The 55,734-nt window shown below is 62.6% G+C and carries 54 protein-coding genes and 1 pseudogene (1 of these 55 only partly in view); 19 read left to right on the top strand and 36 right to left on the bottom strand.

Going from position 1 to position 55,734, the window contains the following annotated elements:
* A protein-coding gene (locus EU803_RS17845) for an NAD(P)-dependent oxidoreductase (RefSeq protein WP_129685411.1) crosses the window boundary here: on the top strand, window positions 1–792 show its 3' portion. The gene continues 51 nt to the left of window position 1, outside the view; the window shows 792 of its 843 coding nt (coding positions 52–843); its start codon lies beyond the left edge, outside the window; its stop codon occupies window positions 790–792.
* Between the two features lie 118 nt (window positions 793–910).
* Here the strand turns inward: EU803_RS17845 and EU803_RS17840 are convergent, their stop codons facing one another.
* Together EU803_RS17840 and EU803_RS17835 are read right to left on the bottom strand one after the other, a co-directional pair.
* Window positions 911–1,618 (bottom strand): VCBS repeat-containing protein, encoded by a 708-nt coding sequence (locus EU803_RS17840; protein WP_129685409.1) that lies wholly within the window; start codon window positions 1,616–1,618, stop codon window positions 911–913.
* On the bottom strand, window positions 1,618–1,941 hold the full coding sequence (locus EU803_RS17835) for a 2Fe-2S iron-sulfur cluster-binding protein (RefSeq protein ID WP_129685407.1): 324 nt from the start codon (window positions 1,939–1,941) through the stop codon (window positions 1,618–1,620). Before EU803_RS17835 ends, EU803_RS17840 begins: the two co-directional genes overlap by 1 nt.
* A 206-nt stretch (window positions 1,942–2,147) precedes the next feature.
* On the opposite strand from EU803_RS17835, the gene EU803_RS17830 reads away from it, so the two are divergent.
* Window positions 2,148–2,681, top strand: coding sequence for a peptidoglycan-binding protein (locus tag EU803_RS17830; protein WP_129685406.1), 534 nt, complete (start codon window positions 2,148–2,150; stop codon window positions 2,679–2,681).
* Here the strand turns inward: EU803_RS17830 and EU803_RS17825 are convergent, their stop codons facing one another.
* On the bottom strand, window positions 2,682–3,050 hold the full coding sequence (locus EU803_RS17825) for a VOC family protein (RefSeq protein ID WP_129685404.1): 369 nt from the start codon (window positions 3,048–3,050) through the stop codon (window positions 2,682–2,684). It lies immediately after the preceding gene.
* Between the two features lie 81 nt (window positions 3,051–3,131).
* Between EU803_RS17825 and EU803_RS17820 the strand changes: the two genes are divergently transcribed.
* Both EU803_RS17820 and EU803_RS17815 read left to right on the top strand, forming a co-directional pair.
* Window positions 3,132–4,436 (top strand): FAD-binding oxidoreductase, encoded by a 1,305-nt coding sequence (locus EU803_RS17820; RefSeq protein WP_129685402.1) that lies wholly within the window; start codon window positions 3,132–3,134, stop codon window positions 4,434–4,436.
* Window positions 4,437–4,517: 81 nt separating this feature from the next.
* Window positions 4,518–5,696 (top strand): aminotransferase class I/II-fold pyridoxal phosphate-dependent enzyme, encoded by a 1,179-nt coding sequence (locus tag EU803_RS17815; RefSeq protein ID WP_129685400.1) that lies wholly within the window; start codon window positions 4,518–4,520, stop codon window positions 5,694–5,696.
* Here the strand turns inward: EU803_RS17815 and EU803_RS17810 are convergent, their stop codons facing one another.
* The 5 genes from EU803_RS17810 to phaC form a co-directional block, all read right to left on the bottom strand.
* The gene (locus EU803_RS17810) at window positions 5,697–6,644 is read right to left on the bottom strand and encodes a LysR family transcriptional regulator (RefSeq protein ID WP_129685398.1); all 948 of its coding nucleotides are present in this window, start codon (window positions 6,642–6,644) and stop codon (window positions 5,697–5,699) included.
* Window positions 6,645–6,704: 60 nt separating this feature from the next.
* The gene (locus EU803_RS17805) at window positions 6,705–7,901 is read right to left on the bottom strand and encodes a hypothetical protein (RefSeq protein WP_129685396.1); all 1,197 of its coding nucleotides are present in this window, start codon (window positions 7,899–7,901) and stop codon (window positions 6,705–6,707) included.
* 32 nt (window positions 7,902–7,933) lie between these two features.
* Window positions 7,934–8,482: a polyhydroxyalkanoate synthesis repressor PhaR gene (gene phaR / locus EU803_RS17800; RefSeq protein WP_129685394.1), complete on the bottom strand. Its 549-nt coding sequence runs from the start codon at window positions 8,480–8,482 to the stop codon at window positions 7,934–7,936.
* A gap of 175 nt (window positions 8,483–8,657) precedes the next feature.
* A complete protein-coding gene (locus EU803_RS17795) occupies window positions 8,658–9,140 on the bottom strand; it encodes a phasin family protein (protein WP_129685392.1) in 483 nt (160 codons plus the stop codon).
* Window positions 9,141–9,320: 180 nt separating this feature from the next.
* On the bottom strand, window positions 9,321–11,126 hold the full coding sequence (phaC, locus tag EU803_RS17790) for a class I poly(R)-hydroxyalkanoic acid synthase (protein WP_129685390.1): 1,806 nt from the start codon (window positions 11,124–11,126) through the stop codon (window positions 9,321–9,323).
* A 110-nt stretch (window positions 11,127–11,236) separates the two neighbouring features.
* Between phaC and phaZ the strand changes: the two genes are divergently transcribed.
* A complete protein-coding gene (gene phaZ, locus EU803_RS17785; RefSeq protein ID WP_129685388.1) occupies window positions 11,237–12,502 on the top strand; it encodes a polyhydroxyalkanoate depolymerase in 1,266 nt (421 codons plus the stop codon).
* A gap of 66 nt (window positions 12,503–12,568) precedes the next feature.
* Here phaZ and EU803_RS17780 read toward each other — a convergent pair whose 3' ends face one another.
* The 3 genes from EU803_RS17780 to EU803_RS17770 all read right to left on the bottom strand — a co-directional run bounded on the left by EU803_RS17780 (window position 12,569) and on the right by EU803_RS17770 (window position 14,801).
* On the bottom strand, window positions 12,569–13,477 hold the full coding sequence (locus EU803_RS17780) for a hypothetical protein (protein ID WP_129685387.1): 909 nt from the start codon (window positions 13,475–13,477) through the stop codon (window positions 12,569–12,571).
* Entirely contained in the window at window positions 13,470–13,913 is a 444-nt protein-coding gene (locus tag EU803_RS17775; protein WP_129685385.1) for a hypothetical protein, read from the bottom strand. Before EU803_RS17775 ends, EU803_RS17780 begins: the two co-directional genes overlap by 8 nt.
* Before the next feature lie 174 nt (window positions 13,914–14,087).
* On the bottom strand, window positions 14,088–14,801 hold the full coding sequence (locus tag EU803_RS17770) for an alpha/beta hydrolase (protein ID WP_129685383.1): 714 nt from the start codon (window positions 14,799–14,801) through the stop codon (window positions 14,088–14,090).
* A 183-nt stretch (window positions 14,802–14,984) separates the two neighbouring features.
* Between EU803_RS17770 and EU803_RS17765 the strand changes: the two genes are divergently transcribed.
* Window positions 14,985–16,238 carry an Hsp70 family protein gene (locus EU803_RS17765; RefSeq protein WP_129685381.1) on the top strand — a complete coding sequence of 418 codons (1,254 nt, stop codon included), beginning with the start codon at window positions 14,985–14,987 and terminating at the stop codon, window positions 16,236–16,238.
* Here the strand turns inward: EU803_RS17765 and EU803_RS17760 are convergent.
* The 3 genes from EU803_RS17760 to EU803_RS17750 form a co-directional block, all read right to left on the bottom strand.
* Entirely contained in the window at window positions 16,214–17,542 is a 1,329-nt protein-coding gene (locus EU803_RS17760) for an MFS transporter (RefSeq protein ID WP_129685379.1), read from the bottom strand. The two genes, EU803_RS17765 and EU803_RS17760, sit on opposite strands and share 25 nt — an antisense overlap.
* 69 nt (window positions 17,543–17,611) lie before the next feature.
* Window positions 17,612–18,358 carry an alpha/beta hydrolase gene (locus EU803_RS17755; protein ID WP_129685377.1) on the bottom strand — a complete coding sequence of 249 codons (747 nt, stop codon included), beginning with the start codon at window positions 18,356–18,358 and terminating at the stop codon, window positions 17,612–17,614.
* 7 nt (window positions 18,359–18,365) lie between these two features.
* A complete protein-coding gene (locus EU803_RS17750; protein WP_129685375.1) occupies window positions 18,366–19,037 on the bottom strand; it encodes a DNA-3-methyladenine glycosylase I in 672 nt (223 codons plus the stop codon).
* A 162-nt stretch (window positions 19,038–19,199) separates the two neighbouring features.
* Between EU803_RS17750 and thrS the strand changes: the two genes are divergently transcribed.
* The 5 genes and pseudogenes from thrS (at window position 19,200) to EU803_RS17725 (ending at window position 24,019) form a co-directional block, all read left to right on the top strand.
* Window positions 19,200–21,146 (top strand): threonine--tRNA ligase, encoded by a 1,947-nt coding sequence (gene thrS, locus EU803_RS17745; protein WP_129685373.1) that lies wholly within the window; start codon window positions 19,200–19,202, stop codon window positions 21,144–21,146.
* A 252-nt stretch (window positions 21,147–21,398) separates the two neighbouring features.
* Window positions 21,399–21,635 (top strand): annotated as a pseudogene (locus EU803_RS18845) (DUF2282 domain-containing protein); the annotation flags it as partial.
* A gap of 209 nt (window positions 21,636–21,844) precedes the next feature.
* Entirely contained in the window at window positions 21,845–22,696 is an 852-nt protein-coding gene (locus EU803_RS17735) for a DUF692 domain-containing protein (RefSeq protein WP_129685369.1), read from the top strand.
* Complete coding sequence (locus tag EU803_RS17730) at window positions 22,693–23,433, top strand: DNA-binding domain-containing protein (protein ID WP_129685367.1); 741 nt, start codon at window positions 22,693–22,695, stop codon at window positions 23,431–23,433. Before EU803_RS17735 ends, EU803_RS17730 begins: the two co-directional genes overlap by 4 nt.
* 13 nt (window positions 23,434–23,446) lie before the next feature.
* Window positions 23,447–24,019 (top strand): DoxX family membrane protein, encoded by a 573-nt coding sequence (locus tag EU803_RS17725; RefSeq protein ID WP_129685365.1) that lies wholly within the window; start codon window positions 23,447–23,449, stop codon window positions 24,017–24,019.
* On the opposite strand, the gene EU803_RS17720 is transcribed toward EU803_RS17725, so the two are convergent.
* Window positions 23,976–24,344, bottom strand: a complete 369-nt coding sequence (locus EU803_RS17720; protein WP_129685363.1) for a hypothetical protein — start codon at window positions 24,342–24,344, stop codon at window positions 23,976–23,978. The two genes, EU803_RS17725 and EU803_RS17720, sit on opposite strands and share 44 nt — an antisense overlap.
* 53 nt (window positions 24,345–24,397) lie before the next feature.
* On the bottom strand, window positions 24,398–24,724 hold the full coding sequence (locus EU803_RS17715) for an ArsC/Spx/MgsR family protein (protein WP_129685361.1): 327 nt from the start codon (window positions 24,722–24,724) through the stop codon (window positions 24,398–24,400).
* Window positions 24,725–24,887: 163 nt separating this feature from the next.
* On the opposite strand from EU803_RS17715, the gene EU803_RS17710 reads away from it, so the two are divergent.
* Window positions 24,888–25,097, top strand: a complete 210-nt coding sequence (locus EU803_RS17710; protein ID WP_129685359.1) for a cold-shock protein — start codon at window positions 24,888–24,890, stop codon at window positions 25,095–25,097.
* An 88-nt stretch (window positions 25,098–25,185) separates the two neighbouring features.
* Here EU803_RS17710 and EU803_RS17705 read toward each other — a convergent pair whose 3' ends face one another.
* The 4 genes from EU803_RS17705 to EU803_RS17690 are packed head-to-tail and all read right to left on the bottom strand — an operon-like array spanning window position 25,186 to window position 29,562.
* A complete protein-coding gene (locus EU803_RS17705) occupies window positions 25,186–26,268 on the bottom strand; it encodes a cellulase family glycosylhydrolase (RefSeq protein WP_129685357.1) in 1,083 nt (360 codons plus the stop codon).
* 60 nt (window positions 26,269–26,328) lie between these two features.
* Window positions 26,329–27,600 (bottom strand): extracellular solute-binding protein, encoded by a 1,272-nt coding sequence (locus EU803_RS17700; protein ID WP_129685355.1) that lies wholly within the window; start codon window positions 27,598–27,600, stop codon window positions 26,329–26,331.
* Between the two features lie 34 nt (window positions 27,601–27,634).
* Window positions 27,635–28,468 carry a carbohydrate ABC transporter permease gene (locus EU803_RS17695; RefSeq protein ID WP_129685353.1) on the bottom strand — a complete coding sequence of 278 codons (834 nt, stop codon included), beginning with the start codon at window positions 28,466–28,468 and terminating at the stop codon, window positions 27,635–27,637.
* Complete coding sequence (locus EU803_RS17690) at window positions 28,465–29,562, bottom strand: sugar ABC transporter permease (protein ID WP_129685351.1); 1,098 nt, start codon at window positions 29,560–29,562, stop codon at window positions 28,465–28,467. The genes EU803_RS17695 and EU803_RS17690 overlap by 4 nt, the downstream gene beginning before the upstream one ends.
* Before the next feature lie 135 nt (window positions 29,563–29,697).
* On the opposite strand from EU803_RS17690, the gene EU803_RS17685 reads away from it, so the two are divergent.
* Window positions 29,698–30,723 (top strand): LacI family DNA-binding transcriptional regulator, encoded by a 1,026-nt coding sequence (locus EU803_RS17685; RefSeq protein ID WP_129685349.1) that lies wholly within the window; start codon window positions 29,698–29,700, stop codon window positions 30,721–30,723.
* 84 nt (window positions 30,724–30,807) lie between these two features.
* Here EU803_RS17685 and EU803_RS17680 read toward each other — a convergent pair whose 3' ends face one another.
* The 3 genes from EU803_RS17680 to EU803_RS17670 form a co-directional block, all read right to left on the bottom strand.
* Window positions 30,808–31,602 (bottom strand): ATP-binding cassette domain-containing protein, encoded by a 795-nt coding sequence (locus EU803_RS17680; protein ID WP_129685347.1) that lies wholly within the window; start codon window positions 31,600–31,602, stop codon window positions 30,808–30,810.
* Window positions 31,599–32,666, bottom strand: coding sequence for an ABC transporter permease (locus tag EU803_RS17675; RefSeq protein WP_129685345.1), 1,068 nt, complete (start codon window positions 32,664–32,666; stop codon window positions 31,599–31,601). The genes EU803_RS17680 and EU803_RS17675 overlap by 4 nt, the downstream gene beginning before the upstream one ends.
* A gap of 114 nt (window positions 32,667–32,780) precedes the next feature.
* Entirely contained in the window at window positions 32,781–33,794 is a 1,014-nt protein-coding gene (locus EU803_RS17670; RefSeq protein WP_129685343.1) for a sugar ABC transporter substrate-binding protein, read from the bottom strand.
* A gap of 185 nt (window positions 33,795–33,979) precedes the next feature.
* Here EU803_RS17670 and EU803_RS17665 point away from each other — a divergent pair, with 185 nt between their 5' ends.
* Both EU803_RS17665 and EU803_RS17660 read left to right on the top strand, forming a co-directional pair.
* A complete protein-coding gene (locus EU803_RS17665; protein ID WP_129685341.1) occupies window positions 33,980–35,152 on the top strand; it encodes an ROK family transcriptional regulator in 1,173 nt (390 codons plus the stop codon).
* 184 nt (window positions 35,153–35,336) lie between these two features.
* Window positions 35,337–36,023: a D-lyxose/D-mannose family sugar isomerase gene (locus EU803_RS17660; protein ID WP_129685339.1), complete on the top strand. Its 687-nt coding sequence runs from the start codon at window positions 35,337–35,339 to the stop codon at window positions 36,021–36,023.
* Here EU803_RS17660 and EU803_RS17655 read toward each other — a convergent pair.
* Entirely contained in the window at window positions 36,009–36,251 is a 243-nt protein-coding gene (locus tag EU803_RS17655) for a hypothetical protein (protein WP_129685337.1), read from the bottom strand. The two genes, EU803_RS17660 and EU803_RS17655, sit on opposite strands and share 15 nt — an antisense overlap.
* Window positions 36,252–36,502: 251 nt before the next feature.
* Here EU803_RS17655 and EU803_RS17650 point away from each other — a divergent pair, with 251 nt between their 5' ends.
* From EU803_RS17650 to EU803_RS17640, 3 genes are read left to right on the top strand one after another with little or no spacing between them, the layout of a single operon-like run.
* The gene (locus EU803_RS17650) at window positions 36,503–37,510 is read left to right on the top strand and encodes a nuclear transport factor 2 family protein (protein WP_129685335.1); all 1,008 of its coding nucleotides are present in this window, start codon (window positions 36,503–36,505) and stop codon (window positions 37,508–37,510) included.
* Window positions 37,500–38,366 (top strand): amidohydrolase family protein, encoded by an 867-nt coding sequence (locus tag EU803_RS17645; RefSeq protein ID WP_129685333.1) that lies wholly within the window; start codon window positions 37,500–37,502, stop codon window positions 38,364–38,366. The genes EU803_RS17650 and EU803_RS17645 overlap by 11 nt, the downstream gene beginning before the upstream one ends.
* The gene (locus EU803_RS17640) at window positions 38,363–38,824 is read left to right on the top strand and encodes a thioesterase family protein (RefSeq protein WP_129685331.1); all 462 of its coding nucleotides are present in this window, start codon (window positions 38,363–38,365) and stop codon (window positions 38,822–38,824) included. The genes EU803_RS17645 and EU803_RS17640 overlap by 4 nt, the downstream gene beginning before the upstream one ends.
* Before the next feature lie 27 nt (window positions 38,825–38,851).
* Here the strand turns inward: EU803_RS17640 and EU803_RS17635 are convergent, their stop codons facing one another.
* From EU803_RS17635 to EU803_RS17600, 8 genes are all read right to left on the bottom strand, one after another.
* Window positions 38,852–39,373, bottom strand: coding sequence for a DUF2478 domain-containing protein (locus tag EU803_RS17635; protein ID WP_129685329.1), 522 nt, complete (start codon window positions 39,371–39,373; stop codon window positions 38,852–38,854).
* 54 nt (window positions 39,374–39,427) lie between these two features.
* On the bottom strand, window positions 39,428–40,243 hold the full coding sequence (locus tag EU803_RS17630; protein ID WP_129685327.1) for a peptidylprolyl isomerase: 816 nt from the start codon (window positions 40,241–40,243) through the stop codon (window positions 39,428–39,430).
* Window positions 40,244–40,247: 4 nt separating this feature from the next.
* On the bottom strand, window positions 40,248–40,952 hold the full coding sequence (gene narI / locus EU803_RS17625) for a respiratory nitrate reductase subunit gamma (protein WP_129685325.1): 705 nt from the start codon (window positions 40,950–40,952) through the stop codon (window positions 40,248–40,250).
* 11 nt (window positions 40,953–40,963) lie between these two features.
* Complete coding sequence (gene narJ, locus EU803_RS17620; protein ID WP_129685323.1) at window positions 40,964–41,668, bottom strand: nitrate reductase molybdenum cofactor assembly chaperone; 705 nt, start codon at window positions 41,666–41,668, stop codon at window positions 40,964–40,966.
* Window positions 41,668–43,191 carry a nitrate reductase subunit beta gene (gene narH, locus EU803_RS17615; protein ID WP_129685321.1) on the bottom strand — a complete coding sequence of 508 codons (1,524 nt, stop codon included), beginning with the start codon at window positions 43,189–43,191 and terminating at the stop codon, window positions 41,668–41,670. Before narH ends, narJ begins: the two co-directional genes overlap by 1 nt.
* Window positions 43,192–43,193: 2 nt before the next feature.
* On the bottom strand, window positions 43,194–46,916 hold the full coding sequence (locus tag EU803_RS17610) for a nitrate reductase subunit alpha (protein ID WP_129685319.1): 3,723 nt from the start codon (window positions 46,914–46,916) through the stop codon (window positions 43,194–43,196).
* A 71-nt stretch (window positions 46,917–46,987) separates the two neighbouring features.
* Entirely contained in the window at window positions 46,988–48,379 is a 1,392-nt protein-coding gene (locus EU803_RS17605; RefSeq protein ID WP_129685317.1) for a NarK family nitrate/nitrite MFS transporter, read from the bottom strand.
* Window positions 48,380–48,448: 69 nt separating this feature from the next.
* A complete protein-coding gene (locus EU803_RS17600; protein WP_129685315.1) occupies window positions 48,449–49,861 on the bottom strand; it encodes an MFS transporter in 1,413 nt (470 codons plus the stop codon).
* A gap of 252 nt (window positions 49,862–50,113) precedes the next feature.
* Here EU803_RS17600 and EU803_RS17595 point away from each other — a divergent pair, with 252 nt between their 5' ends.
* Window positions 50,114–50,812 (top strand): helix-turn-helix domain-containing protein, encoded by a 699-nt coding sequence (locus EU803_RS17595; protein ID WP_129685313.1) that lies wholly within the window; start codon window positions 50,114–50,116, stop codon window positions 50,810–50,812.
* A gap of 281 nt (window positions 50,813–51,093) precedes the next feature.
* Here the strand turns inward: EU803_RS17595 and EU803_RS17590 are convergent, their stop codons facing one another.
* The 4 genes from EU803_RS17590 to EU803_RS17575 all read right to left on the bottom strand — a co-directional run bounded on the left by EU803_RS17590 (window position 51,094) and on the right by EU803_RS17575 (window position 55,687).
* Entirely contained in the window at window positions 51,094–52,032 is a 939-nt protein-coding gene (locus EU803_RS17590) for an ABC transporter permease (protein ID WP_129685311.1), read from the bottom strand.
* A 3-nt stretch (window positions 52,033–52,035) separates the two neighbouring features.
* The gene (locus tag EU803_RS17585) at window positions 52,036–52,803 is read right to left on the bottom strand and encodes an ATP-binding cassette domain-containing protein (protein WP_129685309.1); all 768 of its coding nucleotides are present in this window, start codon (window positions 52,801–52,803) and stop codon (window positions 52,036–52,038) included.
* Between the two features lie 67 nt (window positions 52,804–52,870).
* On the bottom strand, window positions 52,871–53,833 hold the full coding sequence (locus EU803_RS17580; protein WP_165352896.1) for a sugar ABC transporter substrate-binding protein: 963 nt from the start codon (window positions 53,831–53,833) through the stop codon (window positions 52,871–52,873).
* Between the two features lie 150 nt (window positions 53,834–53,983).
* Window positions 53,984–55,687, bottom strand: a complete 1,704-nt coding sequence (locus EU803_RS17575; RefSeq protein ID WP_129685305.1) for an extracellular solute-binding protein — start codon at window positions 55,685–55,687, stop codon at window positions 53,984–53,986.
* Window positions 55,688–55,734: the final 47 nt, after the last annotated feature.

Genomic DNA, 55,734 nt, shown 5'->3' with positions numbered 1-55,734 from the left:
CTGCGCGGACCGCTGTCCACGCTGTGCCGCGAACTCGTGTCCACCGACATCCGCGAAGCGCCGGAAACCCTGCACCCCAACGAGACCTACGTTCAGGCCGACGTCGCCAAGATGGAGGAGATCGGACCGCTTCTGGAAGGGGCGGATATGGTGATCCACTTCGGGGCCATCGTCGATGAAAAGCCGTTCGAAGAGCTGTGGGGGCCGAACTACGTCGGGGCCTACAACATTTGGGAGGCCGCGCATAAACACGGGCTGCGCCGGGTCGTCTATGCCTCGTCCATCCATGCGGTGGGCCTGTGCGAAACAAACCGGGGCATCGACACCGATGAACCGCACCGGCCCGACACGTTCTATGGGCTGGCCAAGTGCTTCGCCGAAGATCTGGGCCGGATGTATTGGGAAAAACGCGGGCTGGAATCGGTCTGCCTGCGGATCATGTCCTGCACGCCGGTGCCACAGAACGTGCGTGCCTTGCAGACCTGGCTGTCCTATCGCGACATGGTGCAACTGGTGGTCCGGTCGGTGGAAACCCAAACCGTGGGCTTTACCGTGGCCTACGGGGTGTCCGCCAATACCCGCGCGCCGGTGTCGAACCACAAGGTCGGTTTCCTTGGCTACCGGCCGCAGGACAATGCCGAAGACTGGGCCGAAGAGCTTTTCGCCAAGGCCGTGGACCCCGACCCGCAGGATCTGGCGCAAACCCGTCTGGGCGGCCCCTTTGCCAGTGTGCCGCTGGGCGAAAGCGGGATCGCGGGCATTCAGGCGATGAGCAAGGGAAAGAAGGGCTAGGCCGCAAATTGGGTAAGGTGGGTCAAGACCCACCCTACGACGCCTGACATCCCGCAGAACCGTCCCAATTTCCTCTTGCAAGGTGGGTCTTGACCCACCGTGCAGGGAAACTTTCGACCTAGCAGCCCAATGCGTCCGTCAGGCTGTCCGCCCCCGTGTAGGGGCCGATGTCCCGGCTGGTCAGCTGTCCGTCCGACAGGCGCGTCGCCATGATCCGGGTCCAGTTCGCGTTGGCGGTGATGACCTCGGCCAAGCCGTCGCAGGTCCGCAGCCCGCCTTCGATCACCGGTGATCCAAGCTGGTGGTTGGTGAACCCTTCGGCGGCGGCCTCGTCCCGGTAAGTCCACAGACCATCAATGACCGATACTTCGATCACCCGCAGCACCTTGGCCAGATGGGGCCGGTCGACATAGGCGATCTCGACCCGCCCGTCCCCGTCCAGATCCGCCACGGCGGCAATCGCCAACCAGCGGTTGCGACGGCCGATCGGCGCTGTCTCCAGAACAGCGGCAAGGTCGCCCGCGACCTCGTCGATCACGACGATTCCGGCGCCCGAGGTGAATCCGCTGCGCACGGCCACGACCTCGGGGCTGCCATCGCCATCCAGATCGGCAAGCCGGGGCGCGGTGTCTTCCCAGACCGCTCTGGTCAGGCGCAACCGGCTCGTCCGGCCGGCCTGGTCGATAACCAGCGTCTCGTATTCGCCGTTCTGAACCGCGCCATGCCCATAAACGTCCGTCGGCGCGTCATAGGACGCGCCGGTGATCTCGGCCAGCACACAGGCGGGCCACAACAAGAGGGCCGCAAGTGCCCCCCGCCCGATCATCAGATCTGCTTTTCCGGCATCTGCACGCGCAGCCCGTCTAGCGCGTCGGTCACCTTCAGTTGGCAAGTCAGGCGCGACTTGGCCGGGTCCGGTTCGAACGCGAAGTCAAGCATGTCTTCTTCCATCGCGTCCTTGGCGGGCAGCTTCTCGACCCAGGCGTCGTCCACATAGACATGGCAGGTGGAACAGGCGCAGGCACCGCCGCAATCGGCCTCGATCCCCGGGATGCCATTATCGCGGGCGCCTTCCATGACGGTCAGCCCGTTTGCCACCTCTACGGTGTGTTCCTTGCCGCCGAATTCGACATAGGTGATGCGTGCCATGATCTGTCGGTCCTTCGCTCGATCCTTCGTTCGGACCCCTATCTAGGCGGGACCGGGGGCGCATTCCAGCCCCAAAGCGGCACCTCGCGGGCTGCGCTGCGACATTTGACTGGCCGTGATCCGCCCCCGGGGGTCATTTGCGCTTTGGTCCGGCCCTGGTTTTGCGATAGGATTTGCGCAGAACCAAAGGCCGCAGGGTCAGAGCAGTGAACGTCAGAAACAGTCGCCTTGCCGCGCTCGCGCTGGCCACAGGGGTGCTTTGCGCCTGTGATCCTGCTGTCGTGCCCGAGGTGATTACCCCGCCCGCATTGCAGGCGGCACGGGTCGAACGGGACGCCAGCGGCGCCTGCTTCGGGCGCGACGTGACCCCGGCCGTGATCGAAACCCGCACCGAGCAGGTCATGGTCAGCCCCGCTGTCCCTGGACCCGATGGGACCGTCCTGTCCCCCGCCAGCTTCCAGACGGTCACCCGGCAACAGATCGTCCGCGAACGACAGGAAGTCCTGTTCGAAACAATTTGTCCCGAAGACCTGACCCCCGCCTTCATCGCCGCCCTGCAACGGGCGCTGGCGGCGCGGGGGTTCTACATCGGGCCGATCACGGCTCTGATGGACCTGCGCACGCGGCGGGCCATCCAACTGTATCAGCGCCGAACCGGGCACGACACGGCGATCCTTGATATCCGCACCGCCCGCGACCTTGGGCTGGTCGCAGTGCCACGGGACGGGGGTGGAAACTGACTACCTGTGCTGGTCGATCAGGATCGGGTTGCCGTCCGGGTCTATCACGACAAAACTGCCCGGCCCCTCTTCTCCACCCTGTTCCTGCGTGATCTCGACCCCAGCGTCGCGCAGCCGGTCGCGGATGTCCCAAACGTCGTCGAACGGGTCGACATTGCCAGCGGACTGATCCCAACCGGGATTGAAGGTCAGCATGGTTCCATCGAACATGCCCTGAAACAGCCCGACAAGCGTCTCGCCGTTCTTCATGATCAGGTAGTTGTGGTCGATGTTTCCGGCATAGACCGAGAACCCAAGCTTTTCATAAAACGCCTGCGATGCCGCGAGGTTCTTCACGCCGAGACTTATCGAAAATGCACCAAGTTTCATGTGGCTCCATCCTTCTTCCTGCGGACAAAGTAGCACATTATCCCGCTTCCCATTCAACCAATCCCACAGCATTCTGCCGGCATGACAAACGCGCTTTACCGAAATGACCGTGCGGGCCAGTTCCCGAAAAGCTACTACGCCACGACCGTGGACCTGCCCCCCGAACGTGCCGCGCTGCATGGCGAGGAGCGGGCGGACGTCTGCATTGTCGGCGCGGGCTATACCGGGTTGGTGGCCGCATTGACCCTTGCCGAACGCGGCCTGTCGGTCGTGGTGCTGGATGCCCAGCGCGCGGGCTGGGGGGCGTCGGGCCGCAATGGTGGGCAGGTGGGTTCGGGACACCACAAATCCCAAAGCTGGCTGGAGGCACGGGTCGGCCGCCCCTTGGCCCAGCAGATGTGGCAGATCACCGAGGATGCAAAGGCACTGGTCCGAGATCTTTCGGCCCGCCACGCGCCCGAGGCGAACTATCGTCCGGGCAATGCCTATGGCGCCTATTCCGCGAATGATTTCCGTGGGGTAGAGGCCGAAGCTGAACTACTACTTCAATATTACGGGTATGATCAGATCACCCCGCTTGCGGGCGATGATTTCCGTGCGCTGGTCAAATCCCCGCTTTATGCCTGTGGCCATCTGGACCGGGGGGCGGGCCATCTGAACCCGCTGCGGTTCGTCCTTGGGCTGGCCCGCGCGGCAGAAGCGGCGGGGGTGCGCATTTTCGAACGATCTGAAGTGCACAGGATCACCCATGGCGATCCCGCCCTGGTGCAAACCAGCCGGGGCCGGGTGCGGGCGGGTCATGTGCTTCTTGCCGGGAACGGTTACCTGCCCCGGATCGAACCCCGCGTGTCCGCCCGCGTCATGCCGATCAACAGTTTCATCGGCGCAACTGAACCGCTGACCGATCGCCAGCGCGAAGTTCTGGCCGAAGACATCTGCGCCCATGACAGCAGCAATGTCGTCAACTACTTCCGGTTCGAAGATGGGCGCTTTCTGTTCGGCGGGCGTGCCAATTATTCACTGACCTTCCCCAAGGACATGGGCAGCACCCTGCACAAGCGGATGATCCAGATGTTCCCGCAGCTTGCCGGGGTCAGGTTCGACTACACCTGGGGCGGATCACTGGGCGTCACCATGACCCGCCTGCCCGCGGCCATCCGGGTCGCGCCCAATGTTCTGTCGATCTCGGGCTATTCCGGGCACGGGCTGGCCCTGTCCTGCATGAGCGGGCGGATCATGGCCGAGGCCGTCGCGGGCCAGGCCGGCCGGTTCGACGTGCTGGCGCAACTGCCGGGGCGCCCCTTCCCGCTGGGAACTGTCCTGCAGGAACAGACCATGGGTCTAGCGATGATGTGGTTCCGGATGCGCGACAAACTGGGCATCTGACGGGCTGTCGCAGGGTTGTCGTGGAAATGTCACGCGGGCCATGTTAGGTTTTCCCGAAGTTAGATTTCAGGAAAGCCGAAAATGACTCAGCCGCCCAATGTCTACGACGCAGAGCCGATCCCCGCCGCCGCGATGGAGGAGGTCGCGCGGCTGCTGAACACGGGCGACCTGTTTCGCTATACCTCGGCCAAGGCGCCGGTTGCCTTTCTGGAAGAGGAATTCGCGGCCCTTCTGGGCGCGAAATACGCGCTGGCGGTGTCGTCCTGTTCGGCGGCGCTGTTCCTGTCGCTGAAGGCGCTGGACCTGCCGCGGGACGCGCGGGTGCTGATCCCGGCCTTCACCTTTGCGGCTGTGCCGTCGTCCATCGTCCACGCCGATTGCATCCCGGTTCTGTGCGAATGCGGCGACAACTACCGGATCGATCTTGACGATTTCGCAGCCAAGCTGCCGACGGTTCAGGCGGTGATCATCAGCCATATGCGCGGCCATACCTCGGACATGGACGCGATCATCGGGATGTGCGACGCGGCGGAGATCCCGGTGATCGAAGACGCCGCGCATTCGCTGGGCACCACATGGAACGGCCGCAACATCGGCACCATCGGCAAGGTGGGCTGCTTTTCCTTCCAATCCTACAAGCTGATCAATGCCGGCGAAGGCGGAATCATGGTCACCGATGATCCCGACTTGATTGCCCGGGCAGTCATCATGTCGGGGGCTTATGAACACAACTGGAAAAAGCACCCGGTTTTGCTGAACGCCTTCGCCCGTTGGCAGAACAAGCTGCCGCTTTATAACCTGCGCCTGAATAACCTGTCGGCGGCGATCATCCGCCCGCAGCTGGACGAACTGGCCCGGCGCGTTGCAGACGGGCGGCGCAACCATGATCACGTCGCGGCGGCGCTGAATGCCTCGCCCTGGCTGGAGGTGCCCGAAAAGCTTGCGCCCGAGGAACGCGCCCCGGATTCGATCCAGTTCAACCTTGTCGGAATGGACGACATGGCGACCCGCCGGTTCGCCGCTGCCGCAGAGGCGAAGGGCGTCAAGGTGCAGGTTTTCGGCCTGAGCCAGGACAATGCCCGCGCCTATTGGAACTGGGAGTTTCTGCCCGAAAAGGTGGAATTGCCCCGGACCCGCGCGATGCTGATGAAGGCCTGCGATGTGCGCCTGCCCGCGCGCCTGACGTTGGAGGACTGCGATGCGGTGGCGACGATCCTCACTGACGCTGCGGCAGAGGCGATGGCGGCACAGGCCGCCTGATCACAAGACCCGAAGCCGCCCGTCCAGCCACGGTCGGGCGGCGATTTCCGGCCCGACGATCTGATCCTGTAGCAACCCGCGCAGGTGCCCGGCGACCGTCGCCGGCATCGCCCCCAGCACCCCCTGCCGCGCGGTCAACTGGATCACCCGCGCCATGGGCGCGAAGGGCAGCGGCAGGATATCTACATCCCTATTGAACCGCTGCGCCCGCGACAGGGCCAGCGGGGTCAGGATCGTCCACCCGGTCCCGCCCGCCACCATGGCAAGGATCGCATGGTAGCTGTCCAGTTCGAACCGGTAGCCAAGGGTCACGTTTTCCCGTGCCAGATGGGCGGCGATGGTCCGGCCCATGTGATGCCGCGTGGTGTATTGGATCAGCGGCATTTCGTCGAATGCCGTTGCCCCCTGCCCCTTTGGCACGGCGGCGACAAAGGGTTCCTCCAACAGGCGGTGCACCTCCATCCCCGCGCCCGTGGCCCCCATGTCGGCGGCGACGACCACGTCCAGCGCCCGTTCATCCAACAGATCATACAGCCGATGCGACGCCCCGGTTTCCAACAGGAACTGGCATTGCTTCAGCTCTTCCCCCATGCGCGACAGAAGCGCCGGGGTCACGTCGGCATCGAAGTCTTCGATCATCCCTAGGCGGAAACGGGTCAGCCGGGACATATCCGACAGGGCCAGTTCGGCGCGGGCCTGTTCAGCCTCGTTCAGGATCGCATTGGCACGGCGCAGAAAGATTTCGCCCTTCGGGGTCAGGCCGATGGGCCGTTGCCCCCGGTCCAGAAGATCGGTGCCAATCGCCGCCTCAAGGTTGGTCAGCTGCTGGGATACCGTCGCGACGGAGGTGTCCAGCCGCCGCGCCGCCGCCGAGATGGAGCCTTCGGCCGCCGTGGCCACGAAGACCTCGATCCCCCATAGCGTGATCCGCCCTTCGGTTCTGGCCATGCCTGCCCTTTCTGACTGCTTCGCCGCAGGCTAGGCCCCGCGCCGCGCGGCGGCAACCGCCTATCCTTCGACGGCCTGCCCGAAGATGGCAATCACGAACCCAAGACCTGCCAACAGGCCGAAACCCGCAGCTAGCGCCACCTGCCGCTGGTTCAGGGCGGACAGCGCAGCAATCCCTGCCTGAAGCCCATAGTAGACAGCGAAGGCACGGCTGGCGATGGCGATGATCTGGAACACATCCGCCGCCCAGGTCAGGACCAGCCCGGCCCCGATCAGCAGCGTATAGCCCTGAAGCGGCCGCACCCGTCCGCTCGTCAGTTCCTGCACCAGCCCACCGGCCCCGCCCGTATCGGCCACCGCCGCGCTGAACTGTGCCGACAAGGCCGCCGCGATCAGCAAGGGCGGCAGAACCGGCGCCACCAGCCCCATCATGTCGATGATCGCGGTTTCAGACAGCGGGACCTTGCCTGCCGGGAACAGGAACACCAGCAGCGAGATATAGGCCATGTAGATCCCGGCCGAGAGCCATTGCGCCCAGCGCATCGACCGGATCCGCATCTCCGCCGAATAGGTGTTGCCAAGATAGCGCGAGGTTTCGAACCCCTGCACCGTGACGATCAGCCCAAAGGCCAGCGTCACCGCACCCCAGCCTGTGGCAACGGCGGGGTTGATGACAAGATTGCCCGTCGACGCCTGCTGTCCGAAATGCAGGGCCAATCCCGCCAGCAGCCCTGCAATAATGGCCAGCTTGATCCCGACCGAGGTTTGTTCCATCCCTTCCAGCGCACGAAACCCGCCAAACAGCGCGGCGGCAAGGATCACCCCGTAGATCAGGGTGGTCACCCATCGGGCGGCGCTGTCGGGGGCATCGGGCCAAAGGCTGGTGGCGAAGGCGCCGAACAGGTTCAGGTAGTAGGCAACCGAGATGACATAGGCCAACGCCAGCGCCCATGCCGCCAATGTCTCGACCTGTTCGGTCCGCGCATGTCGGGGCGGGTCGGTATCAATCCGGGCGATGTTGAACCGGATCGCCGCGCCAAACCCATAGGCGACAAGGCAAAGCGTGGCCATGACCAGCGGGGCCCAGACGCCGAAATTGTCATCCAGCACCGGGCCAAGAACCAGAAATCCGGACCCGATGATCGACGCAAGCGGGGTGACGGTCGCTTTCCACCCATCGGCCCTCCGCAATCGCGGCCAGAGCAAGAGCGCGGCGGTCAGTCCGACGCCGATCAGAACCGCAAGGGTGGTTCCCATGTCGATCCGTTTCCGGACCCGTCAGGGCCCTGCTACTTGGTCATCCGCGAAAGCTTTTCCTGCAAGGCGGCCAATTCACGTTTGATGTCGTCAAGGCCCTCGGCCTCTGCCCCGCCCTCGGACGGTTGCGGCGACGAGGTGCCCATCATGCCCCCGGTCATGGCCTTGAAAAACGCCTCCTGCTGGGCGCGCATGGCCTCGAACCCGGGCAGTTTTGCCATCGGGTTGGCCTTGCCCATGTTTTCCATCATCTGGCTTTGGCCTTCGCGCAGCATGTCAAAGCTGGCGGCAAGGAATTGCGGCACAATCGACGAGGCCTGGCTGGTATAGCTGCGCACAAGATCGGTCAGCACATCCACCGGCAGGACACTTTCGCCGCGGCTTTCGTGTTCGGCGATGATCTGCAACAGATATTGCCGGGTCAGGTCGTCGCCGGACTTCAGGTCGACAATCTGCACTTCGCGCCCTTCACGGATGAAGGCGGCGATGTCTTCCAGCGTCACATAATCGCTGGTTTCAGTGTTGTAGAGACGGCGGCTGGCGTAGCGCTTGATCAAAAGCGGCTTCATTTGCTCGGCCACGGCGATCCTCCCCGGAATGTTTTGCGGCATTGCAGAGAAGGCTACTGCGCCTGCAGCACGCTGTGAAGCCTTTTCGACAGGAAAGCGCCCCAAAGCAAAAGGCGGCCCGCGTTATGCGGACCGCCTTTCCAGGTGCCGGGATCGAGGGAGGACGACCCCGGCGATGTCTTTCGACTTACTTCGCGGCTTCGGTGGCCTTCTTGGTCGCCGTGGTGACTTCGGCAGCGGCCTTCTGGGCAGCGGCGGTCAGGTCGGCGGTGGCCTTCTGAGCGGCAGAGGTCATTTCTTCCGAGGTCTTCTTGCCAGCGGCGAGAACCAGTTCGAGGGTCTCGGTCTGCACCTTGCGGGCGATCTCGGCATAGGCAGCCATGTGCTCGGCAGCGGCTTCGGCCGAAGCGGAGGCGAAGTCGGTCATTGACTTGGCGTAGTCGGCCGGGTCAGCTTTCGCTTTGGACACGTTGGCCAGCTTGGCGAGGGTGTCGTTGGCCCATTTGGCGGACAGGTCGGTCGACTTCTTGGCAGCGTCAAGGGCAACGCCCGACAGCTTTTCGGTCAGCGAAGTCTGGGTCTTGAACGCGTCTTCCATGGCTTTGGTGTCAACCGGGAATGCGCCCATCATGTCTTTGAAGACGGCGGTGAAGTCTTGGGTCTTGGCCATTGTGGTAACCTTTCAGGTGTCTCGCGGACCGTTGCGAGGGAGAGATCAGGGAGGGAGGAGCCCCGGTCCGCAGTGAATTTCTGACACCAATATGCATGCTGCAGTGCAGCATTTCAAGTTTTTTCTGCACTGCAGCAATAAAAATTCTGCGCACGCAACAAAATCAGAGGTTTAGTCGGCTCAGAGTTTGGGCGCGGCCGATACATAGGTCCCCGGCGCGGGGCAGATCGGCTCGAATCCCGGTCCACCCGGTGCCCGCGCGGGCACCTGCTTGCCCGATTTCTCGGCCAGCCAGGCCTGCCACTTCGGCCACCACGACCCTTCATGGGCATCCGCCGAGTCGCGCCAGTCCTCTGCCGTCAGCCCAATTTCCGGGTTGGTCCAGTGGCCGTATTTCTTCTTGGCCGGCGGGTTCACGATCCCGGCGATATGGCCGGACCCGGCAAGGATAAAGGTCTTGTCCTTCGACCCCATCTGCTGAACCCCGCGGTAGGAGGATTTCCACGCCGCGATATGGTCTGTCTCGCAGGCCACGGCGCACAGCGGTACGGTCACGTCCTTCAGGTCCACGGTTTCCCCACAGACATTGAATCCACCCGCAGCCAGCTGGTTACCCTGACACAACTCGCGCAGATACTGGACCGCCATCTTCCCGGGCAGGTTGGTGCCGTCGCCGTTCCAGAACAGAAGGTCGAATGCGGGGGGCGTCTCGCCCATCATGTAGCTTTTGATCGCGGGCTTGTAGATCAGGTCGTTCGACCGCAGGAAGGAAAAAGTGCGTGCCATATAGAACCGGTCAAGGATGCCGGTGGCGGCGCATTCCGCCTCTAGCCCATCGACGAAATCATCGGCAAGGAACACGCCCACTTCGCCCGGATCAGAGAAATCTGTCATGGTGGTGAAGAAGGTCGCGGAATTGATCGACGTATCCTTGCGCCGTTTCATCACCCCGAGCGTGGCGGAGAGGGTCGTCCCCGCAATGCAATAGCCGACCGTGTTCACCTTCTTGGTGCCGCAGATGGTCTTTGCGGCCTCGATCGCGGCCAGATACCCTTCTTCCACATAGGTATCGAGTGTCACATCGGCATAGCTGGCATCGGGGTTGACCCAGCTGGTCACGAATACGGTGAAGCCCTGATCGACTAGCCATTTGATCAGGCTTTTCTGGGCGTTCAGGTCAAGGATGTAGAACTTGTTGATCCACGGCGGGAAAATCACCAGCGGGATCTCGTGCACGGTTTCGGTCGTGGGGGTATATTGGATCAGCTCCAGCATCCGGTTGCGGAACACCACCTGCCCCGGCGTCGTGCCGATGTTTTCGCCCACCTTGAAGGCGGATTTATCAGCAAGGCTGACGATAAGTTCGCCCTGGTTTGCCTCCAGGTCGCGGACAAGGTTTTCAAGCCCGTCTACAAGGCTTTGGCCCTGCGTTTCGACGGCCTTTTCCAAAGCGTCGGGATTGGTGGCGAGGAAGTTCGTCGGTGCCAGCATATCGACAATCTGACGGCTGAAGTAATCCAGCCGCTGCCGGTCGCGTTCGGACAGACCTTCCAGACCGCCAAGTGATTCCTGCATCGCCTCGGCGTTCAGCAGGTACTGCTGCTTCATGAAATTGAAGAATGGGTGGCTGTCCCACAGCGGGTTGGAAAAGCGCGGATCGGACGGGCCGGTGTCCTCGGGCGGTTCCAGCTTGCCATGGGCAATCTGGTTCTGCGCCTCGACGTAATGCTTCAGCGTCTTGCCCCAATACCCCACCTGATGTTCGATCATCTTGGCGGGGTTGTGCATCATTTCCGCCATGTAGGCGGTGGCCGCCTTCATATACAGGTCCTGCCCCGGACCCTGCAACGAGGCCGGAACGTTGCGTTTATGCGACATGACCTTGGCCAGACGCTTGGTCAGACCCTCCAGCTTTTCAAGGTTTTCTTCCAATTTGCCGAGGTCTGCGGCCCCTGCGGCATCCTGATCAAATTCATTTGTTGTCATATTAACCTCTTGGGCCTATTTTGCAGGTGCAGCATAACCGCCGGATGTCGTCGGATATGCAGTAACCGTTTGAAGCGCCCCCGCCGGGGGCCGGCGGCAGGAGAGCTTACATGAAGTATATGTTCACTTACGACCTCATGGAAAGCGCCCGCAACACCAACCAATGGTTGGGGGCGACGGCGCGGGCTTTTGCCGCATATCCGGGCATGGCCGCAACGGCCAACCCGTGGATCGACTGGATTGGTGCCTGGGGCGAGGTGACGGAACGCACATTCGAACGGATGGTCGCGAAACCTGACTGGGGAATTTCCGCCGTGACCGGCGAGGATGGCAAGGACCATACGGTTGTCATCGAAACCCGCGTCGCCCGTCCTTTCGGTGACCTGATCCATTTCAAGGTGCCGGGCCGCCGCCCGCGCAAGCGCCGGGTGATGCTGGTCGCGCCAATGTCGGGCCACTACGCCACGCTGCTGCGCAAGACCGTGATCAGCCTGCTGCCCGATTGCGAGGTCTATATCACCGATTGGCATAACGCGCGCGATATCCCCGTTTCCGCCGGCAAGTTCGATGTCGAGGATTATACGCTCTACCTTGTCGATTTCATGAAACACCTCGGGCCGGACCTGCATGTCATCGCCGTCTGCCAGCCCGCGCCGCTGACGCTGGCCGCGACCGCCTATCTGGCGGGCGAAGACCCCAAGGCGCAGCCCCGCTCCCTGACCCTGATCGGCGGCCCCATCGACCCCGAGGCGAACCACACCGAAGTCACCGATTTCGGCCGGTCCGTCACCATGGGCCAGTTGGAAAACACCATGATCCAGCGGGTCGGCTACAAATACGCTGGCGTCGGGCGGCTGGTCTATCCGGGCCTGCTGCAACTGCAATCCTTCATGTCGATGAACGCCGAGACTCACGCCAAGGCGTTTTCCGACCAGATCATCCGCGTCGCCAAGGGCGAGGCGTCGGACCATGACAAGCACAACGTCTTTTACGACGAATATCTTGCCGTGATGGACATGACGTCCGAATTCTACCTCTCCACCGTGGAACGGGTGTTCAAGAACCGTGACATCGCCCGCAACGATTTTACCGTGGCCGGGAAGACGGTGGATATCGGCAAGATCAGCACCGTCGCGGTCAAGGTGGTCGAAGGCGAGGCCGATGATATTTCCGCCCCCGGGCAATGTCTTGCCGCGCTGGACCTGCTGACAGGTCTGCCGGACAGCAAGAAGGCGGCCCATCTGGAGCCGGGCGCGGGACACTACGGGATTTTCGCGGGCAAAAGCTGGCGCAACAACATCCGGCCGCTGGTTCTGGATTTCATCGACGCCAACAGCGGCACCCCGTCGAAGCCGAAAATCGCAGCCGTCAAATGACGGGTGGGGCGGGCCCAATCCGCCGCGCCTGACGATATTCCCGGTCCGCGCACCCATCTTGTGCCGTCAAAGCCCCGTCATGATTTCCATCAATGACCGGGCAAGCTGCTGTTCGCGGCGGTTGCTTTCGGCGATATCGTCGAACATCCGGCCGAAATCCTCGTCCAGATCGGGGGCGCCGAATGGCACAACACCCGGTCGCCGCCGCCGAACATAGCTGTCGACGATGACCATGGATTCGTCGGTCTCGGCGATCCCCACCCCCATGACGCCGGGATTGCGTTCCTGGATGGACACCTGAAAGCCAACCCATTGCCTGGGATCGTCGGGGTCAAGCGCCTCTGATTCCAGAACGACCGCGACGCTGGTACGGGACCACAGGAGGGTTGTCTCATTGCCAATGAACTTGAAGTTCGGCTCTCGGTCTCGTCCGGCCTTGCGCACAATGGTTTCGATTGCGACCTCGATTGCCGCGACCCTGCGAAGCGTCGCCTCTAGCTCGCCCTCGCCGGGGCCGGTGTCGCCGAAGTATGAAACCAACTCCCGCCGGTCCAATGTGCCCGAGGCCATCCCCAGAAGATCCCCGGTCGATGGCGTGCCCCCGCCCGGCAGGGTCGGGCCGATCAATGGTCCGGTCGCGGTCCCGGCACAATCGGAGCAGCCATTGCCAAGCGGCTCCAGTCCGACAAACAGGCGTCGGTTGATCTGGTTCTGCTGTTCGGGGGTCAGGCCCAGACCGGAGAAATCAAAGATGTCGGCCTGCACGAGGGGGTGATCCAGATCCAACCGGGTCTGATCGGCCCAATCAAGCACCCCATCCGTCCCATCTTCCATCTGAAACTGGTCAAGGGTGGTGTTTGGACTGCCCTGGAGGGTCGGATCGAACTGGAACTGAAATTCAAACTGCTGAAGCGGGCCCTCTGCCCGCGCGGCGGCGGCCCAGACCAGAGCGGCCACAATGACGGTCCTACGCATTGGCCTTCTCGGCGGCTGTGAGGGGCGGGAACAGATGGTCGCGGATGCGCCCCAGATAGACCCCCAACACCGTTTCAAGCGCCCCGATGATGACCTTGAGCCAATCAACGGTCAGGCCCGGTATTTCGATCATCGGCAAGAGGTAGACAAAGAAGCTGCCGCCGATGGAGATCAGACAGACAAACTGCGTGATCCGCACCACCTCGACCGGAACCATTTTCCCGCGGCTTTTGGACCCCCGGTTACGCAGCATCTCGTCGAAGGCGGCAAGCGCCGTCGCGCCCAGCATCGGGAAGCCCATCAGCAGAACATGAACCGTGTCGATGACTTCGAACTTGCCGAACAGCGGCACCATGATCAGCCCGAACAGGAACAGCCCCAGATGCCCATAGATCAGGATCTGTGCGATCCTGAACCGGAATTGTCTTTCATACATCGCAACACCTCCGTTTTCGCGGGGCGCCGACGATGAAATCAGATTTCAACTTTCAAACCAAAATGGCCGGCGACAGATCCCGTTCTTGAAATTACCCGCTTCCGGGTCGGCTTGATGGTCACACAACCGGGGGTGTCGCGGCAAGTCGGGTTTCCACCACCCTTGCGGGCCGGGCTATCGCAGCACAAAGGGCTGGCGCAGCCATTCCTGAAGGATCGAGGTGACGGCCTGCGGCTGTTCCAGCATGGGCATGTGCCCGGCCCCGTCGATCACTTCCAGCCGGGCATACGGGATCAGCTCGGCCATGAATTCATGCCGCTTGACCGGCGTCTTGCCGTCCTCCGCCCCGCAGATTACCAGCGCGGGTTGCTTGATCCGGCGCAGAACCGCCTGCTGGTCCTTGCGGCGCTGCATGGCGCGCGCCTGCCGAACATAGGCATCCGGCCCATTGGCTTTGGCCATGGCGCTGATCTTGGCAAACACATCATTGCGCTGCGGGCCGACGGCAAGGTCCGTGATCCGGATCTCGGCCCCGATCGCATCATCGAACCTACCGGACCGCGCCGCGACGATCCGCACTTCGCGGTCGGCGGCGTCTTGCGGGGTCTCTGCAAGGGGCGTCGTCCCCATCAACGCAATCCGGGTGACCCGCTCCGGGGCGCGGCGCAGCACCTCTTGCGCGACGACACCGCCGTAGCCATGACCGAACAGGGCAAACTTCTGCGGCGCGCCGGACAGGATGGCCGAGGCCACCTCTTCCACCCGTTCGCCCCCGGTCGTGGGGGCAATGGCGACCAGACCGTCGCGCCCCAGTGCGGTCATCTGCGCCGAAAATACCCGCGTATCGCAGAACATGCCCGGCAGCATGAGGATCGGTTCGATATTCATTGATGTCCGTCGCGCGCGCGGCGCGTCCCTGCCCTGCTGCCCATGCCTGTCACCGGTCTTGTTGGTTGCGCCCACAATGCCGCAGCCGGGGGGAAAGGGGAAGACCCGACAGCCATATCGGCGGGGTTGATCCTGCCGCCCCGTTGACCTATTTGCCGCCCTTTCGCCGCGACGGAGCCCGCCATGACCCGCACACTCGCCATCGACTTCGGCACATCAAACACCGCCGCCGCGGTGATGCGGGACGGTGCGCCTTGGGTTCTGCCCGTCGATGATGGGCGCGATACCCTGCCGACGGCCGTCTTTCTGGACTTCACCCGGCGCGACACCCTGTTCGGGCAGGCCGCCATTGACGCGTTGATTGACGGGCGCGAAGGGCGGTTCATGCGGGCCCTGAAATCGGTCCTCGGCACCAGCTTGATGCATGAAAGGCGCCAGTTTCTGCAGGAACGGTTGACCCTGACCGAGATCGTGGCCCGGTTCCTGTCCGCCCTGAAGGCGCGGGCCGAGGCTGAGACGGGCGACCGGTTCGACCGCGTGCTGTCGGGCCGCCCGGTCCGGTTCCATTCCGCCGACGCCGCCCGCAATACCCGCGCCGAAGACGACCTGCGCGCCTGCTACAACGCCGCCGGATTTTCCAAGGTCGCGTTCCTGCCAGAGCCAGAGGCCGCTGCCCGCGCCGCCCTGCCCGACGGTGGCGACCGCACCGGCCTTGGCCTTGTGGTGGACATCGGCGGGGGCACATCCGATTTCACGGTGTTCGAAGGGGGCGGGGCGGACATCCGCGTTCTGGCGTCCCACGGGGTGCGGATCGGCGGGACCGATTTCGACAAGGCAATCAGCCTTGCCCACGCCATGCCGCTTCTGGGCCGGGGCAGCCTGATCCGCGCGGAACTGGGCGCAGCCCGCAACCCGGCCCCCGCCGCCCTGTTCAACGATCTGGCCAGTTGGGAAAAAATCCCCTTCGTCTATGATCCCGCCACCCTGCGCGACGTGGCCCGGATGCAGCGGCTGGCCGATGAGCCGGAAAAGCTGGCCCGGCTGCACGCGGTGCTGGAAATGCACCTTGGCCACGACGTCGCCTTTGCGGTCGAGGCAGCGAAGATCGCGGGACAGGCGGACCGCGCCCAGATCGACCTGTCCGTCGTGGAACGCGGGCTGGCGGTCGACTTCTACCCGCTGATGCTAGAGGCGGCCATCGCCCCCTTCGCGACCGAGATCGCCGAGGCCGCATCGGAAACCCTGCGGGCCGCCGGCCGCACCCCCGACGATATTGCCGAGGTGATCCTTGTCGGCGGGTCCAGCCTGCTGACGACAGTCTCCGACAGTATGGCCGCGCTCTTGCCCGCGGCCCGCCTGCGCCGGGGCAAGGCCTTTACCGCCATCGTCGAAGGATTGGCGATTGCCGCCGATCAGGCGGACGCGGCGGGCCGGTAGAGGATCAGCAATCCAAGGACTGAGAGGATCAGGATGCCTGCGGGAAGATAGGTGATCGACCATGCCAGCGTGTCCAGGGCCGCCTCGGACTGGGCAACCGTTTCTCCCGTCGCCTCTTGCCAGCCCTTGGCCTGAAGGATCAGCCCAAGGATTGCCGGGGCGAAGGCATTGGCCAGTTTCTGCCCGAACAGCCAGACCGCCGAAAACGCCCCTTCGATCGCTTCGCCGCTTGCCTCGCGGGTCCGGTCCATCAGGTCCGGGTAGATCGCCCATGGGATCTGTTGATACGACCCGTTCGCCATCCCGGCCAGAACGAACAGGCCCGCCATAACCGTGACGCTGACCGATGGCAGGTTTGCCGCCAGCCAGACCAACATCCCGACATAAAGGATCAACCCGATTACCAGCGCGTTCAGCTTGCCAACCCGGTGGGACAGGATCACCCAGACTGCCTGACTAAGGATCGAGCCGAGGACGAAGGCCGCGAACAGCAGGCTGAGCGTGGTCAGGGCCTGCGCGGCCCCGGACAGGGCCGTCTCGCCAGTGTCGGCTATCAGGTAAGTGGCCGCAAAGGGCAGCCCCGCAGTGATGATCGCGACCGCGAGTGTCATCACGCCATAGAGCGCGGCAAGGATCATGAAGGGCCGGTTCGACAACACCAGCCGGATCATCCCGCCAAGGTTGACCGTGGCCGCCTCGTCCACGCGGGGGGCGTTTCGGGTCGCGAATAGCGACAACCAGATCGCGCCGACAATCAGTGGCGAAACCGCCAGCGCGGCCATCGCATATCCCATGCCGCCTGCCAGACCCGGCACCAGCGCCCCGCCAATCAGGATGCCAAGGCTGGCAAACCCCATGCGCCAGCCCGTCATTGTGGACCGTTCGCGCGGATCGGTCGTCATTTCCCCGGCCTGTGCGCCATAGGGAATGGCCACCATGGTAAACCCGATTGTCGCCAGCCCGAAAAAGGCGATGACCCAGCCGATCTTGCCCACCATGCCCAGCCCGGCGGGCACCGCGAAAAGGCCCACCATGGCCGCCGCCATCACCACGGCCCCAACGGCCATCCACGGGGCGCGACGGCCGAACCGGCTGCTCGTTTTGTCCGACAGGACGCCGACCAGCGGATCGGTCACCATGTCGAAGATCAGAACGGCGGTCGTCACGAACCCCGCGATGCCGACCGGCACCCCAAGAAAAGCCGTCAGGAAATTCAGGACAAGCAGTTGCTTGACCACCACGAAGACCACGATCCCCATATCGGCAAGGCCCCAGCCCGCCTTTTGCAACCCCGATAGCGCCATGCGTCCCTCCCCGCGCGTTTGGTGGCGACGGTAGGGCCGGTCACGCGCGGGCCAAAGCAGAACCTTGCGTCACCCGGCGCGGGCGATCACCTCTGCCACGGCCGCGCCGATCAGGGACAGGCAGGTATCGTCGGAAAACCGATGGTCGGCGTCCTTGACCAGCGTCAGGCGAATGTCGGGGCCGGTGGCATGGTCCAGCAGCCGGATCGCGGTTTCGGTCGAAACAGCGGTATCGGCCGTGCCTTGCAGGAAGCGTGTCGGGAAAGGCAGGTTCAACGGGTCGCGCAGGACAAGGCATTTGCGCCCGTCCACGATCATCTTCTTGGTGACGACGTAGGGTTCCATATAGTCCGAGGGCAGAAACACCGGTTCGCCCGCGGTGATCTGTGCCTTCTGGTCTTCACTGAACCCGGCCCAATATCCGTCTTCGGTAAAATCCGGCGCGGCGGCGATGGTCACCAGACCGGCCACGCGGTCCGTCATCGCGCGGGCCAGAAGCAGCGCCTGCCATCCCCCCATCGACGACCCGACCGCGATCAGCGGGCCATCGGTCAGGGCGGTGACAGCGGCGATCGTGTCTTGGTGCCAGTCGGCGATGCTGCCCTCTTCGAAGGTGCCGGAACTTCCGCCATGGCCGGAATAGTCGAACCGCAGGTAGGCGCGGCCCTGCGCCCTTGCCCAATCTTCCAGCCAGATCGCCTTGGTGCCTTCCATGTCGGATTTCAACCCGCCGCAAAAGACGATGGTCGGGCCCTGCCCTTCGGTTTTCACGTAGGCGATCCGGCGCCCCTGCGGCGTGGTCAGAAATTCGGTCATATCGGCCTCAGTTGTTGATGCTTTGCGCCAGTACACGGCTGATCACCGTCAGCGGCTGGCCGGATTGTTCGGCCCAGGTGTTAAAGGCCTCCTGGACCGCGGCCCAGGCCTTTTTGGAGGTCGGGGCCTTGTCGATCACCCCTTCCGCGACCAGCCGCGCAACCACGTCGCGCGACAGGATGAACCCATCCTTGCCCATCTTGCGCAGCAGGTAGGCCCCGGTGCTGCCACCCAGCCGTGAGCCGGATTTTTGCATCCATTGCAGCAACCCGGCAAAATCTTCGGCGGGCCAATCGGCGATGCGCCGGCCAAAGCTGCCATGGTCGCGGGCGACCTCCTGTATGAAGACCGCGTTTTCCTGAATAGCCCGGACCTTGGGCGGGCTGCGGATGATCCGGGGATCAGCGATCAGTGCATCGAACCGGTCATCGCTGATCATCGCGCAGCGGCCCACGTCGAAATGGTCAAAGGCCTCTTCGATCCCCGGCCACTTCTTGTCCACCACGGTCCAGCTAATCCCGGCCTGCATGATGCCCCGCGCCATGCCTGCCAGCCAGAGATCGTCGGGGATGGCGGCGATCTCCTCCGGGGGTTTGGCGGCGGCGATCCCGTCCAATACCGCCCCGAAACTTCCCTTCCGCTCTGCGGCCATTGCCAGAATGTCATCAAACTTGCGCATGTTGCCCTCCGCCGCGTGGCCCGTTTGACGACAAACCTGTCACGACCGCGCCGCCGGGGCAATCGGGCGCTTGACCCCTGCCAAAGATCGGGCCATTTAGGCGCCACACATAACCCGCAACCGGGCGTTCCGTGGGCGCCAAACCGACGAGGAGCTAGGCCGATGAGCCAGATTTCCCTGACCTTTCCCGATGGCAATGCACGCAGCTACGATGCAGGCGTGACCCCTGCCGAAGTGGCCGCATCCATCGCCACCTCGCTGGCGAAGAAAGCCATTTCCGCGAGCGTGAACGGCAAGCATTGGGATCTTCAGTGGCCGATCACCGAAGACGCCAGCATCGCCATCAACACGATGAAGGACGACGCCCCGGCGCTGGAACTGATCCGGCACGACCTTGCCCATATCATGGCCCGCGCCGTGCAGGAGATCTGGCCCGACACGCAGGTCACCATCGGCCCCGTGATCAAGGACGGCTGGTATTACGACTTTGACCGGGCCGAGCCTTTCGTGCCTGAAGACCTCGCGCTGATCGAAAAGAAGATGAAGGAAATCATCAACAAGCGCGAAGAGGTCCGGACCGAGGTCTGGGACCGCGCCCGTGCGGTCAAGCACTACGAAGACAGCGGCGAACCCTATAAGGTCGAGCTGATCGAGGCCATTCCCGGCGACGAGCCGCTTCGGATGTACTGGCACGGCGACTGGCAGGACCTGTGCCGTGGCCCGCACCTGCAAAACACGGGCCAGGTGCCCGGCGACAGCTGGAAACTGATGTCCATCGCAGGCGCCTACTGGCGTGGCGACAGCAGCCGCGCGCAGCTACAGCGTATCTACGGCGTGGCGTTCCAGAACAAGGACCAGCTGAAGGCGCATCTGCACATGCTGGAGGAGGCCGCCAAGCGCGACCACCGCAAGCTGGGCCGTGAGATGAACCTGTTCCACATGCAGGAAGAGGCCCCCGGTCAGGTGTTCTGGCACCCGAATGGCTGGACCATCTACACCACGCTTCAGGACTACATGCGCCGCCAGCAAAAGCGCGGTGGCTATGTCGAGGTGAACACGCCGCAGGTCGTGGACCGCAAGCTGTGGGAGGCCTCGGGCCACTGGGAGAAATACCAGGAAAACATGTTCATCGTCGAAGTGGACGAGGAGCACGCCCGCGAAAAGGCCGTGAACGCGCTGAAGCCGATGAACTGTCCCTGCCACGTTCAGGTCTATAATCAGGGGCTGAAGTCCTATCGCGATCTGCCGCTGCGCATGGCCGAGTTTGGGTCGTGCAACCGTTATGAACCTTCCGGGGCGTTGCATGGCATCATGCGGGTGCGCGGGTTCACGCAGGACGACGCGCATATCTTCTGCACCGAGGACCAGATCGAGGAAGAGACCAAGATCTTCATCGACTTCCTGTCGATGATCTACCGCGATCTTGGCTTTGAAAGCTTCAGCGTCAAATTCTCGGACCGGCCCGACACCCGCGCCGGATCGGACGAGGTCTGGGACAAGGCCGAGGCGGCCCTGAAAGCCGCGACCGAAGCGGCGGGCTGCGCCTATACGCTGAACCCCGGCGAAGGTGCCTTCTACGGCCCGAAGCTGGAGTTCGTTCTGACCGACGCCATTGGACGTGACTGGCAGTGCGGCACTCTGCAGGTGGATTTCGTCCTGCCCGAACGGCTGGACGCGACCTATATCGGGGCGGATGGGGCGAAACACCGGCCCGTCATGCTGCACCGCGCGACGCTGGGCAGCTTTGAACGCTTCATCGGCATCCTGATCGAAGAACACGCGGGCAAGCTGCCGTTCTGGCTGGCCCCGCGTCAGGTTGTCGTCGCCTCCATCGTGTCGGACGCCGATGATTACGTCCGCGAGGTCGTGGCGGAATTGCAAAAGGCGGGCGTCCGGGCCGAGGCCGACCTGCGCAACGAGAAGATCAACTACAAGGTCCGCGAACACAGCCTTGGTAAGGTGCCCGTGATCCTTGCCGTTGGCGCGCGCGAGGTCGAGGAACGCTCGGTATCCGTTCGGCGTCTGGGCGAGAAGGAAACCGCTGTAACATCGCTGACGGAGATCGTGAGCGAGCTGCGGAAATCGGCCACCCCGCCCGATCTTCTGTAACAAAACGCCCCAGAACACTGTTACAGGCCCGCCGATTCACGATCGGCGGGCCTTTGTATTTGTTGGGGATTGCCGCGCCGCAAACGCGAAACCCCTTGGCCCACTTCTCACACATCCTCACGCCGCCGCGATGCACGCGGGCGTGAGTGGCGGGTGACGGTCACTCACCCCTAGGTTTGGTCAGCGCTTCGGGCAGCCCCCGACGCTAAGACAGATGGCCCGGACCGGGCCGACCAACAAAAGGGAATGACCATGTCCAAGACTTCCAAGACGATCGTCGTCGCATCTGCCGTTGCCACCGCCATGACCGCGCTGGCCCATGCCGCCGCAGCCGAAGAGAACGAAAAGTGCTACGGCGTGTCGCTGGCCGGTGAAAACGACTGCGCCGCCGGACCGGGCACTACCTGCGCCGGCACCTCGACCGTGGACTATCAGGGCAACGCGTGGACGCTGGTGCCCGCAGGCACTTGCGAGACGATGGAGCTTCCGGGCCACCGCATGGGCGCCACCGCCGCCTCGCTCGAGGCCGATGGCTATAACGGGCTCGCCCGTGACCTGCCCGAAGGCACTTCGGAAGAAGGCCTGAAGATGGTTGAGATGATGGATGACGACATGATGGAAGAATCCTGACCTCGCCTCCGGCCCCGCCTATTTGGCGGGGCCGACCCAATTCACACGACTTCAAGACAGAGCACGCCATGTTTGACGTCCCCCCGTCCCATCTGCCCCCCCTGCCCGGGGTCGGCTACAAGCCCCAGCACTACAGCGCGATCCTTGCGGACCCCGCGCCGGTTGGCTGGTTCGAGGTGCATGCAGAAAACTACATGGGCGACGGCGGCCGCCCGTTGGCGCAACTGCGGGCGCTGGCGGATCGGTTTCCGATTTCCGTTCATGGCGTCGGCCTGTCGATCGGCGGCGAGGGCCGCCTTGATCCCGACCACCTGTCGCGGTTGAAACACCTGTGCGACTGGCTGCGGCCCGCGTCCTTTTCCGAACATCTGGCGTGGTCCACCCATGACAACCAGTTCTTCAACGATCTTCTGCCCCTGCCCTATACGTCCGCCACCCTGACGCGCGTCTGTGACCACATCGACGAGGTGCAGGACGTGCTGGGTCGTAAGATGCTGCTGGAAAACCCCTCCTCCTACCTTGCCTTCGCCGAAAGCGAGATGGCAGAGCCGGAGTTCCTGCGCGCGGTCAGTGACCGGACCGGGTGCGGGTTGCTTCTGGATGTGAACAACGTGTTCATCTCGGCCACGAACCTTGGCTATAACCCCCGCGCCTATATCGACGCCTTCCCGTTGGACCGCGTGGGCGAAATGCATCTGGCAGGCCATGACGAGGACGAGGACGACAGCGGCGCGGTCCTGCTGATCGACAGCCACGGACGCGAGATGGCCGAACCGGTCTGGGCGCTTCTGGACTACACGCTGGCCCGATCCGGGCCGAAGCCCCTGCTGATCGAATGGGACAATGATGTGCCCGACTGGCCAATTCTGGCAGCCGAAGCCCGGCGTGCCGAAACCGCGCTGGAAAGGATCGCGGCATGACCGAAGTGTCCCAGTCCCAGTTCCGCGCTGCCATGCTGGACTCCGACCAGCCGGTCCCCGAGGGCCTGCGCGACAAGGCGGGCGCGCCTGCGGGCAAGCGGTTCAACGTTTACCGCAACAACGTGGCGGTCGGATTGACCGAGGCGCTGGAGGCGGCCTTTCCGGTCATCCGCAAGCTGGTTGGCGATGCCTTCTTCAAGGCGCTGGCGGGGGTTTACCTGCGCAATCATCCGCCCGCCTCGCCCCTGATGATGCACTACGGGGCCGAGATGCCGGGCTTTCTCAAAGGCTTTGAACCGGTGCGCGCCCTGCCCTATCTGCCCGATGTGGCCCGGCTGGAGATCGCGATCCGGCAGTCCTATCACGCCGCCGATGCGGCGCCCGTCACGGTCGAGGATCTTGGCGCCCTGCCGCCCGATGCCTTTGCCCGGGCAAGGTTTACCTTCGCCCCCGCCGTGCGGCTGGTGTCGTCCCGGTTCCCGATCCACGGAATCTGGGTGGCCAATATGCAGCCCGACGCGCCAAAGCCCGGCAAGGGGGCCGAGGACGTGCTGATCACCCGACCCAAGTTCGATCCGCGCCCGCATCTTCTGTCCCGTCCGGCCGCGATCTTTACCGCCCGCATGATGGAGGGTCAGAGCCTGACCGCCGCCATGGCCGCGGCGGGCGGGGGGCTGGACCTTGGCGAAACCCTTGCGCGCCTCTTCACCGAAGGCGCGATTACCCGAATTTCCTGACCCGGAGGCTCCGATGATCCTGTCCACCTATGACCGCCTTGCCACCACCCTTGACCGGGTCGCGCCGAACCTTCTGCCACTTCTTGCGCGGCTGACCTTTGCCGGCGTTTTGCTGACCTATTTCTGGAAGTCCGCCCTGACCAAGGTGGGCGACGGGATCTTCGGCGTCTTTTCCCCCTCGCTAGGGGCCTACGCGCAGATCTTCCCAAAGGCGATGGAGGCCGTCGGCTATGACGCCAGCCAGTTGGGGCTGTTTCACTGGGCGGTCGTGGTCGCCGGAACGCTGGCCGAATTCATCCTGCCCCTCTTGATTATGCTGGGGCTGTTCACCCGGCTGGCGGCGCTGGGGATGATCGGGTTTATCGCGGTGCAAAGCCTGACCGACCTGTTCGGCCACGGCGGCATTGCCCATGACGGCACGCTGGGCGCATGGTTCGATGGGGCGCCGGATGCGCTGATCCTTGACCAACGCGGGTTCTGGGTTCTGGGGCTTTTGGTTCTGGTGGGTCTGGGCGGCGGATGGCTCTCCGCCGACCGTCTGATCAGAAATGGGCTTTCGGCTCGTCCGGTTTCCCAGCCGCAATAGCAAGGATACCGCCCAGCGCCACGAACCCAATGGGGAACATGGTGCCCACGTTGAAGCCGAAGGCGGCATAGAACAGGCCCGCGGCCACGATCATCAGCCCACCGCCCCAGAGCGCCCGGATCTTGGCCATGGCCCCACCGGCGATTGCCAGAAGCGGCGCAAAGAAGCTGGCGAAGCGGATAAAGCCGGGGTTGTCGAGGACCCCGAACGCCTCGCCCACTTCCTGATAGTTGTCAGTCAGTTCGGCATAGCCATAGCCGAACAGGCCGACGATCATGCCGATCAATCCACCGATCAGGCCAAGAACAAGGGCTGCATTGCGCATCGGGTCGTCCTTTTTCGAATGTCTTTGGAGGTCAGATAAGGGCTTGCGGCGGATTATCCAAGGATTGCCTGCTGAATGGCCGGGGTCCAGCCAACCGACCACCCTTCGTCAGTCCGGATCGCCGGGCGTTTCAACAAGGTCGGATGATCCGCCAAAAGCGCCGCCAAGGGCCTATTACGGTCCCCGTCCGACAGGCCCCGCCATGTGGTCGAGGCCCGGTTGACCGCCTTGTCCCCGACCGCGCCCAGAATTTCGGCAATCAGGTTTTCGGGCAGACCATCGTCGCGCACATCGAGATAATCCACGTCATTTCCCTTTTCCGCCAAGGCCTTGCGGGCCTTGCGGCAGGTGTCACAGGTTTTCAGTCCAATCATCAACATGGGGGGACAATTGCCAGCGTGCGCCCGAGTTGCAAGTTGTCATTTGCCTTTTTCGGAATCGTGTTAGGCTTTCGACACGAGAGACTTGAAGACCACCTGCCACAGGGGGCCAAGACGACTCTCCCCCTGCCCTATCCGGGGCGCTACTGACAGGAGGCCTGCCATGCCCAATGGCACTGTGAAATGGTTCAACACCACCAAGGGTTACGGGTTTATTGCCCCCGATGACGGCGGCAAGGATATCTTTGTTCACATCAGCCAGGTCGAACGGTCCGGCCTGACCGGGCTGGCAGACAACGAGAAAGTGGAATTCGAACTGATCGAGGGCCGCGACGGCCGCCAAATGGCGTCAGAGATCAAGAAGACCGGCTAGCGGTTCGGACGGATCAACCCGAATACGCGCGTGATTGTGGCGCCGTCCGTTGATCCGGGCGGCGCCTTTTGCATCTGGGGCCCGGGGGTCAGGCGTCCTGCCGGGACAACACCTGCCGCAATGTGGCAATTTCTGCCGGGTCATAGGCCCGCCCCTGATCGTCCAACAGATCGTGGAACCAGACGGACCGGTCCGCCGCGCCGCCGTGCTGGGCCACAAGGTCGGCAGGCCAGGGCAGATGGGTCTGGGTTCGCCCCTTCACCATGCCCCATTGAAAGCATCCGACGTTGCGGTCCCGGAACAGGGACAACTGATCGTCGATCCGGCTGCCGACGGGCCGGGCCATCCATTCCGTGCACAGCATTGGCCGCCCGAGGTCTGCCAGATAGTCGATAAAGCGCCGGACGTTGGGGGTGTCGGCATAGGCGTGAAAGGTCACGATGTCCGACAGCGCCAGCGCTGTCTTGTCCGCCGGGGCCTGATAGGGATCATCCGATGATCCGACGGGCGGCGTGACCCATGCCCCAACGGTCAAGGGTTGGCTGGGGCTTTCGGTGCGCGCCCATTCGAAGCAATTGGTCATCAATGCCAGGCTGCGGGCCGAGAAATCCGGCTCGTAACTACTGGACCCGTCCGCCCCAAAGATCATCCGGTTTCCCGGTTCGTTATAAAGATCCCAGAACAGGACGCGCGGGTCGGCGGCAAAGCGGCGCACGATCTGGCGCACATAGGATTGGTATCCGTCCCAGTCGGTTCCGTCCATTAGCGCCGCGCGCCCGGGGCTGGCCACGGCGCGGCTGTTGTGAACGCCGGGAATGGGGTCGGGCTGCGGGCCATATTCAGGTTCCGCCCCGCCAAATCCGCAATCGTCGAAGAAACAGGGCACCGTGCCGATCCCAAGCCCGTCGGCCGCCGACATCAGCCAATCAAGGCGCGCGGCAGTCCCATCGGGGTCATGTTTCCAGACTAGGTAGTGCAGGTTTACCCGGATCGCGTTGAACCCAAGATCGGCGGCCCATCCCAGTTCGCGCCGGATCGTGTCGCGGTCGAAACTTTCTTCGCGCCACATCTCGAGGAAATTCACCGCCGTGGACGGCAGGAAATTGAACCCGCAGACCCATCCGGTCTTTGCCCACCAGCGGTTGGCCTTTTCTGCACTCCAGCGTGGCACGTCGTCTGTCCTTGAAAGAATTCGGGCAACGGCCCCGGGAAAGGGGCCGTTGCGGGGGGCTTAGCGGTCCAGCAGGTCCTGAACTTCGGCTTCGGCGTCGGCCAAGGCAGCGGTGACATCCTTGCCGGTCAGCCAGATCGCCTGAAGCTCGCGGTTCAGAACGTCCTGAATGGCGCCATAGCGTTCGCTGGGCGGCGTATCGCGGGCGATCGCGGCGGTGCCGGTGTATTCGTCGCGATGCGGCAGCCCCGCATATTCCGCGCTTTCCAGAACCGAAGTGCGCACGGCCATGTGACCGGTCCGCGCCCAATCGATGTTGTGGTCGTTGATGAAGGCCAGAACCTTCATCGCCGCCGCGCGCTGGTCCCCGTCCAGCGAGGCCGGGATCGCCCACATGTGGCTGTCGGCCCAGGTGGCACCGGTGTCGAACAGCGTCGGGAAGTCGGCGACATAGTAGTTGTCCAGCGCGACCTCTTCCTTGGCGGCTTCGGCGGTGTAGAAATCCACAACCCATGTCCCGTTGACAAGGATCGCCGCCTCGCCGTTCAGAAAGGCCTGCTGGCTGTCGGCATAGTTCAGCTGCGGATTGGCAAGCCCGGCGTCGAACAGCTGGGTCATCGCGGTCACGGCATTGGCGGCGGCATCGTTGTTGATGGTCGCGGTGTCGCCGTCAAAGATGTTGGCGTTCTGCTGCCACATCAGGGCCAGCACCAGACGCACCCCGATGGGGAATTGCGCAAAATCGGCGGCAAGATAATCCTGCCCGGTCGCGTCCTTGACCATCTGCGCGTGCTGCAACAGTTCCTCGGGAGAGGTGGGCAGCACCGGCTTGCCGTCTTCGACCAGACCGGCGGCGGCCATCAGGTCCATGTTGACGTGCCAGAGGTTGGCGTGGAAATCCATCGGCACGCCGTAGATGCCGCCTTCGTAGCTGACAGCGGCCAGCGCGTTTTCAGACCAGTCGGACGGGTCGATCCCGGCTGCCTCCAGATCGCCCGAGATGTCGGCAATCGCGCCGAGGCCCGCGAATTCCGGCACCCGGTGACGGTGCATGACATGCACGTCCGGCGGGGTGCCCCCGGCATAGGCGGCCTTGATCTGATCATAGTAGTTGCCCCAGTCGGTGGGCAGGGTGGTCACGGTGATCCCGTCAAGCTCCGCATCCGCGGCGTTGATGATCGACTGGATGATGCAGGCCTCGCCCACGCTGGCCTTGGTGTCGGTGCCCGCGTCCTCGCAGGCGCCAAAGAACCGGCCAAGGGTGACTTCCTGTGCCGTGGCCCCGGTTGCGACCGTGGCGGCGACGGCGGCGCCGATGATGAGATGTTTCATATCTCTCCTCCCAATGTGGGGCAGATGCCCCGGTTTATCCCTTGGTCCCGCCGACGGTCATGGCTTGCACCACGTACCGCTGGAAGATCAGGAACATGACAACGACCGGAAGCGAGGCGATGACGCCCGAGGCCATGACGCGGCCCAGCCCTTCCGATTGCGCGAAATTCGATTGGATGCTGGCCAGCCCCAGCGTGATGGTGAAGAACTCCTGCCGTTGCGCACTGACCAGCGGCCAAAGGTAGTCGTTCCAGGCGTAGAGGAATGTCAGGATCGCCAGCGTCATCATCGCGGGGCGGGCCAACGGCAGCATGACGTACCAGAAGATCTGCAACCAACCGACGCCATCCAGACGGGCGGCTTCCTCGATGTCCTTGGGGATCGCCTTGAAGAATTGCAGCATCAGGAAGACCCCGATGGGGACGGCCATGCGCGGCAGGATCAGCGCGTGATAGCTGTTGTGCCACCCGAGATCGGCGAACATGGTGTAAAGCGGGATAAAGACCGCCTGCTCCGGCACCATCAACCCGACAAGGCAAAGAATGGTGATCGCCCGCTTGAACGGAAATTCAAGCCGGGCCAGCGCATAGCCCGCGGTGGTCGATACGATCAGCACCCCCAATGTCATTCCCGCCGCCACGATCAGCGAGTTCAGGAACCACATCGGCGTCTGGCCAAAGGCGAACAGCGCGGCATAGTTTTCGGCGGTAAAGGGGATCGGGATCAGTCCGAAGAAGGTGGTGGATGTGGTTCGGGCCAGCACCTCGTTCGGTTGGAACGACAGGGACACCATCCAGAGCGTTGGCACCAGCCACAGGAACGCCGGAATCGCGAGGGCCATCACCAGCCATTTGTAGGACCGGTTCATTGGTCGTCCTCCCGGCCCAGAACGAATTGCAGGATCGAAAACCCACCCATGATGACGAAAAGGAACACCGCCATGGCGCTTGCCCGGCCCAGTTCACTGTCGCGAAACGCGGTCTGGTAGATGTAGCGGACAAGCACCTGTGTGGTGTCGTTGGGGCCACCTTGGGTCATTAGATGCGCCTGCCCGAAGACCTGGAATTGCAGAATGACCTGCAACACGATGACCAGCGTGATCGTGCGTTTCAGGTTCGGCAGGGTGATATACCAGAAAGCCCGCGCGCCGGTCGCATTGTCCAGCGCCCCGGCTTCGTACAGGTCCTTCGAGATATCCTGCATCCCGGCCAGAAACAGGATCATCGCGATCCCGAGGCTCCACCAGATCGTGGTGATGACAATGGCGGCCATGGCGAACCGTTCGTCGGTCAGCCAGACGATGGGCGAGCCGCCGAAAGCTTCGGTGACATTGGCGATCAACCCCTGCCGGGGCGAAAACATGATCTGCCAGATCAGCGTCACCACGGTGACCGACAGGATCTGACTGAGGAAGAACAGCGTCCGGTAGACCGACATCGCACGGGTTTCGCGGTTCAGCGCCGCCGCGATCAGAAGGGCGGCGACTGTCACGCCGGGCACGGTCCAGCCCACGAACACCAGCGTATTGCCGACCGTTGGCCAGAACCGCCGGTCATACCAGCGTCCTCCTTCGCCGGGATGGAAACCGGGTAGGACAAAAAGCAGGGCCGAGGCGAGCCCGAGGGCGATTGCCGTAACCTTACTCACCCGGCCAGCCCGGCGAAGGAAGACCGACAGGGCGACACCTGCCGCCCCGATCCCCTGAAGCAGCGGGCTGGCAACCGCGCCCCATTCGATATTGCGGCCCCACATGACCCGTTCGTAGTTGCGCAGACCGACGAACTCCTTTGCGTCGGGATTGAAGGCAACCGCCAGAAGGTTCCAGTCGTGCAGGGAAATCCAGATCCCGCGCAGGAAGGGATAGACAAGGAACAGCGCATAGGTCGCAAGGAACGGCAGCAACAGGACAAAGGCCGCCTGCCCCTGCGTGATCCTGCGCTTTTGCCGGGTCTGCCCCGTCATGCTGTGTCCCCCCTTCGCCAACCGCACGCCTCCCGGCACGCGGCAAAGGAATCGCTTCCTTTTCGCTGCTAATATTTATTAGCAATATTTATTAGCACCTCGCAAGCCCCTATGCTCTGCCTGTAGGAGAGGCAGATGAGCAACGAACCGAACCCCACCCCGGCCCGCGTCACGATGAAGGACATCGCCCTTCGGGCGGGCGTGTCGCAATCGACGGTGTCCTTCGTTCTGAATGGCAACGAAGACATGCGCATCAGCGAGGAAACCCGCGCCCGCGTGATGGATGCGGTTGCGGAACTTGGCTATCGGCCGCGCGGTGCAGGCCGCCCGGCACGCGACGAGGCCAGCCGGGTCATTGGCCTGATGGTCGATGAAATCGCGACCAGCCCCTTTGCGGCGATCTCGATCGAAGGGGTTCAGGAAACCGCGTGGAAGCACAACGCCATCGTCGAGGTGGTGATGACAGGCGGCAACCGCGACTACGAGGCGACCGCGCTGCGCAAGTGGGCGGCGGACGGGGTCGCGGGGATCGTCTATGCCTCGATCCTGACCCGTAAGGTGGCCCCGCCCGACGCGCTGGCCCGGCACAGGGCCGTGCTGCTGAACTGCTATGACGCCGAACGCCGCTATACCTCTGTCGTGCCAGCGGAACGGCGCGGCGGCGAAATGGCGACCCGGCAACTTATCGCTGCCGGGCACCGCAAGATCGCCTTCATCACCGGCGAAAACTGGATGGAGGCCTCGGACCAGCGGCTGGAAGGATACGAGCGGGCACTGAGACAGGCGAATATCCCGGTCGATCCGAACCTGATCGTCGAAGGAAACTTTCTGCCCAGCGGCGGCCGGACTGCCACCCTGCGCCTTCTGGACGGTCCTGTTCGGCCCGACGCGATCTTTTGCGCCAACGACCTGATGGCGGTAGGCTGCTACGAGGCGCTGAAAGAGCGCGGCGAACGGGTCGGGGCAACGATGGCCGTGATGGGCTATGACGATCAGGAGATTGCACAACACCTGTCCCCTGCCCTGTCGACCGTCCTGTTGCCGCATCGGGAAATGGGCAATTGGTGCGCCGAATGGCTGTTGTCGCCGTCCGAGGGCGCCGGACTGCAAGAGCGGCTGGAATGCCCCGTCGTGCTTCGGGAGTCGCACATGCGGGGATAGCCGACCGTCTGCCAACAAACCGCCCCCCCAAAAAAAGCAAAGGGCCGCGGTTTCCCGCGGCCCGTCTGCGTGGTGATCGCCGGGTTACATGGGCGGTTCCTTGGCCCCGGTCATGAAGGCCACCGCGTCGGACATGGTGTAATCCTTCGGGTCGATCACGCACAGACGCTTGCCCAGCCGGTGCACGTGGATCCGGTCTGCGACTTCGAACACATGGGGCATGTTGTGGCTGATCAGGATGATCGGAATGCCCCGCGACCGCACATCGAGGATCAGTTCCAGCACGCGCCGGGATTCCTTGACGCCCAGCGCTGCCGTCGGCTCGTCAAGGATGATCACCTTGGAGCCGAAGGCCGCGGCCCGGGCCACGGCGACCCCTTGGCGTTGGCCACCCGAAAGGGTTTCAACCGCCTGATTGATGTTCTGGATCGTCATCAGGCCCAGCTCGGTCAGCTTGTCGCGCGCGATCTGTTCCATTCTGGGGCGGTCAAGCTGACGCAGAACCGACCCACGGAACCCCGGCTTGCGCAGCTCGCGGCCCATGAACATGTTGTCGGCGATCGACAGGGCGGGCGACATCGCGAGGGTCTGGTAGACCGTTTCGATGCCTTCCTTGCGGGCGTCGGTCGGGGAATGGAAATGCACCTTGCGGCCTTCCAGTTCGATCTCGCCCTCGTCCGGGACAACCGCCCCGGAGACTGCCTTGATCAGGGTGGATTTCCCGGCGCCGTTGTCGCCGATCACCGCAAGGATTTCGCCCGGGTAAAGGTCGAAGTCGCAGTTATCCAGCGCGGTCACTTTGCCATAACGCTTGACCAGTCCGCGGCCCTTCAGGATGGGCTGCTTCGCGGTTTGGGATGCTTGTGCTGCCTGTGTCATGCCGAAACCTTTCTGATCCATTGGTCAACCGCCACGGCTCCGATGATCAACGCGCCGATAAGAAGGAAGGTCCATTGCGCGTCGGCCCCGGCCAGGCGCAGACCCAGCGTGAAGACGCCCACGATCAGGGCCCCGAACAGTGCGCCAAGGATCGACCCACGGCCACCGAAAAGCGAGATGCCCCCGATCACCACGGCGGTGATGCTTTCGATATTGGCCAGCTGGCCAGAGGTCGGCGACACCGACCCGATCCGCCCGATCAGCGCCCAGCCTGCAAAGGCACAGATCAGACCGGACAGCACATAGACGGAAATCAGCACGGATTTCACGTTCACGCCGGATAGCTGCGCCGCGTCAGGGTCATCCCCAACCGCATAGACATGCCGCCCCCAGGCCGTGTGTTTCAGCACGTAGGACAGGAACAGCATCAAGACGACCATGAAGATGACGCCGACGGTAAACACCGCGCCCCCCACGTTGAATTTCATTGCGAACAACTGCAACAGGGGCGCATTCGCCTCGATCTCCTGCGCGCGGATCGTTTCGTTGGCGGAGTAAAGGAAGTTCGTAGCCAGAACGATCTGCCACATGCCCAGCGTCACGATGAAGGGCGGAAGTTTCATCACGGCGACAAGCCAGCCGTTGACGAAGCCGCACAGCATACCGGTTACCAGCCCAAGCACGATCGAGATTTCGACCGGGATACCGTAGCGGAAGGTAAACTGTCCCATCACGACCGACGACAGGACCATGATCGCGCCGACCGACAGGTCGATGCCCGCGGTCAGGATCACAAGACTTTGCGCCGCCGCCACGATGCCCACGATCTGCACTTGTTGCAGGATCAGCGTCAGCGCGAAGGGCGAAAAGAACTTGGACCCGAGAAGCAGGCCGAACACGACGATGGACGCCAGCAGGACGAACAGCGGGACAAGCGCGGGGTTCACATGAAGGGCATGCTGCAACCGTGCGAGCGCCCCTTTCTTCTGGCTGGTGAATTCAGCGACCGCTTCGGATCGGCTTGTTTTCACCACGGATTCGAAATCGTCGGCATTGCCAGACATTTTGGCGGCCTCCTCTGCATCGGGTGGGTATTGGGGAGAGTGTAGAGCATTTCTTAGAACAAGGGCGGGAAAAACCCGCCCTTGTCCGTAGTCAACTGATGGACGGGCCGGGTCTTAGCCCCAGCAGAGGTCCATGCCTTCGGCGACCGAAATGCTGTCGACGCCTTCGGCGGGCTTGTCGGTGACCAGCGCCACACCGGTGTCGAAGAAGTCCTTACCGGGGGTGTTTTCCGGCAGGGTGCCGTTGGCGGCGTAGGCGGCAATGGCTTCGATCCCGAGAGCGGCCATGCGCAGCGGGTACTGCTGCGAGGTCGCACCGATCACGCCATCGGCGATGTTCTGAACGCCGGGGCAGCCACCGTCGACGGAGACGATCAGAACGTCGTTTTCGCGGCCAATCGCCTTGAGCGCCTCATAGGCGCCGGCAGCGGCGGGTTCGTTGATGGTGTAGACGACGTTGATCATCGGATCGACGGCCAGAAGATTTTCCATCGCCTTGCGGCCACCTTCTTCGTTCCCGGCGGTCACGTCGTGGCCGACGATGCGCGGATCGGTTTCGTCGCCCCACTTGTTCGGGTCGCCCAGTTCAATGCCGAAGCCCTGCAGGAAGCCCTGGTCACGCAGCACGCCGACGGTCGGCTGGCTGACGGCGAGGTCAAGCATGGCGATCTTGGCGTTGGCGGCATCGTCACCGAGGGTGGCGGCAGCCCACTGGCCGATCAGTTCACCGGCAAGGAAGTTGTCGGTGGCAAAGGTCGAGTTGGCGGCGTCGATCGGGTCCAGCGGGGTGTCGAGTGCGATCACCAGCAGGCCGGCTTCGCGGGCCTGGGTCACGGCGCTGACGATGGACGAGGTGTCCGAGGCGGTCAGCAGGATACCCGAAGCGCCATCGGCGATGCAGGTTTCAATCGCGGCAACCTGGGTCTCGTGGTCGCCGTCGACCTTACCGGCGTAGGAGCGCAGGGTGATCCCGGCTTCGGCGGCGGCAGCTTCGGCGCCTTCACGCATCTTGACGAAGAACGGGTTGGTGTCGGTCTTGGTGATCAGGCAGGCGGATACGTCCTGCGCAGCGGCGGCACCGGCGGTCGTGATGACGGCAAGCGCAGTTCCGACGAGAAGTTTTTTCATGGTTTCCTCCCAGAGAAAGTCAAAAAGTCGGGGCCTCCACCCCGGCAAATCACGGCCCGATGTTTCGACCGCTTGCCCCTAAGACAACGCGATTCGACGGCCTGTGTCAATTAATTAATTAACTTTCTTTATTAATGGATTTCCCCTATAGAATAAGGGTGAGGAGGCCGATAGAGTTGCGCGGCATGGAGGACGGACTGGTAAGATCGATCAGCTCGGGGCTGAGCCAAAAAGGGGTGCGCGACCATAACGAGCGCCTCCTCCTTTCGTTGATTCAGCGCCACGGAGCCCTTCCGGGAAGCGACCTTGCACGCATCGCAAACCTGTCACCGCCGACCGTGTCGGCCATCTTGCGGCGGCTCGAATCTGACGGGCTTCTTGAACGGGGCGACCCGGTGCGGGGCAAGGTCGGCAAGCCGTCGATCCCCATGCGTCTGGCCCCGGATGGCGTCTATTCCTACGGGCTGAAGATCGGCCGCAGATCGGCCGAATTGGTGCTGATCGATTTCTGCGGTGACACCCGGCATCAGCGACAACTGAACTACGACATCCCCCTGCCCGACACGATCTTCGATTTTGTCGGCGCGGCCGTGTCCGAAATCTCAGGCGCTCTGTCACCAGAGGCAGTGGCGCGGATCTGCGGCTTTGGCGTCGCCGCGCCATTTGGCCTGTGGAACTGGCCCAACACCTCGGACGAGTCGGACGCGGCATTCCAATCCTGGAAGGATGTGGACCTGCGGGTTCGCACCGCGGACATCAGCGGGTTGCCCGTCACCTTGATGAACGACGCGACCGCCGCCTGCCAGGCAGAGCACATGTTTGGCCGGGGCAAGGAATTCCGCGACTATGCCTATTTCTTTATCGGGGCCTTCATCGGCGGCGGGGTTGTGCTGAACAACTCGGTCTTCGAAGGCCCGCAGGGCAATGCCGGTGCGCTGGGGTCCTTGCGCACGGTCGGCCCGAACGGGGAAAGCATGCAACTGGTCGATATGGCATCGATCCACCAGCTAGAGCTGCGGCTGCGCGAGGTCGACCTTGACCCCCGCCAGCTTTGGACCGACCCGGACAGCTGGACCAGCCTGTCGCGCTACGTCGATCCATGGCTGGGCCAAACCGCGCAGGAACTGGCCAAGGCAGCCCTGTCCACCTGTTCCGTCATCGACTTCGAGGCGATCCTGATCGACGGTGCCTTTCCCCCTGCAATCCGCGAGGAACTGGTCGGCAGGGTACGCCGCTATATGGCGACACAGGATACACGTGGATTGATCCCCCCCCGGATCGAGGCGGGCAGCATTGGCGCCAAGGCCCGGTCGGTCGGGGCCGCATCGCAGCCAGTTGGCACGCAGTTCATGCTTTGATGCCGCGCGGGCGATCCGCCTGACCCGGATAGCTATTGCCCGAGATAGAATTCGCCGCCACGCCAACCATGACAAACCACTCGAACGAAACACGATCCGGTCACATCAAAGCATTCGCAGGGTCGCCATTCCGACCGACGGCTGCCATGATGATCGAAATCAACAGCCCTTATAGGATTGCCGCATGAAACGGTCGCGCATCAACGAAATCATGGCCTCTGCCGCCGAGATGATTCATGAATTCGGCTTTACCTTGCCGCCCTTCGCCTATTGGAGCCCTGAAGAGTTCAAGGCCCGCGCGCCCGATGTGCGTCATGTGATCGACGCCCGTTGCGGCTGGGACATCACCGATTATGGTGCGGGCCGGTTCGATGACATGGGGCTGTTCCTGTTCACGCTTCGCAATGGCCTGCTTGGCGACCTGCAACGCGGCGGCGGCATGTGCTATGCAGAAAAGCTGCTGATTTCGCGTCAGGACCAGCTTAGCCCGATGCACACCCATGTCATCAAGGCCGAAGACATCATCAATCGTGGTGGGGCGACGCTTGTGGTCGAACTTTTCGGGTCCGACGACAAGGGCAACTTCGCCGAAGACCGCGGCGGCACGATCTGGTGTGACGGAATCCGTCTGGACTATGCCCCGGGCCAGAAGCTGAAACTTGCGCCGGGCGAAAGCGTGACCCTGCGCCCCGGCGACTGGCATGCCTTCTGGGGCGAAGGCGGCGACGTGCTGATCGGCGAAGTTTCGACCGTCAACGACGACGAGACCGACAACATCTTCCGCGAGCCGATTGGCCGCTTTGCCACCGTCGAAGAAGATGAGGCGCCAACCCATCTGCTGGTCAGCGACTACAAATCATGGCTGGGTTGACCCTGTCCCAGACCGGCCAGTAACGCGCTGCAAATGGACGAAGCCATGCGAGGGGCCGACGGGCCCGGCGATCACCGGAAAGCCGTCGCGCAGTGCGCGCGTCGTCTCGACGGGGTTTGCAAGGCAGGGCAAAAGGCCGTGCATCAGCTCATGTCGGGACAGCGGGCAAGGTAATTGGGCTTCATCTCGTCCCGCATGATCGAACAGCCGACCGGCGATCATGCGCATCGTCGTGGTCCTGCCGCAGTCCGAAGGCCCTAACAGGACAAGGACTTCATGATCGAGGACGGTCGGATCAGACGTGCTGACCCCTACGACATTTCCCCACTGCCTCGACGCGCCGAATGGCTTGATATCGCCAATGTCGCCTCCTGACGCCGCCGTATTGCATACGCTTGCAGTTTCGGTAGACTTCTTCGCGCGAGTCTGGCAAGCACTTTTGCATACGAAATTATTTTCGTCTCAACAGGACTGAATACATGACAGATCTTCAAGGCGCCAAAGACCTCGTTCGTCACATGCACGCCGTGGCCGATGCGGCCCCCGCGGGCGAAACAGCCGAATCCCTTTCGGCGGTCCTTGCCCCCGATCACCTTTGGCGCGGCTACCATCCTTTCGGTGAACTTCACGGGGTGGATGCCCTTGGGAGGGTGTTCTGGGATCCGCTGAAGACTGCCCTCACCCGGCTTCAGCGGCGCGAGGATATCTTCTTTGCCGGGCGCAACGAATTGGACGGATATGACAGCACATGGGTCGTGTCGATGGGGCACCTGATGGGGCTGTTAGACCAACCGTGGCTGGGGATCCGGCCCACGGCCAAGATGGCCTTTCTGCGCTACTGCGCCTTCTACCGGGTCGAGGGCGGCAAGATCACCGAAACCGCGATGTATTTCGATATTCCGCACCTGATGACTCAGGCTGGTCAATGCCCCTTCCCCAGTCAGACCGCCGCGCATCTGGTGCAGCCCGGTCCGATCACGCACAGCGGCCTGCTGTATGCGGCCCAGCCAGAGGCCGAGGGCAAGGCGACGCTGGCCGCAATCAACGCGATGATCTCGGACCTTGGCCAATGGAAGCTGGGACTGCCGCTCGAGGAAGAACTGGCTCGGACGTGGCAGGACGACATGATCTGGTGGGGGCCCGAAGGGATCGGCGCGACCTATACGATTGAACGCTATGCCAAACAGCATTCCGGTCCGTTCCGCGCCGGGTTTGGGCAACGGTCGAAGACAAAACACATCGCCCGTCTGGCCGAAGGTCATTTCGGCGGGTTCTTCGGCTGGCCCAACTTTACCGCGGTGCCGACCGGCGGCTTCATGGGCCTGCCCGGCAGCGATATCCCCAGCGAATTCCGGGTCATCGACATCTACCGCCGGGCCGGCGACAAGCTTGCCGAAAACTGGGTCTTTATCGACCTGCTGCATTTCTGGAAGATGCAGGGGCGCGATTTCCTGAAGGACACGACCGGCTACAGCCATGAGAATTGACGCCCATCATCACCTTTGGGACCTTGGGGCCGTCGATTACCCGTGGCTGATGGCGCGCGGCGTCGTGCGGTTCTTTGGCGATCCGGGGCCGATCCAACGCGACTACCTGATCGACGAATTCCGCCGCGACGCTGCGGGGTTTGCCGCCTCCGTCCATATCCAAGTCGGCGCGGCAGATGGCTGGGCCGAGGCGCGATGGGTGCAATCCGTCGCCGACGCGACGCCGGACTGGCCCTTGGCGCAGGTCGCCTTTTGCGACCTGACCGCGCAAGACCTTGCCGCCACGCTCGACCGGTTTCAGACCTTGCCGACACTGCGCGGGGTCCGCCAGATCGTCGGCCGGGCACCGGACGAAGATGCCCAAACCGGGACCAACGCCCTGTTGGCAGATCCGCGGTTTGCGGATGGGCTGCGGCAGGTTGGCGCGCGGGGCTTGTCGTTTGATCTGCAATTGATCCCGGAACTTTACACCCACATGGCCCGCGTTCTTGACCGTGCACCCGACACGACCGTCGCGCTGTGTCACGCGGGGTCGCCGCACGACCGCAGCGCGCAGGGGCTAAAGGACTGGGCCATGCGCCTCAGAACCCTCTCGGACCGCCCGCAGATCACCTGTAAATTGTCCGGGCTGGGCATGTTCGACCATGGCTGGACCACGGACAGCATCCGCCCCATCGTCGAAACCTGTCTGGACCAGTTCGGGCCGGACCGATGCATGTTTGGGTCGAATTTCCCGGTCGACTCTCTCTACAGCGACTACGGCACCATCGTGCGGGCGATCGAAGACATCGTCCCGTCGTCGATGCACGCTTCGGTCTTCCACGACACCGCCGCCAGATTCTATGCCCTGCCATGACCACGACCTTTCGATATCAGACAACCGTCCGCCCGGAATGGATCGACTACAACGGGCATATGCAGGATGCGTTCTACGGGCTGATATTCAGCTATGCGGTCGATGCGTTTCAGGATGCCGTCGGGTTCGACGGCGCCTACCGGGATCGGACCGGCTGCACGATCTACTTGCTGGAGGACCACAAGTTCTTTCTGCGCGAGGTGCGGGAAGGTGCCTTGGTCGAGGTTGAGACTGTGCTCTTGGATTTCAACGAAAAGCGGTTTCACCTCTGGTCGGCCATGAAGGAGGCGGGGGAACTGGTCGCCATCTCAGAAATGGTCGAAATGCATGTGCAGCAGAGCCCTCAGCCCCATGGCGTTGCCATGCCGCGCGCTCATCTCGACCGGCTTGCAGCAGCGCGCATGGCGGCGGCGGATGTCGCCGCCATGCCCCGCCGGTCACGCGGGCTCGGCATCTGACAGACGCGGCGTGCGCCGGTCGCGCGGTCAAGCAGGTTCGGCCAAGACCCCCACTTGTTCAAGGCACCAATCCTGCAACGCGTCGAAACTGGGTGCGATCTCCTCGGCGAGCTCGCCTGTGAATTCAACGAAGGCATCCTTGTTCAACCCGTTGGTGCCAACAATCACCGGCACGTCCAAGGCAAGGGCATTCGCGATTGCCGCGCGGAATCCCCGGCCCTCGGCTTCGTGCTTGCCAAACTTGTTGATGATCAGAAGGTCGGTGTCGGCGCCAAGGCTCGCCTCGACATGCCCGACGGCTTGTTCCAGCGCGGACGGATCAAGGCGACAGCCCTTGGAATGGTCGCCAAGGGATTGCGAGATGCGGATCACCGGCCCGTCCGGCAAGACCTTTACGTCCATGTCACAAGGTCCATCGTCCGGTCGGTCAGAGTTGACCTGAACGGTTCCCGCAACCCGCAGCCCCCGGTTCAGCAGGGCGCTGGCAAGCCGGTGCAGCATGAGGTCGGTGTCGCCACGTCCGGGCGCCATTGAGTATCCGATTTTCATTTGGGTCTCCGGTTCTTTCTTACATCGGCCTTTGGGCCTTTGGTGCCTGCGCCGTCAGGCGCGTGCGTCTTTGGTATCTGATTTGAGGGTTGCGCCAACGATCTCGGCCTTATCCACAAGCTGATCAAGAAAAGCCTTGGCGGCGCGGGACCACGCGGCCTTTTCCCAGGCTTCGGCAATCTTCGGGCGGACGGTCTCGTAGGGCAGCACATGGGTGGGCGCGGCGGCGTCCATCCGGATGATGTGCCAGCCATGCCGAGACAGGACCGGCGCGGCCGTGATCTCGCCCTCGGACAGGGTTCGAAGCGCGGCTTCGAATTCAGGCACGGTGTCGCCCGGACCCAACTGGCCAAGTGTCCCACCTGCCGATTTCGATCCGCAGTCGCTGTAGTCCTTGGCAAGCCGGCCAAAGCCGCGCGGGTTGCCCAGCGCCTCGGTGGTCAGGGTCTCGGCCCGCTTGCGGGCGGCCTCGGTTGCCTCGGGCTGGCGTGGGTCGCAGGCAATCAGGATATGTGACACCTCCCACAACGGGGCCGAGCGGAACCGCTCCGGGTTTCTGGCCCATTCCCAGTGGAGTGTCTCCTCGTCTGGTTCGGAAATGTCGATCGCCTGATCGAGAAGGCCCCGGATCAGGGCCTCCTCCTCGGTTTCAAAGCGGCCCGGCCCAACCTCGGCCGGGTCGGAGGTAATCCCGCGCCGCCGCGCCTCTTGCAGCAGCAGGGTGCGGGTGGCAATGGCATTAGCCGCCTTGCGCCACGCCAGACCGGGTTTGTCCTTGGGCGCGTCGTGGTTCTGCGCTTCCTGCGCGATGACGGCCTGCGGGACGGTTTCGCCGTTGATCACCAGATCGGGGAATAGCGGGGCGGTCATCCGGTCACTCCGCCGGATGGCGACGCTTGCGCGACCGCACGATCTGATAGCCGGGCCGGTTGAACAGATATCGGATCGGCGCGCCAAAGCCGGACAGGATATGCACCAAGCGGGTGAAGGGGAACACAAGGAAGATCGTCAGCCCGAGGAACAGGTGCAGTTTGAAGATCAGCGCGGCGTGTTCGATGTAACTGGCCGCCTGCCCGTCGAAGGTAAAGATCCCCTGCGCCCAGGACATGAACAGAGTCATTTCGTGACCGTCGAGGTGCTGAAGCGAGACATAGATCGTGCCCAGCCCCAGCACGAGTTGTGCCAGTAGCAGCAACAGGATCGCCGTGTCGGCAAAGCTGGAAGTGACGCGGATGCGCGGATCGGTCCAGCGACGGTGAAACAGCATCAGCCCGCCGATCAGGGCCATCGCACCGGCGATCCCGCCCGCGACAACCGCCAGAAGCTGTTTGGCCCCGTGGCTGACGCCGATGGCGTCGAACACCCAGATCGGGGTCAGAAGCCCGACCAGATGCCCGAAAAAGATGACCAGAACGCCGACGTGAAACAGGATCGACCCCCAGATCAACTGCTTGCGGCGCAGCATCTGGCTGGACGAGGTTTTCCATGTGAACGGGTCACGGTCGTATCGCGCGATCGACCCGATGATCAGGACGGACAGGGCGATGTAGGGGTAGATACCAAAAAGGAAATTATGCATCTCGGCCTCCGTTATTCCGCGGCAACGCGGGGGTCGGGGTTGATGGGCTGATCCATGCGGGTCAGCATGTCGCGGACCTGCGGGCAGCCTGCGTTCGGATCGGGACCAAAGCGCACCTCGCTTTCCTCCCAGACCGCGTCGAGCGCCTCCAGATCGTTCGGGTCCACCTCGGGCTGGTCGAGAAGTTCCGCGACCGCCTCCTTGTCCGCTTTCGCGCCCGACAGCTGCAAAAGGGCGGCGAACACGGCAGCATAGGGGCTTTCACGCCGGGCAAGCCGGGCGCTGAGGGCCTCGAAAATATGCGCCGCGTCCGCCAAGGTTTCCTGAGCTTCACTGTGGGAACGCGTGGCCAGGAATTCGAGAAGGACCGGAAGATGATCCGGCAGTTCCGAGGTAACGGGTTCGAACCCGCCGTCCCGATAGGTTTCCAGAAGCGACACCATCGCCCCGCCCCGGTCCCGGCTTTCGCCGTGGACATGTTCGAACAGGTTGAGCGAGAGGGTGCGCGACCGGTCGAACAGCATCACGAATTGCTCTTCGAGGTCATAGATGTCCCGCCCGCTCAGCTCCTCCACCAGCGGGCGCAACGCCCGGCGCGCGGCGGCGGTCAGCCGGGTGTCGGCGGCAAGGACGCCCCCGATTTCCGGCATGGCCTGCTGCAATTCGCGCGTCGGGTAACTCAGGATCAGCGAAAGAGCTTTCAGGGTCCGGTCCATCACATCACCTCCGTCGGCATCTTAAGGGGTTTCTTGGAACCGCCGAACAGCGATCCCTTGGAAAGGCCGGTCGAACAGCCGTTGCTGTCGGTAAACCCGCATCCGCCACGCAGGTCGTAGGCATCCTCGACCTGTTCACGGTGAGTGGTCGGGATCACGAAGCGGTCCTCGTAATCCGCAAGCGCCATGATCTTGTACATGTCTTCGATCACCCGACCACTCAGGCCGACGCTTGCGGCAACGGCTTCGTCGGTTACTCCGTCCACGGTTTTTGCCCGCATGTAGGCACGCATCGCCAGCATCCGTTCAAGGGCGGCAGCGACGGGCGCCTCGTCCCCGGCGGTCAGCATATTAGCCAGATAGCGCAGCGGGATACGCAGGGACCGCACGTCCGGCATGGCGCCGTCGCTGCCGATCGCGCCCGCCTCTGCCGCGTTCTGAATAGGCGACAGCGGTGGGATATACCAAACCATCGGCAGGGTCCGGTATTCAGGATGCAGCGGGAAGGCGACCTTCCATTCCATCGCCATTTTCCAGATCGGGCTTTCCTTGGCCGCCTTGATCCAATCCTCCGGCACGCCTTCGGACCGGGCCGCGGCGATCACCTCGGGGTCGTTTGGATCAAGGAAGACGCCAAGCTGCGCATCGTAAAGGTCGGTCTTGTCCTCGACCGAGGCCGCCTCGGCGATCTTGTCGGCGTCATAGAGCATCACGCCAAGATAGCGGATGCGGCCGACGCAGGTTTCCGAACAGACCGTCGGGTTACCCGATTCAATGCGCGGATAGCAGAGCGTGCATTTCTCGGATTTTCCGGTCGACCAGTTGTAATAGACCTTCTTGTAGGGGCAGCCGGACACGCACATCCGCCAGCCCCGGCATTTTTCCTGATCGATCAGGACGATCCCGTCCTCTTCGCGCTTGTAGATCGCGCCCGAGGGGCAGGATGCGGCACAGGCCGGGTTCAGGCAGTGTTCGCACAGTCGGGGGAGATACATCATGAAGGTGTTCTCGTATTCCCCGTAGATCTGTTTCTGGATGCCTTCGAAATTGTAATCCTCGGACCGTTTGGCGAATTCGCCGCCCAGGATTTCCTCCCAGTTGGGGCCCTTTTCGATCTTCTGCATCCGTTCCCCGGTGATCTTCGACCGGGGCCGGGCGGTGGGGAAGGCCTTCATCTCGGGGGCCGATTTCAGGTGGTCGTAGTCGAAATCGAAGGGTTCATAGTAGTCGTCGATTTCCGGCAGGTCCGGGTTGGCGAAGATATTCGCAAGGATGCGCCATTTGGCACCCTGCTTGGGCTGCAACTTGCCCGACTTCGTCCGCACCCAGCCGCCGTTCCAGCGGTCCTGATTTTCCCAGTCGGTCGGATAGCCGGTCCCCGGCTTGGTCTCGACGTTGTTGAACCATGCGTATTCGACGCCGTCGCGGCTGGTCCAGACGTTCTTGCAGGTGACTGAACAGGTGTGGCAGCCGATGCATTTGTCGAGGTTCAGCACCATGCCAATTTGTGCACGTACCTTCATGATTATGCCTCCTTTCCGGTGGCTTCTTCATCAAGCCAGTCGACGTTCTTCATCTTTCGGACGACAACGAATTCATCCCGGTTCGATCCGACGGTTCCGTAGTAGTTAAAGCCATAGGACTGCTGGGCGTAGCCGCCGATCATATGCGTGGGCTTGAGCACCGCGCGGGTCACGGAATTGTGGATACCGCCCCGGTTCCCGGTCTTCTCGGACCCCGGCGTATTCACGATCTTTTCCTGCGCGTGATACATGAAGGTCGTGCCTTCCTTGATCCGCTGCGACACGACGGCCCGCGCCGTCAGCGCGCCGTTCACGTTGTACAGTTCGATCCAGTCGTTATCGACGATCCCGACCGACTTCGCGTCCACCTCGGACAGCCAGACCACCGGTCCGCCCCTGTTCAGCGTCAGCATCAACAGGTTGTCGGAATAGGTGCTGTGGATGCCCCATTTCTGGTGGGGGGTGATGAAGTTCAGCACGAGGCTGTCGCCCGCATCCTGCACGTCCTTGGTGATGGTCTTGAGGTCCACCGGCGGCCGGTAAGACATGAAGCCTTCGCCAAACGCCCGCATCCACAGGTGATCCTGATACAGCTGCTGGCGTCCGGTCAGTGTCCGCCATGGGATCAGCTCGTGGACGTTGGTATAGCCCGCGTTATAGCAGACCTTCTCGCTTTCTAGCCCCGACCATGTCGGCGACGAGATGATCTTGCGCGGCTGCGCGGCGATATCGCGGAACCGGATCTTCTCGTCTTCCTTGGGCAGGGCAAGGTGGGCATGTTCGCGGCCTGTGATGGCCGACAGGGCCTCCCATGCCTTCACCGCGACCTCGCCGTTGGTTTCCGGGGCCAGCATCAGCACGACCTCAGTCGCGTCGATGTCGGTGACGATCTTGGCGCAACCCTTGGCCGGGCCGTCTTCCCAGACGCCGTTCAGATCGCGCAGGTGCTGCACCTCGTGGTCGGTCTTCCACGAAATGCCCTTGCCGCCATTGCCCAGCTTGTCCATCAGCGGCCCAAGCGCGACAAAGCGGTCGTAAAGCGCGGGGTAGTCCCGTTCGACCGGGATGTAGTTCGGTGCGGTCTTGCCCGGGATCAGGTCGCATTCGCCCTTCTTCCAGTCCTTGACCTGATCCTGCGCCAGTTCGCCCGGCGTGTCGTGCAGGATCGGCAGGGCGACGATGTCGGTCTCCTTGCCAAGGATCTCCGGCGCGACTTCTTGGAACTTCCTGGCGATGGCCTTGAAGATTTCCCAGTCGGATTTGCTCTCATACGCCGGGTCAACAGCCGCCTGAAGCGGGTGGATGAACGGGTGCATGTCGCTGGTGTTCAGGTCGTTCTTTTCATACCAGCTGGCCGTTGGCAGCACGATGTCGGAATAGACCGCAGTGGTGCTCATCCGGAAGTCGATGGTCACCAGCAGGTCCAGCTTGCCGCGCGGGGCGTCGCTGTGCCACTTGGCTTCCTTCGGCAGTTGCCCGCCTTCCTCGCCCAGATCCTTGCCCATGACCCCGTGATCGGTGCCCAGCAGGTGCTTGAGGAAGTATTCGTGCCCTTTGCCGGACGATCCCAGAAGGTTCGACCGCCAGACAAACAGGTTGCGCGGCCAGTTTTCCGGTGCGTCGGGGTCTTCGCAGGACATCTCCAACTCGCCGGACTTCAGCTGTTCGGCGACGTAGGCGGGGATCTCCTTGCCCGCCGCCTTGGCGGCCTTTGCGACCTCCAGCGGGTTGGTCTTCAACTGCGGGGCGGAGGGCAGCCAACCCATCCGTTCGGCCCGGATGTTGTAGTCGATCATCGACACGTCCCAATCGCCCTCGGGAGCGGTGGGCGACAGGATTTCACCAGCCGTCAGCGTCTCGTAGCGCCACTGGTCGGTGTGCGCATACCAGGCGCTGGTCGAGTTCATGTGGCGCGGCGGGCGGCCCCAATCCAGTGCAAAGGCCAAGGGCAGCCAGCCGGTCTGCGGCCGCAGCTTTTCCTGTCCCACATAGTGCGCCCAGCCGCCGCCGGACTGACCCACGCAACCGCACATCACCAGCATGTTGATGACGCCGCGATAGTTCATGTCCATGTGGTACCAGTGGTTCATCGCCGCGCCGATGATGATCATCGACTTGCCGTTGGTCTTTTCGGCGTTCAGCGCGAAGTCACGGGCGACATGGGCGATCTTGTCGGCGGAGACGCCGGTGATCTTTTCCGCCCAGGTCGGGGTGCCCGGCACGTCATCGGAATATTTCGTCGCGACCCAATCGCCGCCCAGACCCCGGTCCAGCCCGTAGTTGGCGCAGAACAGGTCGAACACGGTGGCGACCATTTCCGTCTTGCGGCCGATCTTGATCTTCTTGACCGGCACGTTCTTGGTCAGGATGTTCGGGCGTTTGTCCCCGGTCGAGAAGGTCTCGGTCGCGTCGGCGCCGAAATAGGGAAAGTCGATCCCGACCACATCGTCGTGGTCCTCTTCAAGGACGAAGGACATCGACAGGTCGGTGTCCGCCTCGGCGGCGCGGGTTTCAAGGTTCCACTTGCCCGCCTCGCCCCAGCGATATCCGATGGCGCCGTTCGGGCTGACCAGCCCGCCGGATGTGCGATCCCAGGCGACCGTCTTCCATTCGGGGTTGTTCTTTTCGCCCAGCTTTCCGGTCAGGTCATCGGCCCGCAGGAACCGGCCCGGCACCAGTTGGCCGTCCTTTTCCTCGATCCGGACCAGCATGGGGAAGTCGCTGTATTTGCGGCAGTAATCGGTGAAATATTCGGACTGCCGGTCAAGGTGGAATTCCCGCAGGATCACATGGCCAAAGGCCATCGCCAACGCGGCATCCGTGCCCTGCTTGGCGTTCAGCCAGACATCGCCGAACTTGGCGGCTTCGGAATAGTCGGGGCAGATCACGGCGGACTTGGTGCCGCGATAGCGCGCCTCGGTATAGAAATGGGCGTCCGGGGTCCGGGTCTGGGGCACGTTCGACCCCCAGAGGAGCAGGTAGCCCGCGTTGTACCAATCGGCGCTTTCCGGCACGTCGGTCTGTTCGCCCCATGTCATCGGGCTGGCGGGGGGAAGATCGCAATACCAATCATAGAAGGACATGCAGACGCCACCCAGCAGCGACAGGTAGCGCGACCCGGCAGCATATGAAATCATCGACATGGCCGGGATCGGCGAGAAGCCGAACACCCGGTCCGGGCCATAGGTCTTGGCGGTATAGGCGTTTGCGGCGGCCGTGATCTCGGTCGCTTCGTCCCAGCTGGCCCGGACGAACCCGCCCTTTCCGCGCGTTTCGACATAGCCATTGCGCAGGACCGGGTCGTTCTGGATCGCGGTCCAGGCGGCGATCGGGGACATGGTTTCGCGCATCCGCCGCCAGACCTTCAGCAGGCGGCCCCGGATCAGCGGGTTTTTCACCCGGTTCGCGGAATAGAGATACCAGCTGTAGGACGCGCCGCGGGCGCAGCCGCGCGGTTCATGGTTGGGCAGGTCGGGCCGGGTCCGGGGATAATCCGTCTGCTGGGTTTCCCAGGTCACGATCCCGGATTTGACGTAGATCTTCCACGAACAGGATCCGGTGCAGTTCACCCCGTGGGTCGAGCGGACGATCTTGTCGTGCCGCCAGCGGTTTCTATAGGTGTCCTCCCAGTCGCGGTTTTCGCGGGTCGTCTGGCCGTGGCCGTCGGAAAAACGGTCCAGTTCCTTGGACGAGAGGAAGTTCAATCTGTCGAGCAGGTGGCTCATCTCAACTCTCCTTGGGGTGTCGGCGGCCCCGCGCGGTTGCCCGCGCAGGGCACATGGCGTTCAGCGGGTGCTCAGCACGAGACCGGCGCGTTCTTGCGGCTGTAGAAGATCCAGGTGATCACGACGCAGACGATGTAGAAGACCAGGAAGCCCCAAAGCGCGCCGTGCGGCTGGCCCGTCATGCCGATCGAGGTCCCGTAGGCCTTGGGGATGAAGAAGGCCCCGTAGGCGGCAATGGCGCTGGTGAAGGCGATGATCGCGGCGCTTTCCCGTTCGGTCGTGCGCTGGATGTCCGCCGGGTCACCATTGGGCATCAGGCGGGGGATTTCCTGTTTCATGATCGAGGGGATCATCTGGAAGGTCGAGGCGTTGCCGACACCGGTCAGGAAGAATAGCGCCATGAAGCAGGCGAAGAAGCCCCAGAAGTTGCCCGCATAGTCGCCCGAGGGCAGGAACTGCAGCACGCCCCAGACCGCGACGATCATGCCCAGGAAGACCCAGAAGGTCACCCGGCCACCGCCGAACTTGTCCGAGACCCAGCCGGTCGCGGCCCGGCTGAGCGCGCCGACAAGCGGCCCGAGGAAGGCATAGGACAGCACGTTCACGTCCGGGAACTGCGTCTTCATCAGCAGCGGGAAGCCCGCCGAGTAGCCGATGAAGCTGCCGAAGGTGCCGGTGTAGAGGATACACATCACCCAGTTGTGGAACCGCTTGAGAATGGTCAGCTGGTCGCCCAGCGATGCCTTGGCATCGGCGATGTCATTCATCCCGAACCAGGCCGCGATGGCGCTGACAAGGATGAAAGGCACCCAGATGAAGCCCGCGTTCTGAATCCACAGCTGGCTGCCGTCCGACAGGGTGACGGGGGCGCCACCGATTGCGCCGAAGACACCGGCGGTGATGACCATCGGCACGACGAATTGCATGACCGACACGCCAAGGTTGCCAAGGCCCGCGTTCAGCGCCAGCGCGTTGCCCTTCGTGGCCTTAGGGTAGAAATAGGCGATGTTCGCCATGGAGGACGCAAAGTTGCCGCCGCCAAAGCCGCACATCAGGGCAAGGGCAAGGAACATCGCATAGGGGGTTTCCGGGTTCTGAACCGCGAACCCGATCCCAAGCGCCGGAAGCAGCAACGAGAGGCTGGACAGTGTCGTCCATTTCCGCCCGCCGAAGATCGGGATCATGAAGCTGTAGAAGATCCGCAGCGTCGCGCCCGACAGCCCCGGCAGGGCCGCCAGCCAGAACAGCTGCCCGGTGGTATAGTTGAACCCGATCGCGGGCAGCTTCGCCACGACGACCGACCAGACCATCCAGACCGAAAAGGCCAGAAGCAGGTTCGGGATCGAGATCCAGAGGTTGCGGGTTGCAATGGATTTGCCCTTGTCGGCCCAGAACTGCGGGTCTTCGGGGCGCCAGTCGATCAGGGTGTGCCCCTGCTGGCCGGATGTTGCGGTGATCGCCATTGTTATGTCCTCGCGGGTTGGCGTTTTCTGTGTGGGGCGGCCGGTTCGCCGACCGCCCCGCGTATCGGCCTAGCTGGCCGGATGTTGCGTGGTCTTGGTCCGGGCGATGGCCTGAAGCCCTTCTTCAAGGGCGGCGTTCGCCCGTTCGGCCTTGGCCCGAAGCGTGTTGATGTTCGCGGCGGCGAAATTGGCGCGCTCTTCGTCTTCCTGCCGGGTCGAGAAGCGGACGAAGAAGGCAAGGAAAGAGGCGCAGGTGACGACGATCCCGAGGATCAGGAAGGCCTGGCTCCAGTCGATCATGTTCTTGAACAGGAAGCCCGCCAGAACCGCCCCGGCGTTGCCGCCTGCCCCGACCACGCCGGCAACCGCGCCAAGGGCCTTCTTGTTGATGAAGGGAACCACCGAGTAGGTCGCGCCTTCGGACATCTGCGTGAACAGTGAGAAGACGATCAGTGCCGGCAGAGCCAGGAACAACACCTGCATCTGGCTGAACACCATCAGCGCGCAACCTTCGAACAACAGGCAGATGAACAGCCAGAAGCTGCGGCCGCGCAGCCCCCAAAGGGCGCCGAAGTTGTCACCGAAGATCCCGCCCAGCGTCCGGGCGAAAAGGTTCATCAGGCCGAAAGAGGCGGCGACGAAACCGGCGGCGATCAGGCTCAGGTCGAAGTAATCGGCGAAGTAGAGGGCGGCCACGTTGTTGACCGTCAGTTCGATCCCGAAACAGGCCCCGTAGATCACGAACAGCACCCAGACCCGGGGGTCCTTCAGGGCATGCATGTAGTTGCCGGTGACCTTTTTCTTTTCTTCCATCAGGCCCTTGGCGCGCAGGTCGTCAAAGTTGCCGTCCGGCGCGTCCTGCGTGAGGAAGTAATAGGCGATCCCGATCAGGAAGATGATGACGCCGACGACGACCATGGACAGGCGCCAGCCGACCGCTTCGGAAAACCCGAACCCGATCACGAAAACCGAGAACAAGAGCGGCATGACAAACTGCGTGACACCGCCCCCCAAGTTGCCCCAGCCTGCCGAGGTCGCGTTCGCCTGACCCACAACGTTCGGCGCGAACATCACGCTGGTGTGGTATTGGGTGATGACGAAGGACGCCCCGATCCCGCCGATCAGAACCCTGAAAAACAGGAAGCTTTCAAAGTTCCACGACAGGCCGATGCCCATCACCGGGAAGGCGCCAAGGATCAATAGCCAAGTATAGGCCTTCCGCGGCCCGATCCGGTCGCACAGCCAGCCGATGAACAGCCGCGCAAAGATCGTGATCGACACCGACCCGATAATGGCCCAGCCGATCTGATCCTTTGTCAGCTGCAATTCGTCCCGCACCACCGCCATCAGCGGCGCGATCCCGAACCATGCAAAGAAGCACGAGAAAAACGCGAACCACGTCATGTGGAAGGTTCTGATCTGCGGCATCCTGACGTTCAGGAAGTTCGACCACAGTGCCGTGGCCTTATTCTGTAGTTCCATTTCTGTCCCTCCAATTTCCGGCGAGTCATGCGCCTGTCTTGGGTCGGGACCCTGATGCGGGGGAAACGGGAAAGGGTGTTTGATCTGGATCAGAATCCAAAGAAAAATGTTTAAAATAAATGACTTAGCGAAAAATGTCAAAGTGTTTGGCGGGGCGAGTCAAATCGGCCCGAAACCATTCTCAATTGGATACTTGACAAATATCAAGTGAGCGGATCACTTAGTGCCTTACGCCACGGGGAAGCGGTGCATATGCCAAGATCATACTTTGACGACGTCCGGCGGCTGCACTTGTTCGCGAAGATGTCACAAGACAGCTTTGACACCCTGATGCGCGGCTCCTACGTGCAGAACTTCCCGCCGCAGATCGACATGATCCACGAAGGCGAGACCAGCGATTTCCTGCATGTGGTTCTGAGCGGAGCGGTGGAACTTTATTCAAGCTGGAGCAATCGCGAGACGACGATGGCGATTGTCCGGCCAATCTCGACCTTCATTCTTGCCGCGACGATCAAGAATGCCCCCTACCTCATGTCCGCCCGCACCGTCGAGAAAAGCCGGATCGCCCTGATCCCCAGTCAGGACGTCCGCGCCGCATTCGATGACGACAGCGATTTCGCCCGGGCCATCGTGACGGAACTGGCCCAGTGCTACCGCGCGGTCGTGAAGTCGCAGAAGGATATAAAGCTGCGGACCTCTCTGGAACGTCTGGCCAACTATATCGTCCGTCAGCATGTGCGCGAAGGCGGGGCCAATGAATTCGATCTTCCCTTCGAAAAGCGAACCCTGTCGTCGCTTCTTGGGATGACGCCGGAAAACCTCAGCCGGGCCTTCAAGAACCTTGTCCCCTATGGCGTCACCGTCGATGGCCGGCGGATCAGGATTGAAGACCTCAATATCCTGAAGGCGTTCGCAAAGCCCGATCCGCTTATAGACGACAGGGCAAGCTAGGGCGTTCGTTTCATCTGAACCCTGCAGAAGACGATTCACTGGCGGTTCAGTATCGGGCACAGCCGATTTGCAGTCACCGGGCAAGGCACGCCCCCGGCCGGTCACCAGCCAGGGATCAGGTATCGGCTGACTTTGGCAAGCGTATCGGCGCTTCGGTCGTGATGCTTCTCAACAAAATCAAGCTTGTCGAGCATGCAGGCCGCCGATCCCACCGGACCCGCAAACGATGACGGGCCGGTTGAGGGAGCGTGTCTCCTCAACCGGCCCGCCAAGATATCCTGCTATCGGGCGGACGATTTCAGGTTGTCGAGCCAGACCGCGACGATGATCACGACACCGATCAACACCTGCTGGTAGAAGGACGAGATCCCCAGGATGTTCAGACCATTGGTAATCATCGCCATGATCAGCGCCCCGATCAGGGCCGTCAGGACAATACCCCGCCCACCGACAAAGCTGACGCCGCCGATGATCACCGCCGCGATGGCCTGAAGCTCGATCGCCTGGGCGACGCTTGGCGGGGTTGCCGCCAGTCGGCCGGTCATGACCACCGCCGCAAGTGCGGCCAGAAACCCGCTGAGGGCATAGATCTTGACCTTCTGGCGATCCACAGGGATCCCCTGAAGCCGTGCCACGCGTTCATTGCCGCCGATGGCATAGACGTGGCGACCAAAGACTGTCTTGTGCATCATGATCCCGACGACAAGGAAGGTCACGATCACGAAATACAGCGGGATGGGCAGCCCGAGAAGCTTGGCGTTGCCGATGTACAGGAACAGCGGCGACAGGACCGGATGCGATACCCCGCCGGTGATCGCAAGGGCCATGCCACGGGCGATCCCCAGCATCCCCAGCGTGGCGATGAACGGCGGGATCTTTGCACGGGTGATGACCATGCCATTGATCCAGCCCGCGAAGGTTCCGGCCAAAAGGCCTGCGAACATCGCAAGGGTCGGGTTCACGTCCATCTGGATCAAGGTGCCGATCACAACGGCCGAGAAGGCCAGAACAGAGCCGACCGAAAGGTCGATCCCGCCCGAGATGATCACCACCGCCTGTCCCGCCGCGAGGATGGCCACAATCGACACCTGTTTTGACAGGTTGGTCATATTGCCGACCGTCATGAAGAAGGGCGACAGGAAGGACAAGATCACCGCCATCAGAACGGCGACCAACAGGATCCAGACGACAGGGTTGGATTTCAGTTTGGCAATACCCATGACCTATGCCTCTTCCTTGTCTTGTGCATGTTCGACCGGGCGGCCCGAGATGATCATCGAAACGATCTCGTCCTGGGTGAAGTTCCGCGTCGGTGCCGTAATCACATTTTGCCCGCCGTGCAGGATCGTGATCCGGTCCGTGAAATTATAGACTTCGTGGATATCGTGGCTGATCCAGATGATCCCGATGCCCTGCTTTTTCAGCTCGACGGTCAGATCCATGACCATCTTGCTTTCTTCCATGCCTAAGGCCGCGGTCGGTTCGTCCATGATCAGGATCTTGGTGTCGAAATGCACCGCGCGGCTGATCGAGATGGCCTGCCGTTGTCCGCCGGACATGGTCTCGACCTCGGTATCAAGCGACTTGATGCGGATGTTCAACTTGCTGAGCGCGCGTTCGGTCTCGGCCTTCATGGTCTTCTTGTCCAGAAAGCCCCATTTGCTGATTTCCCGCCCCATGTAGAGGTTGGAGGGCGCGTTCAGATTTCCGCACAGCGCGAGTTCCTGATAGATCGTTTCGATCCCGAAGGCGCGTGCGTCGTTGGGGTCGCTGATATGGGCCTCGTGCCCATTGACGAAAATCGCCCCTTCGGTCGCGGTCTCGGCGCCTGCCAGGATCTTGATCAGGGTGGATTTCCCCGCCCCGTTGTGCCCCAGCACACCCAGCACTTCGCCGGGGTAAAGTTCGAGACTGGCATTCGTCAGCGCCTGAAGCCCGCCGAAGTTCTTCGAGATGTGTCTCATTTCCACGAGTGGGTCCGGACCAGACATGTCGATGCTCTCCTCTTGTAAAAAAGGTGGCCGGGCGCACCCGACCACCTGTTGTCGCAGCCGATGATTAGTCGAGTTCGATGCCGCGGCTGGCAAGGTATTCGTCAGTGACGTCCTCGGCAGTCATGATCGAGGATTCGACGACGATCCAGTCATCCAGCTCTGCGCCTTCAGTGACGAGGCGATAGGCGGCCATGACAGCCTCGTAGCCGACGCGGTCGGTGTTACCGTCGATGGTGGCGTCCAGATCGCCTGCCCGCAGCGAGGCAAGCGCCGAGGGGATCGCGTCGTCGCCGACGACGATGACCTGATCCGACAGGCCCGCGCCCTTCACGGCCTGAACCGCACCCAGCGCCATCAGGTCGTTGGACCCGAGAATGGCATCCACTTCAGGGTGGGCTTGCAGAATGTCCTCTGCGGCCTTCAGCCCTTTTTCCTGATCCCAGTCGGCGGAGATGGATGCGACGACTTCGATCCCTTCGTAGGAATTGAACACGTCCATCATGCCGTTGAGACGCAATTCAGCGGTCGAGCTGCCGCGGAAGCCTTCCAGAATTGCGACCTGACCTTCGCCGCCCAGCTGTTCGACAACCCATTCGGCCATTCCGGCGAAAGAGGTGCGTTCGTCCAGACCGACAAAGGTTTCGACCTGGGCCGGACCATCGTCAACCTTCGTGTCCGCAGTGATGACCGGAATGCCAAGCGCATTCGCTTCCATCACCTTGGGGATCAGCGCGGTGCCGTTCATCGGAACCAGCACGATCGCGTCATGACCTTTGACAAGTTCGGATTCAACGACGGCGATCTGCCCCTCGATGTCACCGTTATATTCGGCGGATACATAGGACAGGTTAATGCCCAGTTCCTCGGCCGCGCGCAGCGCGCCGTCGCCCATGCGGGCGTAGTACGGGTTGTTCATGTCCTTGACGATGAAGGCCATGCTGATGTCTTGGGCATAGGCGCCGGTCGTCGCCACGCCGGTGGCGAGTGCGGCGACTGCCGTCAGCTTGGTCAGTGTGTTGCGTAGCATTAGGTTCTCCTCCCTGAGTTCTGTTGCAGATCCGCGCCGATCTCCCGTCCGACGAGGTTCCCAACCTTCCGTATGTTCAAGGTGCACCTGACCCATGCGACAGATCGACGCCCAAGATATCCAAAATGAATCTAATCTCTCGAGCATCCATCAATAGTGCCCGTTCTCGCGCATCAGCGTGTCAATCCGGGTCTGCGCCTTGCGCAGGGCGCCGTCGACGGTGGCTTCTCCTTGCAGCATCATGAAAATTTCGTCGCCGAGGATCGAAAGCACATTGCTGAATTCCGGGATCGGCGGCCGTGGCCAGGTCTGCAATTCGCCGCGTCGTTCCATTGCATCGACTTCGCCGATCAGGGCGCTGCTTGCCTGCACCTCGGGGTCGGCGCTGGTCGAGAATCGGGGTGAGGTCAGATTGCCGTTCAACACGTACCATTTCAGCAGTTCAGGGCGGGTCAGATATTCCATGACCTTCCAGGATGTCTTGCGGCGCTGCGTGTCCAGCTTGGCCGGTATCGCAAGGGAAAAGCCCCCGATGGGCGACACGGTCCTTGCCCCCGGCCCATGCGGGTGCGCCACGAATTTCACGTTGTTGTGGGCGGGCGATGTTTCGTCCAGTTCGAAGGCCGCGGCCCGGATGCTCCAGCCATAGGTCATGGCCGCATGGCCCTTGGCAAAGATCCTAATGCGCCGATCCCAGTCGCAAACCATGCTTTCCTTGTGGCTGAACTGCGCCAGTTCTATCAGGAATTTCGCCGCATCTCTGGCGGTTTCAGTGTCCAGTTGGGGCCGGTAGTTTTCCCCCTCGATCTCGGTCACGTCGAAATCATCCCCTAGCCGTCTGAGGTTGATGATTGGCTGGCCAAAATCCGCGAGGGTCTGGATAAAAGTATGCGCCAGTGGCGTCCCGCGGCCGTAGTTCATGACGATGCCTGACAGGTTGAGCGAGGAACGGTGCAGAACTCGGGCGGCGAATAGGATGTCATCGGTCGTGCGAGGCACCGGCAGACCGGCTTCGGAAAACAGGTCGGACCGGTAGAACAACAGCTCTGCCGTGGGCTGGATCGGCAGGCCATATTGCTTGCCCTGCCAAGACGATCCGCGAAAGGCCGCGTTGTGAAAATCGGACGGGTTATGGCGCGATTCCTGCATCACGTCGTTGATCGGTTCGATGATATTCTGGGTCGCCAGCTGCCCGATCCAGGGCAAGTCCACGGCGATCAGATCATAACGCGAATTCGGTCGTTCGGCGTTTTTCATGATCTCGCCATGCAGCTCGTCCAGCGGCAGATTGACGATTTCGATGTCCCCGCCGCAGAATTCATCCAAATTGGATGAAAACTCGCTCAGGGTCTTGAAAGTCGGGTCCTTGGGGCTGAGAATCCGGAACGTCTTGCCCTTGCCGATCCCGGATCGCATGGCCGAGGGATAGGGCAGAATGCGCGAGGCCATGTAGTAGCCGCCGAAGTAGAAATCGCCGATCTCGCTGTCGCCGGTGTTGAAGCCGAATGTAGTCCCCACCACCGACTTGAGCTGCATCGCAAAGCTTTCGAACTCGGTGATCAGCTTGGCGGTGGGATGCAGCGAAAAGGACCGCCCGGTCTCTGACCGTGGCCGTTTGTGCAACAAACCCTCGTCGATCAACTCGCTGATCCGGCGCATGGCGGTGCCATAGGGGACCTCTGCCGCCAGGGCCGCCGAAGACACCAGCGTCAGCTTGCCTTCAAGATGTCGGCGCACGGCGTAAGAGATGATGTTCCAGCGTGGATCGACCGTGGCCAGCGGCGTCCGCTTTTCCGAGATTTCCCGGTTGGAATCGACGAATTTCAGAATCCTGAGAAGTTCTTCGCGGGTCATGGTCGCCCCCTGGGGCTTGTTTCGTTTTTGCCAGCCGCCTGTCCCGC

Origin of the sequence: Loktanella sp. IMCC34160, assembly GCF_004145845.1 — a bacterium.
Classification (GTDB): domain Bacteria; phylum Pseudomonadota; class Alphaproteobacteria; order Rhodobacterales; family Rhodobacteraceae; genus SELP01.
The sequence above is the reverse complement of the archived record's forward strand: the minus strand, read 5'-3'. Positions and strand labels throughout refer to the sequence as shown.

Bases quoted from the DNA above. Each gene is read 5' to 3' on its own strand.
- EU803_RS17840 (WP_129685409.1), bottom strand. From the start codon at position 1,618: ATGATCGGGCGGGGGGCACTTGCGGCCCTCTTGTTGTGGCCCGCCTGT.
- EU803_RS17835 (WP_129685407.1), bottom strand. From the start codon at position 1,941: ATGGCACGCATCACCTATGTCGAATTCGGCGGCAAGGAACACACCGTA.
- EU803_RS17825 (WP_129685404.1), bottom strand. From the start codon at position 3,050: ATGAAACTTGGTGCATTTTCGATAAGTCTCGGCGTGAAGAACCTCGCG.
- EU803_RS17820 (WP_129685402.1), top strand. From the start codon at position 3,132: ATGACAAACGCGCTTTACCGAAATGACCGTGCGGGCCAGTTCCCGAAA.
- EU803_RS17815 (WP_129685400.1), top strand. From the start codon at position 4,518: ATGACTCAGCCGCCCAATGTCTACGACGCAGAGCCGATCCCCGCCGCC.
- EU803_RS17810 (WP_129685398.1), bottom strand. From the start codon at position 6,644: ATGGCCAGAACCGAAGGGCGGATCACGCTATGGGGGATCGAGGTCTTC.
- EU803_RS17805 (WP_129685396.1), bottom strand. From the start codon at position 7,901: ATGGGAACCACCCTTGCGGTTCTGATCGGCGTCGGACTGACCGCCGCG.
- EU803_RS17795 (WP_129685392.1), bottom strand. From the start codon at position 9,140: ATGGCCAAGACCCAAGACTTCACCGCCGTCTTCAAAGACATGATGGGC.
- phaC (WP_129685390.1), bottom strand. From the start codon at position 11,126: ATGACAACAAATGAATTTGATCAGGATGCCGCAGGGGCCGCAGACCTC.
- phaZ (WP_129685388.1), top strand. From the start codon at position 11,237: ATGAAGTATATGTTCACTTACGACCTCATGGAAAGCGCCCGCAACACC.
- EU803_RS17780 (WP_129685387.1), bottom strand. From the start codon at position 13,477: ATGCGTAGGACCGTCATTGTGGCCGCTCTGGTCTGGGCCGCCGCCGCG.
- EU803_RS17775 (WP_129685385.1), bottom strand. From the start codon at position 13,913: ATGTATGAAAGACAATTCCGGTTCAGGATCGCACAGATCCTGATCTAT.
- EU803_RS17770 (WP_129685383.1), bottom strand. From the start codon at position 14,801: ATGAATATCGAACCGATCCTCATGCTGCCGGGCATGTTCTGCGATACG.
- EU803_RS17765 (WP_129685381.1), top strand. From the start codon at position 14,985: ATGACCCGCACACTCGCCATCGACTTCGGCACATCAAACACCGCCGCC.
- EU803_RS17760 (WP_129685379.1), bottom strand. From the start codon at position 17,542: ATGGCGCTATCGGGGTTGCAAAAGGCGGGCTGGGGCCTTGCCGATATG.
- EU803_RS17755 (WP_129685377.1), bottom strand. From the start codon at position 18,358: ATGACCGAATTTCTGACCACGCCGCAGGGGCGCCGGATCGCCTACGTG.
- EU803_RS17750 (WP_129685375.1), bottom strand. From the start codon at position 19,037: ATGCGCAAGTTTGATGACATTCTGGCAATGGCCGCAGAGCGGAAGGGA.
- thrS (WP_129685373.1), top strand. From the start codon at position 19,200: ATGAGCCAGATTTCCCTGACCTTTCCCGATGGCAATGCACGCAGCTAC.
- EU803_RS17735 (WP_129685369.1), top strand. From the start codon at position 21,845: ATGTTTGACGTCCCCCCGTCCCATCTGCCCCCCCTGCCCGGGGTCGGC.
- EU803_RS17730 (WP_129685367.1), top strand. From the start codon at position 22,693: ATGACCGAAGTGTCCCAGTCCCAGTTCCGCGCTGCCATGCTGGACTCC.
- EU803_RS17725 (WP_129685365.1), top strand. From the start codon at position 23,447: ATGATCCTGTCCACCTATGACCGCCTTGCCACCACCCTTGACCGGGTC.
- EU803_RS17720 (WP_129685363.1), bottom strand. From the start codon at position 24,344: ATGCGCAATGCAGCCCTTGTTCTTGGCCTGATCGGTGGATTGATCGGC.
- EU803_RS17715 (WP_129685361.1), bottom strand. From the start codon at position 24,724: ATGTTGATGATTGGACTGAAAACCTGTGACACCTGCCGCAAGGCCCGC.
- EU803_RS17710 (WP_129685359.1), top strand. From the start codon at position 24,888: ATGCCCAATGGCACTGTGAAATGGTTCAACACCACCAAGGGTTACGGG.
- EU803_RS17700 (WP_129685355.1), bottom strand. From the start codon at position 27,600: ATGAAACATCTCATCATCGGCGCCGCCGTCGCCGCCACGGTCGCAACC.
- EU803_RS17695 (WP_129685353.1), bottom strand. From the start codon at position 28,468: ATGAACCGGTCCTACAAATGGCTGGTGATGGCCCTCGCGATTCCGGCG.
- EU803_RS17690 (WP_129685351.1), bottom strand. From the start codon at position 29,562: ATGACGGGGCAGACCCGGCAAAAGCGCAGGATCACGCAGGGGCAGGCG.
- EU803_RS17685 (WP_129685349.1), top strand. From the start codon at position 29,698: ATGAGCAACGAACCGAACCCCACCCCGGCCCGCGTCACGATGAAGGAC.
- EU803_RS17680 (WP_129685347.1), bottom strand. From the start codon at position 31,602: ATGACACAGGCAGCACAAGCATCCCAAACCGCGAAGCAGCCCATCCTG.
- EU803_RS17675 (WP_129685345.1), bottom strand. From the start codon at position 32,666: ATGTCTGGCAATGCCGACGATTTCGAATCCGTGGTGAAAACAAGCCGA.
- EU803_RS17670 (WP_129685343.1), bottom strand. From the start codon at position 33,794: ATGAAAAAACTTCTCGTCGGAACTGCGCTTGCCGTCATCACGACCGCC.
- EU803_RS17665 (WP_129685341.1), top strand. From the start codon at position 33,980: ATGGAGGACGGACTGGTAAGATCGATCAGCTCGGGGCTGAGCCAAAAA.
- EU803_RS17660 (WP_129685339.1), top strand. From the start codon at position 35,337: ATGAAACGGTCGCGCATCAACGAAATCATGGCCTCTGCCGCCGAGATG.
- EU803_RS17655 (WP_129685337.1), bottom strand. From the start codon at position 36,251: ATGCGCATGATCGCCGGTCGGCTGTTCGATCATGCGGGACGAGATGAA.
- EU803_RS17650 (WP_129685335.1), top strand. From the start codon at position 36,503: ATGACAGATCTTCAAGGCGCCAAAGACCTCGTTCGTCACATGCACGCC.
- EU803_RS17645 (WP_129685333.1), top strand. From the start codon at position 37,500: ATGAGAATTGACGCCCATCATCACCTTTGGGACCTTGGGGCCGTCGAT.
- EU803_RS17640 (WP_129685331.1), top strand. From the start codon at position 38,363: ATGACCACGACCTTTCGATATCAGACAACCGTCCGCCCGGAATGGATC.
- EU803_RS17635 (WP_129685329.1), bottom strand. From the start codon at position 39,373: ATGAAAATCGGATACTCAATGGCGCCCGGACGTGGCGACACCGACCTC.
- EU803_RS17630 (WP_129685327.1), bottom strand. From the start codon at position 40,243: ATGACCGCCCCGCTATTCCCCGATCTGGTGATCAACGGCGAAACCGTC.
- narI (WP_129685325.1), bottom strand. From the start codon at position 40,952: ATGCATAATTTCCTTTTTGGTATCTACCCCTACATCGCCCTGTCCGTC.
- narJ (WP_129685323.1), bottom strand. From the start codon at position 41,668: ATGGACCGGACCCTGAAAGCTCTTTCGCTGATCCTGAGTTACCCGACG.
- narH (WP_129685321.1), bottom strand. From the start codon at position 43,191: ATGAAGGTACGTGCACAAATTGGCATGGTGCTGAACCTCGACAAATGC.
- EU803_RS17610 (WP_129685319.1), bottom strand. From the start codon at position 46,916: ATGAGCCACCTGCTCGACAGATTGAACTTCCTCTCGTCCAAGGAACTG.
- EU803_RS17605 (WP_129685317.1), bottom strand. From the start codon at position 48,379: ATGGCGATCACCGCAACATCCGGCCAGCAGGGGCACACCCTGATCGAC.
- EU803_RS17600 (WP_129685315.1), bottom strand. From the start codon at position 49,861: ATGGAACTACAGAATAAGGCCACGGCACTGTGGTCGAACTTCCTGAAC.
- EU803_RS17595 (WP_129685313.1), top strand. From the start codon at position 50,114: ATGCCAAGATCATACTTTGACGACGTCCGGCGGCTGCACTTGTTCGCG.
- EU803_RS17590 (WP_129685311.1), bottom strand. From the start codon at position 52,032: ATGGGTATTGCCAAACTGAAATCCAACCCTGTCGTCTGGATCCTGTTG.
- EU803_RS17585 (WP_129685309.1), bottom strand. From the start codon at position 52,803: ATGTCTGGTCCGGACCCACTCGTGGAAATGAGACACATCTCGAAGAAC.
- EU803_RS17580 (WP_165352896.1), bottom strand. From the start codon at position 53,833: ATGCTACGCAACACACTGACCAAGCTGACGGCAGTCGCCGCACTCGCC.
- EU803_RS17575 (WP_129685305.1), bottom strand. From the start codon at position 55,687: ATGACCCGCGAAGAACTTCTCAGGATTCTGAAATTCGTCGATTCCAAC.